The sequence below is a fragment of the Aeromicrobium sp. REDSEA-S38_B2 genome (genome assembly GCF_001628525.1).
Taxonomy (GTDB): Bacteria; Actinomycetota; Actinomycetes; order Propionibacteriales; family Nocardioidaceae; genus Aeromicrobium; species Aeromicrobium erythreum.
In genome coordinates this window covers 55487-109517 of sequence record NZ_LUNH01000013.1, presented here as the reverse complement: position 1 = coordinate 109517, position 54031 = coordinate 55487, and the positions used below count along the sequence as shown (strand labels likewise).

At 72.3% G+C, this 54031-nt stretch carries 61 protein-coding genes, 3 tRNA genes and 1 other RNA gene (1 of these 65 only partly in view); 39 read left to right on the top strand and 26 right to left on the bottom strand.

All coding sequences use genetic code 11. The annotated features are described in order from the left end of the window. The 3 genes from A6Q81_RS02825 to A6Q81_RS02815 all read left to right on the top strand — a co-directional run. On the top strand, positions 1 to 625 hold the 3' portion of the coding sequence (locus tag A6Q81_RS02825) for an NYN domain-containing protein (protein ID WP_067858671.1). The gene continues 185 nt to the left of window position 1, outside the view; only the last 625 of its 810 coding nucleotides appear in the window; the start codon falls outside the window, past its left edge; the stop codon is at positions 623 to 625. Between the two features lie 62 nt (positions 626 to 687). Next, positions 688 to 2166, top strand: coding sequence for an Ada metal-binding domain-containing protein (locus tag A6Q81_RS02820; RefSeq protein ID WP_286689461.1), 1479 nt, complete (start codon positions 688 to 690; stop codon positions 2164 to 2166). Continuing rightward, positions 2163 to 2624: a methylated-DNA--[protein]-cysteine S-methyltransferase gene (locus A6Q81_RS02815; protein ID WP_067858666.1), complete on the top strand. Its 462-nt coding sequence runs from the start codon at positions 2163 to 2165 to the stop codon at positions 2622 to 2624. The genes A6Q81_RS02820 and A6Q81_RS02815 overlap by 4 nt, the downstream gene beginning before the upstream one ends. Positions 2625 to 2647: 23 nt before the next feature. Here the strand turns inward: A6Q81_RS02815 and A6Q81_RS02810 are convergent, their stop codons facing one another. Both A6Q81_RS02810 and A6Q81_RS02805 read right to left on the bottom strand, forming a co-directional pair. Continuing rightward, entirely contained in the window at positions 2648 to 3262 is a 615-nt protein-coding gene (locus tag A6Q81_RS02810) for a class F sortase (protein WP_067858662.1), read from the bottom strand. After that, positions 3255 to 4085 carry a CHRD domain-containing protein gene (locus A6Q81_RS02805; protein ID WP_286689460.1) on the bottom strand — a complete coding sequence of 277 codons (831 nt, stop codon included), beginning with the start codon at positions 4083 to 4085 and terminating at the stop codon, positions 3255 to 3257. Before A6Q81_RS02805 ends, A6Q81_RS02810 begins: the two co-directional genes overlap by 8 nt. Before the next feature lie 228 nt (positions 4086 to 4313). Here A6Q81_RS02805 and A6Q81_RS02800 point away from each other — a divergent pair, with 228 nt between their 5' ends. The 3 genes from A6Q81_RS02800 to A6Q81_RS02790 all read left to right on the top strand — a co-directional run bounded on the left by A6Q81_RS02800 (position 4314) and on the right by A6Q81_RS02790 (position 6095). After that, positions 4314 to 4823 (top strand): RNA polymerase sigma factor, encoded by a 510-nt coding sequence (locus A6Q81_RS02800; protein ID WP_286689459.1) that lies wholly within the window; start codon positions 4314 to 4316, stop codon positions 4821 to 4823. Continuing rightward, a complete protein-coding gene (locus A6Q81_RS02795; RefSeq protein ID WP_286689458.1) occupies positions 4820 to 5539 on the top strand; it encodes a hypothetical protein in 720 nt (239 codons plus the stop codon). The genes A6Q81_RS02800 and A6Q81_RS02795 overlap by 4 nt, the downstream gene beginning before the upstream one ends. 76 nt (positions 5540 to 5615) lie before the next feature. Continuing rightward, positions 5616 to 6095 carry a hypothetical protein gene (locus tag A6Q81_RS02790; protein ID WP_286689457.1) on the top strand — a complete coding sequence of 160 codons (480 nt, stop codon included), beginning with the start codon at positions 5616 to 5618 and terminating at the stop codon, positions 6093 to 6095. A gap of 36 nt (positions 6096 to 6131) precedes the next feature. Here A6Q81_RS02790 and A6Q81_RS02785 read toward each other — a convergent pair whose 3' ends face one another. Continuing rightward, positions 6132 to 6848 (bottom strand): IclR family transcriptional regulator, encoded by a 717-nt coding sequence (locus A6Q81_RS02785; protein ID WP_055965411.1) that lies wholly within the window; start codon positions 6846 to 6848, stop codon positions 6132 to 6134. A 110-nt stretch (positions 6849 to 6958) separates the two neighbouring features. On the opposite strand from A6Q81_RS02785, the gene leuC reads away from it, so the two are divergent. From leuC to A6Q81_RS02765, 4 genes are all read left to right on the top strand, one after another. Continuing rightward, entirely contained in the window at positions 6959 to 8383 is a 1425-nt protein-coding gene (leuC, locus tag A6Q81_RS02780) for a 3-isopropylmalate dehydratase large subunit (RefSeq protein ID WP_067861683.1), read from the top strand. Between the two features lie 2 nt (positions 8384 to 8385). After that, a complete protein-coding gene (leuD, locus tag A6Q81_RS02775) occupies positions 8386 to 8985 on the top strand; it encodes a 3-isopropylmalate dehydratase small subunit (protein ID WP_286689456.1) in 600 nt (199 codons plus the stop codon). Between the two features lie 144 nt (positions 8986 to 9129). Next, positions 9130 to 9945 (top strand): lysophospholipid acyltransferase family protein, encoded by an 816-nt coding sequence (locus A6Q81_RS02770; protein WP_286689455.1) that lies wholly within the window; start codon positions 9130 to 9132, stop codon positions 9943 to 9945. Then, positions 9945 to 10946 (top strand): NAD(P)H-dependent glycerol-3-phosphate dehydrogenase, encoded by a 1002-nt coding sequence (locus A6Q81_RS02765; RefSeq protein WP_286689454.1) that lies wholly within the window; start codon positions 9945 to 9947, stop codon positions 10944 to 10946. The genes A6Q81_RS02770 and A6Q81_RS02765 overlap by 1 nt, the downstream gene beginning before the upstream one ends. Before the next feature lie 24 nt (positions 10947 to 10970). On the opposite strand, the gene A6Q81_RS02760 is transcribed toward A6Q81_RS02765, so the two are convergent. After that, on the bottom strand, positions 10971 to 12035 hold the full coding sequence (locus A6Q81_RS02760; protein ID WP_286689453.1) for a trans-sulfuration enzyme family protein: 1065 nt from the start codon (positions 12033 to 12035) through the stop codon (positions 10971 to 10973). A 116-nt stretch (positions 12036 to 12151) separates the two neighbouring features. Here A6Q81_RS02760 and A6Q81_RS02755 point away from each other — a divergent pair, with 116 nt between their 5' ends. Further along, positions 12152 to 13225 (top strand): D-alanine--D-alanine ligase family protein, encoded by a 1074-nt coding sequence (locus tag A6Q81_RS02755; protein WP_286689452.1) that lies wholly within the window; start codon positions 12152 to 12154, stop codon positions 13223 to 13225. 582 nt (positions 13226 to 13807) lie between these two features. On the opposite strand, the gene A6Q81_RS02750 is transcribed toward A6Q81_RS02755, so the two are convergent. After that, the gene (locus A6Q81_RS02750; protein WP_286689451.1) at positions 13808 to 14284 is read right to left on the bottom strand and encodes a DUF3515 domain-containing protein; all 477 of its coding nucleotides are present in this window, start codon (positions 14282 to 14284) and stop codon (positions 13808 to 13810) included. Further along, complete coding sequence (locus A6Q81_RS02745; protein WP_067861677.1) at positions 14263 to 14499, bottom strand: Lrp/AsnC family transcriptional regulator; 237 nt, start codon at positions 14497 to 14499, stop codon at positions 14263 to 14265. The genes A6Q81_RS02750 and A6Q81_RS02745 overlap by 22 nt, the downstream gene beginning before the upstream one ends. Before the next feature lie 80 nt (positions 14500 to 14579). Here A6Q81_RS02745 and A6Q81_RS02740 point away from each other — a divergent pair, with 80 nt between their 5' ends. Continuing rightward, complete coding sequence (locus tag A6Q81_RS02740; protein WP_286689450.1) at positions 14580 to 15557, top strand: thiamine-phosphate kinase; 978 nt, start codon at positions 14580 to 14582, stop codon at positions 15555 to 15557. 37 nt (positions 15558 to 15594) lie between these two features. Here A6Q81_RS02740 and A6Q81_RS02735 read toward each other — a convergent pair whose 3' ends face one another. Both A6Q81_RS02735 and rpmB read right to left on the bottom strand, forming a co-directional pair. Next, entirely contained in the window at positions 15595 to 17049 is a 1455-nt protein-coding gene (locus A6Q81_RS02735) for an amidase (protein ID WP_236749728.1), read from the bottom strand. Then, positions 17019 to 17204 (bottom strand): 50S ribosomal protein L28, encoded by a 186-nt coding sequence (gene rpmB, locus A6Q81_RS02730; RefSeq protein WP_055965440.1) that lies wholly within the window; start codon positions 17202 to 17204, stop codon positions 17019 to 17021. Before rpmB ends, A6Q81_RS02735 begins: the two co-directional genes overlap by 31 nt. Positions 17205 to 17372: 168 nt before the next feature. Here rpmB and A6Q81_RS02725 point away from each other — a divergent pair, with 168 nt between their 5' ends. From A6Q81_RS02725 to coaD, 4 genes are read left to right on the top strand one after another with little or no spacing between them, the layout of a single operon-like run. Next, positions 17373 to 18968: a DAK2 domain-containing protein gene (locus A6Q81_RS02725; RefSeq protein ID WP_286689449.1), complete on the top strand. Its 1596-nt coding sequence runs from the start codon at positions 17373 to 17375 to the stop codon at positions 18966 to 18968. Positions 18969 to 18979: 11 nt separating this feature from the next. Next, complete coding sequence (locus tag A6Q81_RS02720) at positions 18980 to 21163, top strand: ATP-dependent DNA helicase RecG (protein WP_286689448.1); 2184 nt, start codon at positions 18980 to 18982, stop codon at positions 21161 to 21163. Beyond that, positions 21160 to 21714, top strand: a complete 555-nt coding sequence (rsmD, locus tag A6Q81_RS02715) for a 16S rRNA (guanine(966)-N(2))-methyltransferase RsmD (RefSeq protein WP_286689447.1) — start codon at positions 21160 to 21162, stop codon at positions 21712 to 21714. The genes A6Q81_RS02720 and rsmD overlap by 4 nt, the downstream gene beginning before the upstream one ends. A gap of 13 nt (positions 21715 to 21727) precedes the next feature. Further along, the gene (gene coaD, locus A6Q81_RS02710; RefSeq protein ID WP_286689446.1) at positions 21728 to 22207 is read left to right on the top strand and encodes a pantetheine-phosphate adenylyltransferase; all 480 of its coding nucleotides are present in this window, start codon (positions 21728 to 21730) and stop codon (positions 22205 to 22207) included. A gap of 8 nt (positions 22208 to 22215) precedes the next feature. On the opposite strand, the gene dinB is transcribed toward coaD, so the two are convergent. Then, complete coding sequence (gene dinB, locus A6Q81_RS02705; RefSeq protein ID WP_286689445.1) at positions 22216 to 23430, bottom strand: DNA polymerase IV; 1215 nt, start codon at positions 23428 to 23430, stop codon at positions 22216 to 22218. A 465-nt stretch (positions 23431 to 23895) separates the two neighbouring features. Between dinB and A6Q81_RS02700 the strand changes: the two genes are divergently transcribed. The 4 genes from A6Q81_RS02700 to mutM are packed head-to-tail and all read left to right on the top strand — an operon-like array spanning position 23896 to position 26156. After that, a complete protein-coding gene (locus A6Q81_RS02700) occupies positions 23896 to 24393 on the top strand; it encodes a YceD family protein (protein ID WP_317696714.1) in 498 nt (165 codons plus the stop codon). A 3-nt stretch (positions 24394 to 24396) separates the two neighbouring features. Next, complete coding sequence (rpmF, locus tag A6Q81_RS02695) at positions 24397 to 24582, top strand: 50S ribosomal protein L32 (RefSeq protein WP_055965465.1); 186 nt, start codon at positions 24397 to 24399, stop codon at positions 24580 to 24582. Further along, positions 24557 to 25294, top strand: coding sequence for a ribonuclease III (gene rnc / locus A6Q81_RS02690; protein WP_286689444.1), 738 nt, complete (start codon positions 24557 to 24559; stop codon positions 25292 to 25294). Before rpmF ends, rnc begins: the two co-directional genes overlap by 26 nt. 7 nt (positions 25295 to 25301) lie before the next feature. After that, the gene (gene mutM / locus A6Q81_RS02685) at positions 25302 to 26156 is read left to right on the top strand and encodes a bifunctional DNA-formamidopyrimidine glycosylase/DNA-(apurinic or apyrimidinic site) lyase (protein WP_286689443.1); all 855 of its coding nucleotides are present in this window, start codon (positions 25302 to 25304) and stop codon (positions 26154 to 26156) included. A 93-nt stretch (positions 26157 to 26249) separates the two neighbouring features. On the opposite strand, the gene A6Q81_RS02680 is transcribed toward mutM, so the two are convergent. Next, positions 26250 to 26372: a hypothetical protein gene (locus tag A6Q81_RS02680; protein ID WP_286689442.1), complete on the bottom strand. Its 123-nt coding sequence runs from the start codon at positions 26370 to 26372 to the stop codon at positions 26250 to 26252. Positions 26373 to 26431: 59 nt separating this feature from the next. Between A6Q81_RS02680 and A6Q81_RS02675 the strand changes: the two genes are divergently transcribed. The 4 genes from A6Q81_RS02675 to A6Q81_RS02660 all read left to right on the top strand — a co-directional run bounded on the left by A6Q81_RS02675 (position 26432) and on the right by A6Q81_RS02660 (position 30332). Beyond that, positions 26432 to 27661, top strand: a complete 1230-nt coding sequence (locus A6Q81_RS02675; RefSeq protein WP_286689441.1) for a deoxyguanosinetriphosphate triphosphohydrolase — start codon at positions 26432 to 26434, stop codon at positions 27659 to 27661. 23 nt (positions 27662 to 27684) lie between these two features. Beyond that, positions 27685 to 29565, top strand: a complete 1881-nt coding sequence (dnaG, locus tag A6Q81_RS02670) for a DNA primase (RefSeq protein WP_286689440.1) — start codon at positions 27685 to 27687, stop codon at positions 29563 to 29565. Between the two features lie 98 nt (positions 29566 to 29663). After that, positions 29664 to 30269, top strand: a complete 606-nt coding sequence (locus A6Q81_RS02665; RefSeq protein ID WP_286689439.1) for a sigma factor-like helix-turn-helix DNA-binding protein — start codon at positions 29664 to 29666, stop codon at positions 30267 to 30269. After that, positions 30260 to 30332, top strand: a tRNA-Asn gene (locus A6Q81_RS02660). The genes A6Q81_RS02665 and A6Q81_RS02660 overlap by 10 nt, the downstream gene beginning before the upstream one ends. An 83-nt stretch (positions 30333 to 30415) precedes the next feature. Here the strand turns inward: A6Q81_RS02660 and A6Q81_RS02655 are convergent. From A6Q81_RS02655 to A6Q81_RS02645, 3 genes are read right to left on the bottom strand one after another with little or no spacing between them, the layout of a single operon-like run. Then, on the bottom strand, positions 30416 to 30973 hold the full coding sequence (locus tag A6Q81_RS02655; RefSeq protein WP_286689438.1) for an LURP-one-related family protein: 558 nt from the start codon (positions 30971 to 30973) through the stop codon (positions 30416 to 30418). Between the two features lie 29 nt (positions 30974 to 31002). Then, positions 31003 to 31587 (bottom strand): hypothetical protein, encoded by a 585-nt coding sequence (locus tag A6Q81_RS02650; RefSeq protein WP_286689437.1) that lies wholly within the window; start codon positions 31585 to 31587, stop codon positions 31003 to 31005. Position 31588: 1 nt separating this feature from the next. Next, complete coding sequence (locus A6Q81_RS02645; RefSeq protein ID WP_286689436.1) at positions 31589 to 32338, bottom strand: PIG-L deacetylase family protein; 750 nt, start codon at positions 32336 to 32338, stop codon at positions 31589 to 31591. 35 nt (positions 32339 to 32373) lie between these two features. Between A6Q81_RS02645 and A6Q81_RS02640 the strand changes: the two genes are divergently transcribed. Next, a complete protein-coding gene (locus A6Q81_RS02640; protein ID WP_067858595.1) occupies positions 32374 to 32592 on the top strand; it encodes a DUF4287 domain-containing protein in 219 nt (72 codons plus the stop codon). A 6-nt stretch (positions 32593 to 32598) separates the two neighbouring features. Here A6Q81_RS02640 and A6Q81_RS02635 read toward each other — a convergent pair whose 3' ends face one another. From A6Q81_RS02635 to A6Q81_RS02620, 4 genes are all read right to left on the bottom strand, one after another. Next, positions 32599 to 33789: a heparan-alpha-glucosaminide N-acetyltransferase domain-containing protein gene (locus A6Q81_RS02635; protein WP_286689435.1), complete on the bottom strand. Its 1191-nt coding sequence runs from the start codon at positions 33787 to 33789 to the stop codon at positions 32599 to 32601. Positions 33790 to 34202: 413 nt separating this feature from the next. Beyond that, positions 34203 to 34610, bottom strand: a complete 408-nt coding sequence (locus tag A6Q81_RS02630; protein ID WP_144433758.1) for a hypothetical protein — start codon at positions 34608 to 34610, stop codon at positions 34203 to 34205. Continuing rightward, positions 34607 to 35047 carry a hypothetical protein gene (locus A6Q81_RS02625; RefSeq protein ID WP_144433757.1) on the bottom strand — a complete coding sequence of 147 codons (441 nt, stop codon included), beginning with the start codon at positions 35045 to 35047 and terminating at the stop codon, positions 34607 to 34609. Before A6Q81_RS02625 ends, A6Q81_RS02630 begins: the two co-directional genes overlap by 4 nt. Positions 35048 to 35306: 259 nt before the next feature. Next, positions 35307 to 35383, bottom strand: a tRNA-Ile gene (locus tag A6Q81_RS02620). 37 nt (positions 35384 to 35420) lie between these two features. Here A6Q81_RS02620 and A6Q81_RS02615 point away from each other — a divergent pair. Next, positions 35421 to 35849, top strand: coding sequence for a phosphatase domain-containing protein (locus A6Q81_RS02615; RefSeq protein ID WP_286689434.1), 429 nt, complete (start codon positions 35421 to 35423; stop codon positions 35847 to 35849). Positions 35850 to 35868: 19 nt separating this feature from the next. Here A6Q81_RS02615 and A6Q81_RS02610 read toward each other — a convergent pair whose 3' ends face one another. Next, on the bottom strand, positions 35869 to 36174 hold the full coding sequence (locus A6Q81_RS02610; RefSeq protein ID WP_253023328.1) for a GNAT family N-acetyltransferase: 306 nt from the start codon (positions 36172 to 36174) through the stop codon (positions 35869 to 35871). Positions 36175 to 36347: 173 nt separating this feature from the next. Here A6Q81_RS02610 and A6Q81_RS02605 point away from each other — a divergent pair, with 173 nt between their 5' ends. Then, positions 36348 to 36848: a DUF3145 domain-containing protein gene (locus A6Q81_RS02605; RefSeq protein ID WP_144433756.1), complete on the top strand. Its 501-nt coding sequence runs from the start codon at positions 36348 to 36350 to the stop codon at positions 36846 to 36848. A 14-nt stretch (positions 36849 to 36862) separates the two neighbouring features. Here the strand turns inward: A6Q81_RS02605 and A6Q81_RS02600 are convergent, their stop codons facing one another. Then, positions 36863 to 37690: an acyl carrier protein gene (locus A6Q81_RS02600; RefSeq protein ID WP_067858575.1), complete on the bottom strand. Its 828-nt coding sequence runs from the start codon at positions 37688 to 37690 to the stop codon at positions 36863 to 36865. Between the two features lie 74 nt (positions 37691 to 37764). Between A6Q81_RS02600 and A6Q81_RS02595 the strand changes: the two genes are divergently transcribed. Beyond that, positions 37765 to 38718 carry an alpha/beta fold hydrolase gene (locus A6Q81_RS02595; protein ID WP_286689433.1) on the top strand — a complete coding sequence of 318 codons (954 nt, stop codon included), beginning with the start codon at positions 37765 to 37767 and terminating at the stop codon, positions 38716 to 38718. Here the strand turns inward: A6Q81_RS02595 and A6Q81_RS02590 are convergent. Together A6Q81_RS02590 and aceE are read right to left on the bottom strand one after the other, a co-directional pair. Continuing rightward, complete coding sequence (locus tag A6Q81_RS02590) at positions 38658 to 39758, bottom strand: phosphatase PAP2 family protein (RefSeq protein WP_286689432.1); 1101 nt, start codon at positions 39756 to 39758, stop codon at positions 38658 to 38660. The genes A6Q81_RS02595 and A6Q81_RS02590 overlap by 61 nt on opposite strands. A 77-nt stretch (positions 39759 to 39835) precedes the next feature. Beyond that, entirely contained in the window at positions 39836 to 42598 is a 2763-nt protein-coding gene (aceE, locus tag A6Q81_RS02585) for a pyruvate dehydrogenase (acetyl-transferring), homodimeric type (protein WP_286689431.1), read from the bottom strand. A gap of 220 nt (positions 42599 to 42818) precedes the next feature. On the opposite strand from aceE, the gene A6Q81_RS02580 reads away from it, so the two are divergent. The 4 genes from A6Q81_RS02580 to A6Q81_RS02565 all read left to right on the top strand — a co-directional run bounded on the left by A6Q81_RS02580 (position 42819) and on the right by A6Q81_RS02565 (position 44288). Beyond that, positions 42819 to 43205, top strand: coding sequence for a DUF3052 domain-containing protein (locus A6Q81_RS02580; RefSeq protein WP_067858566.1), 387 nt, complete (start codon positions 42819 to 42821; stop codon positions 43203 to 43205). 64 nt (positions 43206 to 43269) lie between these two features. Further along, positions 43270 to 43725 (top strand): peroxiredoxin, encoded by a 456-nt coding sequence (locus A6Q81_RS02575; RefSeq protein WP_286689430.1) that lies wholly within the window; start codon positions 43270 to 43272, stop codon positions 43723 to 43725. Continuing rightward, positions 43725 to 44030 carry a thiamine-binding protein gene (locus tag A6Q81_RS02570; RefSeq protein WP_286689429.1) on the top strand — a complete coding sequence of 102 codons (306 nt, stop codon included), beginning with the start codon at positions 43725 to 43727 and terminating at the stop codon, positions 44028 to 44030. Before A6Q81_RS02575 ends, A6Q81_RS02570 begins: the two co-directional genes overlap by 1 nt. A 184-nt stretch (positions 44031 to 44214) precedes the next feature. Continuing rightward, positions 44215 to 44288: transfer RNA gene (locus tag A6Q81_RS02565), tRNA-Val, on the top strand. Positions 44289 to 44315: 27 nt separating this feature from the next. On the opposite strand, the gene A6Q81_RS02560 is transcribed toward A6Q81_RS02565, so the two are convergent. Beyond that, the gene (locus A6Q81_RS02560) at positions 44316 to 44666 is read right to left on the bottom strand and encodes a hypothetical protein (protein ID WP_286689428.1); all 351 of its coding nucleotides are present in this window, start codon (positions 44664 to 44666) and stop codon (positions 44316 to 44318) included. Positions 44667 to 44737: 71 nt separating this feature from the next. On the opposite strand from A6Q81_RS02560, the gene A6Q81_RS02555 reads away from it, so the two are divergent. From A6Q81_RS02555 to A6Q81_RS02540, 4 genes are read left to right on the top strand one after another with little or no spacing between them, the layout of a single operon-like run. Continuing rightward, positions 44738 to 46867 (top strand): RecQ family ATP-dependent DNA helicase, encoded by a 2130-nt coding sequence (locus A6Q81_RS02555; RefSeq protein ID WP_286689427.1) that lies wholly within the window; start codon positions 44738 to 44740, stop codon positions 46865 to 46867. A 29-nt stretch (positions 46868 to 46896) separates the two neighbouring features. After that, positions 46897 to 48042, top strand: coding sequence for a Nif3-like dinuclear metal center hexameric protein (locus A6Q81_RS02550; protein ID WP_286689426.1), 1146 nt, complete (start codon positions 46897 to 46899; stop codon positions 48040 to 48042). Next, positions 48000 to 48782, top strand: coding sequence for a zinc ribbon domain-containing protein (locus A6Q81_RS02545; protein ID WP_286689425.1), 783 nt, complete (start codon positions 48000 to 48002; stop codon positions 48780 to 48782). The genes A6Q81_RS02550 and A6Q81_RS02545 overlap by 43 nt, the downstream gene beginning before the upstream one ends. Further along, positions 48779 to 49954, top strand: coding sequence for a bifunctional RNase H/acid phosphatase (locus tag A6Q81_RS02540; RefSeq protein WP_286689424.1), 1176 nt, complete (start codon positions 48779 to 48781; stop codon positions 49952 to 49954). The genes A6Q81_RS02545 and A6Q81_RS02540 overlap by 4 nt, the downstream gene beginning before the upstream one ends. Positions 49955 to 50001: 47 nt before the next feature. On the opposite strand, the gene A6Q81_RS02535 is transcribed toward A6Q81_RS02540, so the two are convergent. The 3 genes from A6Q81_RS02535 to A6Q81_RS02525 all read right to left on the bottom strand — a co-directional run bounded on the left by A6Q81_RS02535 (position 50002) and on the right by A6Q81_RS02525 (position 51979). Continuing rightward, complete coding sequence (locus A6Q81_RS02535; protein WP_286689423.1) at positions 50002 to 50763, bottom strand: YaaA family protein; 762 nt, start codon at positions 50761 to 50763, stop codon at positions 50002 to 50004. Positions 50764 to 50809: 46 nt separating this feature from the next. Beyond that, positions 50810 to 51385, bottom strand: coding sequence for a TMEM165/GDT1 family protein (locus A6Q81_RS02530; RefSeq protein ID WP_286689422.1), 576 nt, complete (start codon positions 51383 to 51385; stop codon positions 50810 to 50812). A 204-nt stretch (positions 51386 to 51589) separates the two neighbouring features. Then, positions 51590 to 51979: an ACT domain-containing protein gene (locus A6Q81_RS02525; protein ID WP_286689421.1), complete on the bottom strand. Its 390-nt coding sequence runs from the start codon at positions 51977 to 51979 to the stop codon at positions 51590 to 51592. A 65-nt stretch (positions 51980 to 52044) separates the two neighbouring features. On the opposite strand from A6Q81_RS02525, the gene rnpB reads away from it, so the two are divergent. Then, positions 52045 to 52440: RNase P RNA component class A (gene rnpB, locus A6Q81_RS02520), an RNA gene on the top strand. Positions 52441 to 52509: 69 nt separating this feature from the next. On the opposite strand, the gene map is transcribed toward rnpB, so the two are convergent. Then, positions 52510 to 53358, bottom strand: coding sequence for a type I methionyl aminopeptidase (gene map / locus A6Q81_RS02515; protein ID WP_067858535.1), 849 nt, complete (start codon positions 53356 to 53358; stop codon positions 52510 to 52512). Positions 53359 to 53434: 76 nt separating this feature from the next. Here map and A6Q81_RS02510 point away from each other — a divergent pair, with 76 nt between their 5' ends. Beyond that, entirely contained in the window at positions 53435 to 53632 is a 198-nt protein-coding gene (locus tag A6Q81_RS02510; protein ID WP_286689420.1) for a hypothetical protein, read from the top strand. Then, positions 53629 to 53901: a hypothetical protein gene (locus A6Q81_RS02505; protein ID WP_286689419.1), complete on the top strand. Its 273-nt coding sequence runs from the start codon at positions 53629 to 53631 to the stop codon at positions 53899 to 53901. Before A6Q81_RS02510 ends, A6Q81_RS02505 begins: the two co-directional genes overlap by 4 nt. Positions 53902 to 54031 lie beyond the last annotated feature (130 nt).

Below are 54031 nucleotides of genomic sequence, written 5' to 3'. Positions count from 1 at the left end.
GCAGCAGTTCGCGTACACGAAGGGCAAGAACGCGTCCGACATCGCGATGGTGATCGACGCGATGGACCTCCTGCACGCCGGTGTGGCCGACGGGTTCGCGATCGTCTCGAGCGACGCCGACTTCACGCCGCTCGTCATGCGGCTGCGCCAGTCGGGCGCCGAGGTGCTCGGGTTCGGTGGGGAGAAGGCGCCCAAGGCGTTCCAGAACGCGTGCTCGACGTTCTACAAGCTCGAGACGCTGCGCGAGGACGACGACACCGACGACGACGTCGAGGACACCGACGACGTCGCCGAGACCGGTGGCGCCGGCGGCGGCGACACCGTCGAGACCACGAAGACGTCGGCAGGGCGCACCACGCGGCCCGGTCAGCGGGTCGACTCCGCCACCCTCAAGAGCGACCGTCAGCTCGTGCGCATGCTGCGCACCGCGGTCGACGAGGCCGCGGACGACGACGGGTGGGCGCAGCTGTCGCAGGTGAGCGACCAGATCCGCAACCAGTCGTCGATCCAGCCCGGCAACTACGGCTACGCCAAGTTCAGCGGCCTGATCGAGGCGATCGACCTGTTCGAGGTCAAGCGCGACGGCAAGGCCGTGATGGTGCGCCGGAGGAAGCGCGGACGCTGACGTCCCACGGCCACGTCCGAATCCCGCCAGAGACCTCAGGGCCGCCAGGGCAGGATGGGGGTGTGGACGACGTCGAGGCGCAGTACCGGGCGGTGAGCTCGCGCGACGAACGCTTCGACGGCGTGTTCTTCACCGCGGTCCGCACGACCGGCATCTACTGCCGCCCGTCCTGCCCCGCGCGAACGCCGCGGCGCGAGAACGTCGAGTTCCACCGCAGCGCCGCGTCGGCGGAGGCCGCCGGCTTCCGGGCCTGCCGACGGTGCCGCCCCGACAGCACGCCCGGGTCGCCGGAGTGGGACGTCCGCGCCGACGTCGTGGGCCGGGCGGTCCGCCTGGTGCGCGACGGCGTGGTCGAGCGTGAGGGTGTGCCGGGTCTCGCGAGCCGGCTCGGCTACAGCGAGCGGCACGTCACCCGCATGCTCACCCAGGAGCTCGGCGCCGGTCCGCTCGCGCTCGCGACGTCGCAGCGCACACGGACGGCGCGGGTGCTCGTCGAGACGACGGACCTGTCGATGGCCGACATCGCGTTCGCGTCGGGGTTCTCGTCGGTGCGTCAGTTCAACGACGCGTTCCGTCGGGCCTTCGCGCGGACGCCGACCGAGCTGCGTGCGCACGGGCCGGCGGGCACGCGCGGGGGCGGCGCGCTGCACCTGCGGCTCGCCGTCCGCCAGCCGTTCCACGCCGACGCGCTGGCCGGCTTCCTGGCCGACCACGCCGTGCCCGGCCTGGAGCGCGGTGACGGGCGGCTGTTCGCGCGCGTGCTGACCCTGCCCCACGGCAACGGTGCTGCCGAGATGGTCCTGCACGACGACCACGTGGCCGTCCGGCTCGAGCTCGCCGACCAGCGCGACCTGACCGCGGCGGTCGCGCGGCTGCGTCACCTCCTCGACCTCGACGCCGACCCCGCTGCCGTCGACACCGCGCTCGCCGAGCCGGGCCCGCACGCGGTCGACCTGGCCGACCTCGTCGCGACCCGCCCCGGTCTGCGGGTGCCGGGCACGGTCGACGCCGCCGAGACCGCCGTCCGCACCGTGGTCGGGCAGCAGGTCTCCGTCAGCGGGGCCCGGACGGTCCTCGGCCGCGTCGTGGCGACGGCGGGGGAGCCCGTGACCTTCGACCTCGCGCACGAGCACAGCCTCACCCACGCGTTCCCGACGGCCGACGCGCTCGCCACGCTCGACCCGGAGACGCTCCCGATGCCGCGCTCGCGCGGGCGCACCGTGGTCGGGCTCGCGCACGCGGTCGCGGTGGGCGACCTCTCGCTCGACGTCGGCGTCGACCGGGACGAGGCGAGCCGGACGCTGCTGGCGCTCCCGGGCATCGGACCCTGGACGGTCGGCTACGTCCGGATGCGCGGACTCGGCGACCCCGACGTCCTCCTCGACACCGACCTGGTCCTGCGCCGCATCCTCGACGCCCGCGGTGCCACGACCGACGACGTCCGGCACTGGAGCCCCTGGCGCTCCTACGCCGGCATGCACCTGTGGACCGAGCACCTCGCCCGCCAGGCCGAGCAGCGCACGAGAGGATCGAGAGCATGAGCACCCGATGGATCGACTCACCGATCGGAGGCCTGCGGCTGCACGCGTCGGCCGGGCTCCTCACGAGGATCGAGTTCGACGCGGAGCCGGTCGGCCGGCGGGTCGCCGACCCCGTCCTCGACCTCGCGGAGGAGCAGCTGGCCGCCTACTTCGCGGGGGAGCGGCACGAGTTCGACCTCCCGCTCGCCAACGACGGCACCGAGTTCCAGAAGAAGGTGTGGGGCGAGCTGCACCGGATCCCGTACGGCGAGACCGCGAGCTACGCCGAGGTGGCGCGCCGTCTGGGGTACGAGCCGGTGGTCTCGCGCGCGGTCGGCGCGGCCAACGGCGCCAACCCGCTGCCCGTCGTCGTGCCGTGCCACCGGGTGGTCGGCGCCGACGGCTCGCTCACCGGGTACGCAGGCGGTGTCGAGCGCAAGCGCACCTTGCTCGCACTGGAGCGCCCCGGCCTGTTCTGACCGGGGCGCTCCACGTCCGTGGCTCAGACCTCCTCGGCGAACACCACACGGTTCTCGGTGTAGCGGCCGACGCCGCGGTCGTACGGTCCGGTGCAGGTGATGAGCCGCAGCTGGGAGTCACCCGTCTCGCCGTACACGTCGTCGGTCGGGAACCGTCCGTCCTGCGGCACGTCGCGCACCTCGGTGATCTCGTAGGTGCGGCGCTGGTTGCGGGTGTCGACGACGCTCACCTGCTGGCCGACCTGCAGCTCCGTGAGCCGGGCGAAGACGGCCGGTCCCGTGCGTGAGTCCTTGTGGCCGGCGATGACCACCGGCCACGTCTCGCCCGGCTTGCCGCCGCCGGTGAACCAACCCACGCGGGCAGGGTCCTCGGGCACCTCCAGCTCGCCGCTCGCGTCGTCGATGCCGAGGTCGACGAGCTCCTCGTCGAGACCCAGGGTCGGGATCGTCACGCGCCGCGGGGGAGCCGCTGCTCGCTCCGTCGCCGGGCTCGTCGGCGCGGCGGCGGTCGCCGAGGCACTCGACGTGCTGCGCGGCGGCTCCTCGGGCGCCGCGTCCTGCCCGCCGCAGCCCGAGAGCAGTGCGACGAGCAGGACGGCGAGCAGGACGACCGGGGCGACGCGGGTGCGCTCAGGCACCCTGACGACGCCGTACGACGGTGGCACCGGCGACGCCGAGACCGAGCAGCGTCAGGGCCGCGACCGGCAGGAGGGTCGGGGACCCGGCGGTGCCGCCCTGGCCCGTGTCGACGCCGTTGACGGGCAGCTGGCGCTCGTCGTCCGCGTCGGCGACGCCCTCGCCCGGCGCGGGCTCGTCGTCGGCCGGCGGCGTCGGCTCCTCGTCGACCGCGTTCGCGGCGTCCAGCAGCTCCTGGCTGAAGACCAGCTGGCCACGCACGGCGCCCGCCGTGAAGCCGGCGGTGTGCGTGTCCGCGGAGAACCCGGCCGGGTTCGCCTCGAGCTGCGCGAGGGTGAAGCCGGTGCCGGTGTCGGTGCCGTTGGGTGCGAGACCCGTGGTGAACGGACCCTCCGAGCAGCCGGTGCTGGTGCGCACCGTCGCCGTCGGGTCGTCAGCGGGCGTCGGGTTCGGGAAGGCGATCCGCGGCGGGCCGTTGACGCCCGCGCCGGTCTCGTGGATGTGCGTCGCGGTCTTGGCGGGGCTCTGGTACGGCGTCACCACGTTGTTCAGCGTGATGTTCCAGCAGATGACCTCCTCGTCGGAGTTCACGAGGAACTCGAAGCGACCCGTCGCGCCCGGCTGGCCGACGCCCACGGTGCCGTCGGTGCCGACGACCTGCTGGGGCGTCGCGTCGACGACGAAGGCGCTCGTGAAGCTCTCCGGCGGGTCGACGGGGTCGGGGGTGTCGGCCGAGGCGGTCGACCCGAGGGCGCCCAGGGTCAGGGTCGCGGTGGTCGCGAGGACTCCCGCTCCGGTCCATCGGGTGGCGCGCTTCACGGTCATGGTGGTCCCTTCGTCGTGAGGCGCCGGACGACGCCCGCTCGCGGGGTGTACGTCGGTCGACGACGTCGCGTTCACGGCGTGCACCGGGTTTCTTCTCCCCGCGTCTCGGTGAACGACGACGGCGCGGTGGGCGTAGACCTCGGCATGGGCGCGACGTCGGTGATCGATCTGCCGAGTCGTCCTCGCGTGGCTACGGTGGTGCGGACCCGAGCGCGAGAGGACGGCCGGATGGATCCTCGCGGGTTCGACGTACGTGCTGCGTACGCCGCTCACGGCCACGACCTCCTGGGCTTCATGGTCAACGCTGTGCGCGACCGCGGCCTCGCGGAGGAGTGCGTCCAGGAGACGTTCACGCGGGCCTGGCAGGCGCGCGAGCGCTACGACCCGGCGCGCGCCTCGCAGCGCACCTGGCTGTTCGCCATCGCCCGCAACGTCGTCGTCGACGCCGTGCGGGCGCGGGCCCGCCGGCCCGCGCCGGCGTCGGGGGAGCAGACCGAGGAGTCCGCGACCCGTGACGCTGACCTTGCGCGCCTCCTCGACCACGTGACGCTGGTGTGGGCCCTGGCCCAGCTGAGCGAGGCCCACCGCCGTGTCGTCGTGGCCGTGCGGCTGGAGGGCTTCGGCTACGAGGAGCTCGCGGAACGTGACGGCGTGCCGGTCGCGACCCTGCGCTCCCGCATGTTCCACGCGCTGCGAGCCCTGCGTGCGATCCTCGACGAGGGAGAGGAGAGTCCATGAGTACGTCGCACCGCCGTGAGCAGCTGCTGGCCGCTGCTGCCACGGGCACCCTCGGCGCCGACGAGCAGGCCGAGCTCGACGCCCTGCTGCGCGAGGACCCGCAGGCGCGGGAGGAGCTCGAGGCACTGCGCGACGACGCCCGACGTCTCGACGCCTGGCACGCGCCCGCGGGGGAGGGCTGGCTGGCGGCCGAGCCGTCCGCCGCGCTCGACGCGCGCGTGGCGTCCGTGGCCGGCCCGGGCCCGTCGGGGTCCGACCACGACGGGCGACGGAGCATGGGAGGGGCCCGGCGAGGGCGCCTGGTGCTCGCCGCGGCGCTGCTGGTGCTGGCCGGTTCCGGCGCGACGCTCGCCGTCCAGTCCCTCACGAGCGAGCGTCCGGTGCAGGGCCCGCCCGGCACCCTCGGTGCCGTCGAGACGCTCGCGCCGGTGCGCGGCGACAGTCGTGAGCCCGCCGACGTGCAGGCGGCGTTCGTCGCGCACACCTGGGGGACCGAGGCCGTGCTCGACGTCCGGCGCACGCGCCCGGGCGCTGCCTACGAGGTCTACGTCGTCGACGAGTCCGGCCGCGAGGTCGAGGCCGGCGGGTTCCTCGGCTCGCGGGTCGAGGTGCACTGCCGCGTCAACGCCGCGGTCGCGCGCCAGGACGTCTCGGGGCTGAGGATCGTCGACGCCCGGGGTGCGACGGTCGCCCTCGCGCGGGCCCCTCGCGTCTGACGGTTGCGAGGTTCATCGACGTGTCATCTTCGTCTGTCATCATCCGGCCGGAGCCCTGACGAGAGCAAGGAGCGAGATGGCCAAGGTCACGTCGTCCGACGACACCACCCCCGCCGTGGGCAAGGCCGGTGTCGAGAAGTCCGGCAAGAACGCCGGGAAGAAGTCGAAGAAGGCGAAGAAGGCGAAGCAGGCCCTCTCCGAGGCCGAGGAGCAGCTTGCGAAGGCGCTCAAGCAGGTCGAGAAGCTGCGGTCGACGGTCGAGCTGCTCGAGGGCAAGCTGGAGAAGTCGAAGGCGAAGTCCCAGCAGTGGAAGACCGAGGCGCGTCAGGAGCGCACCAAGGTGGCCAAGCTCGAGGCGAAGCTGCGACGGGCCAAGCGGGACGCGCCCGTCGACCGACAGCCGCCGGCCGAGCGCGGCGACCTGCCGGTGGACGACCCGTCGGTGCCGGACGCGTCGTGGACCGTCGTGCGGCTGCGGGCCGCGGCCCGTGAGAAGCAGCTCCCGGGCGTCTCGCGCATGAGCAAGGCGGCCCTGCTCGACGCCCTGCGGTCCTGACCCGGCTCTTCGACGCGGGCTGGCGACCAGGAGGCGTCAGCCCGCGCGACGCAGGCTCTGGCTCAGCCGCTCCGCCGCGGCGGCGACCGCCGGCGCGTGCATGCGTCCGGGCTGCCGGGTGAGGCGCTCGAGCGGACCCGACACCGACACGGCCGCCACGACCTTGCCGGAGGGGGAGCGCACGGGGGCCGAGACCGAGCCGACGCCCGGCTCGCGCTCTCCGACGCTCTGGGCCCAGCCGCGTCGGCGCACGGCCGACAGCTCCGCGGCGGAGAACGTCGCCTTGAGCAGGCCCTTGTTCATCCGCTCGGGGTCCTCCCAGGCGAGCAGGATCTGCGCGGCGGACCCGGCGGCCATGGTGAGCTGGCCGCCGACGGGGATCGAGTCGCGCAGGCCGGTGGGCCGGTCGGCCGCGGCGACGCACACACGGAAGTCGCCCTGACGGCGGTACAGCTGGGCCGACTCGCCGGTGATGTCGCGCAGTCGGGCGAGCACCGGGCCGGCGGCTGCCAGCAGCCGGTCCTCACCGGCCGCGGCGGCGAGCTCGCCGAGGCGCGGGCCGAGCACGAAGCGACCCTGCATGTCGCGGGAGACCAGGCGGTGGTGCTCCAGCGCCACGGCGAGGCGGTGCGCGGTCGGACGGGCGAGCCCGGTGGCGGCGACGAGACCGGCCAGGGTGGCGGGGCCCGGCTCGAGGGCGGAGAGCACGAGGGCTGCCTTGTCGAGCACTCCCACACCGCTGGCGTTGTCCATGCCTTGATACTGCCGTATCGCATGGTGAGACGCAAGTGTTATGCTCTCCAGGCGCCGCAGGACGGGCGCACCACGGACCTGGAGACCACGTCAGAGGAGAGATGATCGCGATGGGCAGGACGCTCGCGGAGAAGATCTGGGACGACCACGTCGTCCGCACGGCAGACGGTGAGCCCGACCTCCTCTACATCGACCTCCACCTCATCCACGAGGTCACGAGCCCCCAGGCCTTCGACGGTCTGCGCCTCTCCGGCCGCCCCGTACGTCGTCCCGACCTGACGCTCGCGACCGAGGACCACAACATCCCGACGACGGACCTCGACAAGCCGATCGCCGACCCGGTCTCGCGCACGCAGGTCGAGACGCTGCGTCGCAACGCCGAGGAGTTCGGCGTGCGGCTGCACCCGATGGGCGACATCGACCAGGGCATCGTCCACGTCGTCGGCCCGCAGCTGGGTCTCACCCAGCCGGGCATGACGATCGTCTGCGGCGACTCGCACACGTCGACGCACGGTGCGTTCGGCTCGATCGCCTTCGGCATCGGCACCAGCGAGGTCGAGCACGTGCTGGCCACGCAGTCGCTGTCGCAGGCCAAGCCGAAGATGATGGCGGTGGAGGTCGAGGGCACGCTGCCCGAGGGCTCGACCGCCAAGGACCTGATCCTGGCGCTCATCACGCAGGAGACCACGGGCGGCGGTCAGGGCTACATCGTCGAGTACCGCGGCGAGGCCATCCGCGCGCTCTCCATGGAGGAGCGCATGACGATCTGCAACATGAGCATCGAGTGGGGTGCCAAGGCCGGTCTGATCGCCCCCGACGAGACGACCTTCGCGTACATCCAGGGCCGTCCGCACGCCCCGCAGGGCGAGGCGTGGGACGAGGCCGTGGCCTACTGGCGCGACCTGGTCACCGACGACGACGCCCACTTCGACAAGGTGGTGCGCCTCGACGCCTCGCAGGTCACCCCGTTCGTCACGTGGGGCACGAACCCGGGCCAGGGCGCACCGCTGTCGGCGACCGTTCCCGACCCCGAGAGCTTCGAGGACCCGATCGAGCGTGAGGCCGCCGCCAACGCGCTCGCCTACATGGGGCTGGAGGCCGGCACGCCGCTGCGCGACATCGCCGTCGACACCGTGTTCGTCGGCTCGTGCACCAACGGTCGCATCTCCGACCTGCGTCGAGCGGCCGAGCTGATCAAGGGCCACAAGGTCGCCGACGGCACCCGCATGCTCGTGGTGCCCGGGTCCGTCCGGGTCCGCCTGCAGGCGCAGGAGGAGGGCCTCGACCAGGTGTTCACCGAGGCCGGTGCCGAGTGGCGGGGCGCAGGCTGCTCCATGTGCCTCGGCATGAACCCCGACCAGCTCACGCCGGGCGAGCGCAGTGCCTCGACGTCGAACCGCAACTTCGAGGGCCGCCAGGGCAAGGGCGGCCGGACGCACCTCGTCTCGCCCGACGTCGCGGTCGCCACGGCCGTCCTCGGCCACCTGGCCAGCCCCGCCGACCTCGAGCCCGTCCGCGCGACCGCAGGAGTCTGACCATGGAGAAGTTCACCTCGCACACCGGCGTCGGCGCGCCCCTGCGTCGCAGCAACGTCGACACCGACCAGATCATCCCCGCCGTCTACCTGAAGCGGGTCACCCGCACGGGCTTCGAGGACGGGCTGTTCGCGGCCTGGCGCAACGACCCCGACTTCGTGCTCAACCGCGAGCCCTACCAGCACGCGACCGTCCTGGTCGCCGGCCCCGACTTCGGTACCGGCTCGTCGCGCGAGCACGCCGTGTGGGCGCTGCAGAACTACGGCTTCAAGGCCGTCATCAGCTCGCGGTTCGGCGACATCTTCCGCGGCAACTCGGGCAAGGCGGGTCTGCTGGCCGCGCAGGTCGACGAGAAGGTCGTGCAGCGGCTCTGGGACCTCCTCGAGGAGGAGCCCGGCGCCCAGGTCACCGTCGACCTCGAGTCGCGCACGGTGCGGGCCGGCGAGGGTCCCGATGCGATCGTCGACTCGTTCACGATCGACGACTACACCCGCTGGCGCCTGCTCGAGGGTCTCGACGACATCGCCATCACGCTGTCGCACGACGACGACATCGCGTCCTACGAGCAGCGTCGACCGGCCTTCAAGCCGGCCACGCTCTGACCCACGCGCGCACGTCCGAGCGGCGAGGCGCGGAGATGGCGGCGGCTGGCGCGGTGGTGCGCCGAGCACCCCGAGAGCGCCTGACGGCTCGACACGTGCCGCCCGTCACGTCGCACGGTGACCGCACGTCATAGGGTCGGGCCCATGGATCGTCCCCGGGCACAGCTGCCGCGAGCGACCCGGTGGATCGTGCGGATCCTGCGGCCGTTCCTCATGGTCGTCACCCGGCGCGACTGGCGGGGTGTCGAGAAGCTGCCGCGCGACGGCGGCTACGTGATCGCTCCGAACCACATCTCGCACCTCGACCCCATCCTCATCAGTCACTTCATGGTCGACCAGGGGGTGGCGCCGCGCTTCCTCGCGAAGGACACGCTGTTCTCGGTCAAGGGCCTCGGACCGCTGCTCGCCGGTGCGGAGCAGATTCCCGTACACCGCAGCACCGAGGGTGCCGCGGAGTCGTTGCGCTCGGCCGTGGCCGCGGTCGAGGAGGGCAAGGTCATCTCGATCTACCCCGAGGGCACCATCACCCGCGACCCCGACCTCTGGCCGATGAGTGGGCGCACCGGGGCGGTCCGGGTGGCCCTCGCCACCGGCCGTCCGCTCGTGCCGCTCGCTCAGTGGGGCGCGCAGCGCATCCTCTGGCCGTACACGAAGCTCCCGCGGTTCCTGCCGCGCAAGACGATCCACGTCGTGGTGGGCGATCCGGTCGACCTGTCCGACCTCGTCGGCCTGCCGATCACCGAGGACGTCCTGCGCACGGCCACCGACCGGCTGATGGACACGCTGACCGCCATGGTCGGCGAGATCCGCGGCGAGCTTCCGAGCGGCCCTCGGATCGACGTGCACACGCTCGCCGCCCCCCGGACCGCGTACCGTGCACCGACCGACGCGACCGACGACGTCGCCTCTCCAGCCGACCCCGCCCCGTCCGGCGCGGACGACACCCCGAAGGAGCCGTGATGGCCAGGACCGCCGTGATGGGAGCAGGATCGTGGGGCACCGCGTTCGCGCTGGTGCTGGCCGACGCGGGCAACGACGTGCGTCTCTGGGGCCGCCGCGCCGAGCTGTGCGACGCGATCAACGCGACGCACGAGAACGCCGACTACCTGCCCGGCATCGCGCTCCCGGAGACCATCCGCGCCACCCACGACCCGCGCGAGGCGCTCGCCGACGCGGAGGTGGTGGTGCTCGCCGTGCCGTCGCAGCAGCTGCGCGCCAACCTCGGCGACTGGGGCGACGCGATCGACGACGCCGCGGTGATGGTCAGCCTGATGAAGGGCGTCGAGCTCGGCACGCACCTGCGGATGAGCGAGGTGGTGGCCGAGCTGACCGGTGCCGGTCCCGAGCGCATCGCCGTGGTCACCGGCCCGAACCTCGCGAAGGAGATCGCCCGGCGGGAGCCGGCGGCCAGCGTGGTGGCGTGCGCCGACCAGGCCGTCGCCGAGCGGCTGCAGAAGCTGTGCCACACGGCGGCGTTCCGCCCCTACACGAACACCGACGTCATCGGCTGCGAGCTCGGCGGCACCACGAAGAACGTGATCGGCCTGGCCGTCGGCGTGTGCATCGGTCTCGGCTTCGGCGACAACACGAAGGCGTCGGTGATCACGCGCGGTCTCGCCGAGACCGCACGGCTCGGCGTCGCGATCGGGGCCGACCCGCTGACCTTCTCGGGGCTCGCCGGCATGGGCGACCTGGTGGCCACCTGCTCGTCGCCGTTGTCGCGTAACCGCACCTTCGGCGAGAAGCTCGGCCAGGGCCTGAGCGTCGAGGAGGTGACGGCGCAGACCCGTCAGGTCGCCGAGGGCGTCAAGTCGTGCCGCTCCGTCGCGGAGCTCGCCGCCGCCCACGACGTGGACATGCCGATCGTCGCCCACGTCGCGGCGCTCATCGCGGGCGAGATGGACCCCGAGGCGCTCGTGAAGGCGCTCATCTCGCGCGAGGCCAAGCCCGAGGTCCGCTGACCCTCGCGTCGCCCTGTGCGGGCGTCAGATCGCCGCGAGGGACCGCTCGACGTCGTACCAGATGTCCTCGACGTCCTCGATGCCCACCGAGAGACGCACGAGCGCCTCGGGCACCACGGCGGGCTCCGCCGCGTGACGGCGACGTCGCTCCCAGGTGGACTCCACGCCGCCGAGGCTCGTGGCGTGGGTGATGACGTCGGACTGCTCGGTGACCTTCTGCGCCATGTCCGGTCCGCCCTGCACCTCGAAGGACAGGATGGTGCCCCAGCCGGGGTAGCGGATGCCGGAGACCACCGACGACGACTGCAGACGTCGGGCGATCTCGCGCGCGTTCGCCTCCGCGCGGTCGAGGCGCACGTGCAGCGTGCGGATGCCGCGGGTGGCGAGCCAGCACTCCATCGCGCCGGGGATGGCGCCGAGGTTCGCGCGGCGGGCCTCGATGGCGCGGTGCGCCCGGGGGTTGCCCGTGACGACGGCGCCGAGGATCACGTCGCTGTGCCCGGAGATGAGCTTGGAGGCCGAGTGCACGACGAAGTCGGCGCCCAGCTCGAGCGGCTTCTGGCGCAGCGGCGTCGCGAACGTGTTGTCGACGGCGACCGCCGTGCCGGCGCGCGCCGCCTCGGCGGCGATGTGCTCGACGTCGGCGACCTCCAGCAGCGGGTTGGTGGGCGACTCCAGCCAGACGAGTGCGGCGTCGTCGGCGGCGTCGACCACGGCCTGGGTGTCGGTGACGTCGACGAGCCGCAGGTCGATGAGTCCGCGTCGGGCGCGCTCGCGCAGCTGCACCAGCGTGCCGGAGTAGGCGCCGGCGGGGGCGACCACGGCCGCGCGGGCGGGCACGAGGTCGAACACGGCCGCGCAGGCCGCCTGACCCGACGCGAACGCGAGGGCGCGACCGCCCTCCAGGGCTCCCAGCACCTCCTCGAACGCGGTCCACGCCGGGTTGCCGTGACGTCCGTACTCGGACTCGCCGCCGGGGACGAGGGCGCTGGCCAGCGTGATCGGCGCGTTCAGCGGGGCCCCCGGGGTGCGAGCAGGACGCCCGGCTCCGACGGCGATGGTCGACGACGAGAGCTCGGGTCCGTGCATGACCTCCATTGTGCAGGCCGCCGCCGACACAGCCCAGGGGCCGAGGGCCTCTTCCGCCGTGACATGTTCCATAGGCTCCCGCGGCACGTCGCCGACGCGGGCTAGGCTGACGGGCGATGAACGAGACCTCCAGCACCGTGCCCGCCCGTCCCCGGGTCGTCGTCCTGTTCGGCGGGCGTTCCAGTGAGCACGGGGTCTCCTGCCTCACCGCACGCAACGTCGTCGCGGTCGTGGACCGCGAGCGCTACGACGTCCTCACCGTGGGCATCACGCCCGACGGTCGCTGGGTGCGCGACGACCTCTCCGCCCCGGTGCCGGCGAGCGGACTGCCCGAGGTGGCCGTCGACGGCGAGCCGTTCGCGTGGGAGGAGCTGCGCGACGTCGACGTCGTGCTGCCGCTGCTGCACGGGCCGTGGGGCGAGGACGGCACGGTGCAGGGTCTGCTCGAGGTCGCGGGCGTCCGCTACGTGGGGGCTGGGGTGCTGGCCAGCGCGGTCGGCATGGACAAGCCGTTCACCAAGACGGTGTTCGCGGCCGCCGGCCTGCCGCAGATCCCGTACGTGACGATCCTGCCCGCCCAGTGGGACACCGAGCGCGACAAGGTGCTCGCGCGGGTCGGCGCACTCGGACTGCCCGTGTTCGTCAAGCCGGCCCGGGCCGGGTCGAGCTCGGGCGTCACCAAGGTCGACGACGCCGGGTTCCTCGTCGAGGCGGTCGAGGCCGCCCGCAAGCACGACCCCAAGGTGATCGTCGAGGCCGCCGCGGTCAACAAGCGCGAGCTCGAGGTCGGCGTCATCCAGCAGCCCGACGGCACGCCCCTCGCGAGCGTCGTCGGCGAGGTCCGCAACGACGACACCACGCACGACTTCTACGACTTCGAGGCGAAGTACCTCGACGGCACGAGCGTCAACCTGGTGCCCGCCGACATCTCCGACGTCTTCGCCGCCCGCATCCGCGACTACGCCGTGAAGGCCTTCACCGCCATCGGTGGCGAGGGCCTGGCCCGCGTCGACTTCTTCGCCACCGACTCCGCCCCCGACGGCCTCGTCATCAACGAGATCAACACGATGCCCGGCTTCACGTCGACGTCGATGTTCCCCGTCCTCTGGGAGGCCACCGGCATCAGCTACGCCGAGCTCGTCGACCGCCTGCTCCAGCTCGCCCTCCGACGTTCGCCCGGGCTGCGCTGACGGGGTTCGTTGTCGTCCTCGTCGTCGCCCTGCGGCTGCGTGGGCTGCGATGGTCGTCGGCCTGCGGGTGCGCTGCTTCGGCTGGTGCTGGGTGTGGTCTCCGAAAGGGCTTCGACCGGGCGGCTGGGTGGCGCGGCGGCTCGGGTTCTCGGGCCGTGGCCTTCGTTGGACGCAAGATTCTGCGTTCGTGCGTTGGAGTGCCGAGCCTTCTGCGTTCCCTACGGGATCCCGTCACCAACGCAGAAACGTTGGGCCCGAGCGCACGAAGGGAGAATCTTGGTTGCCCTTGGGGGTGGGGTGGGCAGCGCTTCTCCCTTCTCGTGGCACGGTCCACGGGAAGGGAGAAGCACTGCCACCTCTGACCCCGTGGGCGGTGGATCTGCCACCTGTAGAGCGCTGAGAAGGTGGCAGATCCACCGATGGCCCGCGCAAACGAGAATCTTGCGCCCATTGCGAGCCACAGCCCGAGAACAGAGCCGCCGCGCCACCCAGCCACCCGGTCGAGGCCCTTTCGGTACGCAGGTCGAGTCGAAGCCGCACCGACGCAGCCCCACCTCGAGCGGAAGCCGAGCCGCCGCGACGTCAGCCCTGGCAGCGCCGCTCGGCGGGGACGTGCTTCTCGATGCTGGCGGCGAGGTCGATGAGGACGTCGGAGGCGGGGTCGTGCACGGCGGGGACGTCGACCTCGACGTTGACGCGACGGTAGACGGTCGTGAAGCGGAAGCCGTCGGCGGTCTGCTCGCCGAACCAGTCGACGTCGTCGAAGGTGGCGCACTGCGACGTCGGCTCGAAGGCGTCGGGCGTGGCGACGCCGCAGCGCAGGACGACGGGCGGGTCGCCCCAGGCGGCGGCGGGCACGTCCTGGTCCAGGCCACGCCTGTCGAGGCCGCCGACCGACGTGGGGAGGTCGGCGAGGAGTGCCTGGCAGTCGACGTCGGTGCCTGGCTCGGTCGGGTAGGCGTCGACGAGCACACCGCTCCCGCAGGCGCTCAGCGGGACCACGACGAGGGCGGCGGCCAGCAGGCCGGCGCGACGGGTCAGATCTTGACGACGGGGCACGTCAGCGTGCGGGTGATGCCGGCGACCTTCTGCACGCTCTGGACGACGAGCGTGCCGAGCTGGTCCATCGACGGACCTTCCGCACGGACGATCACGTCGTACGGGCCGGTGACGTCCTCGGACACGGTGACGCCGGGGATCGCGGCGATCTCCTGCGCGACCTGGGCGGCCTTGCCGACCTCGGTCTGGACGAGGATGTAGGCGTGGACCGTCATGAGGACCTCCTGCTCGGGAACCTCGACACCATAGCCGACCACGCCGGTGTCCCGGCGTCCGGCTGGTCCACAATGGACGGGTGCCAGCGCAGCAGCAGGGCCCGGGGCCCGGGACGGTGTCCGACGTCGGCGAGTTCGGCCTGATCGACCGGGTCACGGAGGCCGGTGGCACGTCCGACCGGGTGCTCATCGGGCCCGGCGACGACGCCGCCCACGTCCGCACCGCCGACGGCACGTTCGTCGTCTCCACCGACCTGCTCGTGGAGGGTCGGCACTTCCGACGCGACTGGTCGACGGCCCTGGAGATCGGGCGGAAGGCCGCCGCGGCGAACCTGTCCGACGTGAACGCGATGGGCGGCGTGGCCACCGCGCTCACCGTGGGGCTCGGCGTCCCCGCCGACACGCCGTCGGCATGGGTCGTGGAGCTCGCGAAGGGCTTCGAGCAGGAGGCGGCCGTGGTCGGCGCGCACGTCGTCGGCGGCGACATGACGGCCAGCGACGTGGTCGTCGTGGCCGTGACGGTCATGGGCGACGCGCCGCGTCCGGTCCGACGCTCCGGCGCGCTGCCCGGCGACGTGGTGGCGGTGGCCGGACGCCTCGGCTGGTCCGCGGCCGGTCTCGCGACCTTGGGCCGCGGCTTCCGCTCCCCGAAGGCGGTGGTCGACGCGCACCGCGTGCCGACGCCCCCGTACTGGGCCGGCCGAGCAGCGGCCGACGCGGGCGCGACGGCCATGATCGACGTGAGCGACGGCCTGCTGGCCGACCTCGGCCACGTGGCACGCGCCAGCGGCGTCGTCGTCGACCTCCGCACGTCGGCGCTGACGATCGACGCCCCGCTCCTGACCGTCGGTGAGGCGCTCGGCCTCGACCCGCTCTCGCTCGTCCTGACCGGTGGCGAGGACTACGCGCTTGCCGCGACGTTCAGCGCGCCCACGGTGCTGCCCGACGGCTGGACGGTCGTCGGCGAGGTGCGCGACGTGCCCGAGGGCGCCAGGCCGACAGTGCTGGTCGACGGCGCGACGTGGGAGGGCGAGCCGGGCTGGCGTCACTGGCGCTGACCCGCGCCCCGGCGCGCCGTGCCGCCTCACCGCTCGGCTACGAAAGCGGTGCGACGCCGTCCTGGATGCGCGGGAACGGCCGCGCGGCCTCCAGCTCGTACGACAGCTCCAGCAGCAGACGCTCCTGGCCGTGCAGGGCCTGCAGCTGCACGCCGATCGGCAGTCCGTCGCCGGTGCGGCCGAGCGGCAGCGACACGGCGGGCGTCCCGGTGGCGTTGTTCAACGGCGTGAACGCGGCGTAGCGGACGAGTCGGTCGAACATCTCCGGGAACGGCTGGTTCGGCGACAGGTGACCGAGGCGCGGCGTCGTGTGCGCGACCGTGGGGGAGAGGGCAGCGTCGAGCCGGTGCTCAGCGAAGTGCGCGCGCACCACGTGCTCGGAGCGCCTGAGCGCACGGATGGTGCGGGGCAGCCGCCAGAACGACCGCGCGAACCGCGCGGCGAGGAACCGGGTGAGCGGGTCGGTCGCGGTCTTGTCGAACTGCGGGTGCATCACGCGCCGACCGAAGTGCTGGGTCGAGAACGCGAGCATGGCCCAGTAGTGCGTGAACGCGTCGACGAACGTGTCGTCGGCGGGCAGTGGCACCTCGACGACGTCGTGCCCGAGCGACGTCAGCAGCTCGGCGGTGGCGAGCACGGCGGCGCGCGTGTCGGCGTCGGTGGGGGTGTCGGTGAGCGAGTCGAGGACGAGCCCGACGCGCAGCCGCCGCGCCGACGGCCCCTCCACGAGACCCACCGGCGGCAGACCGGGGGCCGTGCGGTGCGCCTCGGCCGCGGCCAGGAAGTGGGCGGTGTCGCGGACGGTCCGGGTGAGGACGCCGTTGCAGACGACGTCGACCGGCAGCTGCGCCGCGTGCACGTCGGGCGCGAGCCGACCTCGCGTGGGCTTCAGTCCGACGAGCCCGCAGGCCGCGGCGGGGATGCGGATCGACCCGCCGCCGTCGTTGGCGTGCGCGATCGGCACGACGCCCGACGCCACGAGCGCGGCGGCACCGCCCGACGACGCACCGCTGGAGAACGCGGTGTCCCAGGGGTTCCGCGTGGGGTCCCACTCGTCGAACTCGGTGCTGGCGCTCCAGCCGAACTCCGGCAACGACGACTTGCCCAGCGGCACGAGCCCGGCCGCGCGCAGCTGGGTCGTGAACGGCGCGTCGGCCGCGGCGGGGACGTCGGGCATGGCCCGCGACCCCTGACGGGTCGCCAGGCCCGCGACGTCGGTGTTGTCCTTGACGTACGTGGGAACCCCGGCGAGGCGGCCGGTGAGCGGACCTGCGGCCAGCCTCAGCGCACGCTCGACGTCGTCGACGACGATCGCGTCGAGGTGCGGCTCCACGCACGCAGCGCGGTCGACGGCTGCCTGAGCAGCGTCGACCGCGCTGATGTCGCCGCGACGGATCGCGGCTGCCAGGGCGACGGCGTCGAGCTCACCTAGCGCGTCGTCGCCGAAGGCGTGGACCTGCCTCAGCGGCTGACCTTGCCGGCCTTGAGGCACGACGTGCAGACGTTGAGGCGCTTGGGCGTGCCGTCGACGACGGCGCGCACGCGCTGGATGTTGGGGTCGAAACGACGCTTCGTGCGTCGGTGCGAGTGGGACACGTTGTGGCCGAAGCCGGGTCCCTTGGTGCACACGTCACAGACCGCTGCCACAGCGACCACTCCTGCAAGCTCGAGAACGGGGTTCGTCGGACGACGAACGTACGAAAGGTGTGCCCGGGGAACGGGCAACCACGTAAGGATAGCCGATGCCCCGGCGGCGGGGCCAATCGCCCTCGCGGTGCCCGGCGCCACGTCGGTGGCCCACGCTAACCTGCCCCCATGGTCCTGCGCCTGCGAGCCGACGCCTTCCGCGCGTGGACGCAGCTCTGCGTGCAGGCGCTGTCCACGGCACGGGCTGAGATCGACGCCCTCAACGTGTTCCCCGTGCCCGACGGCGACACCGGCACGAACGCCTACCTGACCTTCGTCGCGGGTGCCGACGCCGTCGCGGCGCTGCCCGACGACGTCGTGCTGCCCGACCTGGTGAAGGCGCACACCGACGGCCTGCTCATGGGCGCCAAGGGCAACAGCGGCGTGATCCTGTCCCAGCTCGTCCGGGCGGTCTTCGGCGACCTCGACCTCGGCGCCGAGGTCCGCGCCGACGACGTCGCGCACGCGTTCCGCGCCGCCTCCGACGCCGCGCATGCCGCCGTGGGCCGACCCGTGGAGGGCACGATCCTGTCCGTCGCGCGGGCCGCCGCCGACGGAGCGCAGGACGCCGTCGAGTCCGGTGCCGAGGCGCGCGACGTCTTCGCCCTGGCGGCCGCGTCGGCGCGCGTGGCCCTGGAGCGCACCCCCGAGCAGCTCGCGCGGCTCGCAGAGGCCGGCGTCGTCGACGCCGGGGGACGCGCCCTCGTGGTCGTGCTCGACGCCACCGAGCGCGCGCTCACGGGCCGGGCGCCCACCCCTGCCGCGCAGCACGTCCCCACACCGCTGGCCGCGTCGGGCGACGACTTCGTCGAGGGCGGTCCGGCGTACGAGGTCATGTACCTCCTCGACGCCGAGGAGAGCGAGATCCCGGCGCTGCGGCACACGCTCGACGCGCTGGGCGACTCGCTGGTGGTCGTCGGCGGCGACCGGCTCTGGAACGTCCACGTCCACGTCGACGACGTCGGTGCCGCCATCGAGGCGGGTCTGCAGGCCGGTCGGCCCTACCGCATCGCCGTCACGCACTTCGCCGACCAGGTCGCGCGGCAGCAGGGTCGGCAACGGTCGGGCCGGGCCGTGGTCGTCGCCGCCACGGGTGCGGGGCTGGCCGACCTCTGCCGCGAGGCCGGCGCCCACGTGCTCGAGTTCACGCGCGATCGCCCGGTCGACGTCGCCACGATGCTCGAGACCCTGCGCGGCCTCGACGCCGAGGAGGTCGTGGTGCTGCCGAACAACCAGCGCTACGTCGGCCTGTTCGACGCCGCCGCCAAGCAGGTCAGGGCCGACGGCGTCCGCGTCGCGGTCATCCCCACCCACGCGCAGGTGCAGGGGCTCGCGGCCCTGGCCGTCCACGACCCCGGCCGCGACTTCGACGAGGACGTCGTCGCCATGTCGAGCGCGGCGGCGCACACCCAGCACGGCGCCGTCACCGTCGCGGTCGAGCCGGGCATCACCATGGCCGGACCCTGCGAGGCCGGCGACGTGCTCGGCGTCGTGTCGGGAGACTTCGCGGTCGTCGGCTCCGACGTCGCCGAGGTGGCCGACGCGGTGCTCGACCGGCTGCTCTCGCCCACCGCGGAGCTCGTCACCCTCGTCGTCGGCGACGGCGCCGACCACACGGTCGCGCAGACGCTGTCGCGCCGGCTGCGCGAGGAGCGGGTCGACGTCGACGTCGTCGTGTACGAGGGCGGCCAGGAGAACTACCCGCTGTTCGTGGCGGTCGAGTAAGGGGTGCGGTCGTGACCACCAGTCCCGCGGCGACGCCGGGTCCCACGAACCCGCCGGAGCGTCGGCTGCGCTCCGTCGTGGGCGACGCGACGGCCAAGAAGCTCGCGACCCTCGGCCTGGAGACCATCGACGACCTCCTGCGGCACTACCCACGGCGCTACGTGTCGCTGGGGGAGATGACCGACCTCGCGTCGTTGCAGGTCGGGCAGTACGCCACCGTCATGGCGCGCGTCGTCGAGGCGGTCAACAAGCGGTTCGGCCCCGGCGGTCGCAAGACGCGCACCGAGGTGACGCTCACCGACGGCAACGCCCGGCTGACGCTCACCTTCTTCTCCCAGCCGTGGCGCCAGGCCCAGCTGACCCCCGGCACGGTCGGCCTGTTCGCGGGCGAGGTGGGTCAGTTCAACGGCCGGCTCCAGCTGACGCACCCCCTCTACGAGCCGCTCGAGGGCCCCGACGCGCTGGAGGGCCGGATCGCGCGCGGCATCATCCCGATCTACCGGGCGAGCGCGAAGATCCCGTCGCTCGCCATCGAGCGCTCCGTCGAGACGGTGCTGCCCGTCGCCGACGTCGAGGACCCGCTTCCGCAGGACGTCCGCGCCGACCGGGGGCTCCCGTCCGCCGACGTCGCGTTCGAGATGATCCACCGTCCCCGCTCGGACCAGCAGTGGCGCACCGCCCGCGACAGCTTCCGCTTCGAGGAGGCGTTCGTCCTGCAGACGGTGTTCGCGCAGCGCCGTCACGCGGCGCTCGGGCAGACCGCGGTGCCGCGTCGTCGGCGCTCGGGCGGTCTGCGCGACGCCTTCGAGCAGCAGCTGCCGTTCACGCTCACCGACGGGCAGCGTGCGGTGGTCGCGGAGATCGAGGCCGACCTCGCGCGCGAGCACCCCATGCACCGGCTGCTGCAGGGCGAGGTCGGCTCGGGCAAGACCGTCGTCGCGCTGCTGGCGATGCTCCAGGTCGTCGACGACGGCGCGCAGGCCGTGCTGCTGGCGCCCACCGAGGTGCTGGCCGCCCAGCACCACCGCGGCATCACGGCCATGCTGGGGGCGCTCGCCGAGGGCGGCATGCTCGGGGGAGCCGCGGAGGGCACCCGCGTCCGGCTCCTGACGGGCTCGATGGGCGCCAAGGCCCGCAAGGAGGCGCTGCTCGACGCCGCGTCGGGTGCGGCGGGCATCGTCGTCGGCACCCACGCGGTGCTGCAGGAGACCGTCCAGCTCGCCGAGCTCGGCCTGCTCGTCGTCGACGAGCAGCACCGCTTCGGCGTCGAGCAGCGTGCCGTGCTCGTCGACCGCTACGACACCAAGCCGCACGTGCTGGTCATGACCGCGACGCCGATCCCGCGCACGATCGCCATGACCGTGTTCGGCGACCTCGAGACGTCCACGCTCAGCGAGCTGCCGGGCGGACGTCAGCCCATCCAGACCACCGTCGTCCCGGCCGCCGAACGCCCCGACTGGCTCGCGCGGGCGTGGGACCGGGTGCGCGAGGAGGTCGCCGACGGTCGTCAGGCGTACGTCGTGGTCTCGCGCATCGGCGATGGCGACAAGGAGGCGGGGGAGAGGGCGGATCCCGAGGGCCCGCCCACACGGTCGCTGGTCGACCTGCACGAGGAGCTCGCGGCCGGGCCGCTCGCGGGGCTGCGCCTCGGGATGTTGCACGGACGCCAGCACCCGGACGAGAAGGACGCCACGATGACGGCCTTCGCGCGGGGCGAGATCGACGTGCTCGTCGCGACGACCGTCGTCGAGGTCGGCGTCGACGTCCCCAACGCCACCGTCATGGTCGTCGTCGACGCCGAGCGGTTCGGCGTGTCCCAGCTGCACCAGCTGCGCGGTCGCGTCGGCCGAGGCGGGCACGCGGGGCTCTGCCTGCTGGTCACCTCCGCGGAGGACGGCTCGCCGTCGCGGGAGCGTCTCGACGCCGTCGCCTCCACGTCCGACGGGTTCGCCCTGTCGCGACTCGACGCCGAGCAGCGCCGCGAGGGCGACGTGCTGGGCGCGGCGCAGTCGGGGGTGCGCAGCAGCCTGCGGCTGCTCTCGGTCGTCAAGGACGAACAGGTCATCGCCGACGCCCGCGAGGCGGCTACCGCGTTCGTCGAGGCCGACCCGGAGCTGACGACCGCGCCCGACCTGCGGGCCGCGGTCGAGCGCCTCGAGCAGTCGCAGCAGGCCGACTACCTGGAGCGCACGTGACCCGGGTGATCGCCGGGCGCTGGGGCGGTCGACGTCTGCGCACGCCACCGGGCGACGGCACCCGCCCGACGTCGGACCGCGTCAGGGAGTCGCTCTTCTCCTCGCTGCAGTCGCTGTTCGGTGGCCTCGACGGGGTCCGCGTGCTCGACGTATACGCCGGGTCCGGGGCCCTGGCGCTGGAGGCGCTCTCGCGAGGGGCGGCGTCGGCCGACCTCGTCGAGTCCGACCGGCGCGCCGCCCAGGTGGCGCAGCAGAACGCGCGCGAGCTGGGGGCCGAGGCCACCGTGCACCGCACGAGCGCCGCGTCCTTCGCCGCCTCCGCCGCCGGCCCCTACGACCTGGTGATGCTCGACCCGCCCTACGCGGTGGCCACCGACGACGTCGCCGCCGTGGTCGCGGCCCTCGCCCCGTCGCTCTCCGACGACGCCGTGGTCGTCGTCGAGCGGTCCACGCGCACGCCGTTCACGTGGCCCGCGGGGTTCGAGGGGTTCCGCGACCGCGCCCACGGCGAGACCACCGTGTGGTTCGGTGCCCGCTCCGAGGAGTCCTGATAGCGTCGCCGCCGTGACGCGCGTCGTGTGCCCCGGCTCCTTCGACCCGGTGACCAACGGTCACCTCGACATCGTGCGCCGGGCCTCCCGGCTCTTCGACGAGGTGGTCGTGGCGGTCCTCGTGAACGAGAGCAAGAAGAGCCTCTTCTCGCTGGAGGAGCGGATGGACCTGCTCGCCCAGGCCACCGAGGACCTGCCGAACGTGTCGGTGGCGTCGTTCCGCGGTCTGCTCGTGAACTTCTGCACCGAGCACGGGATCAGCGCGATCGTGAAGGGTCTGCGAGCGGTCTCCGACTTCGACTACGAGCTGCAGATGGCGCAGATGAACGGCAGCCTCACCGACGTCGACACCGTCTTCGTCCCGACCAGCCCCGAGTACTCCTTCCTGGCCTCCAGCCTGGTCAAGGAGGTCGCACGCGGCGGCGGTGACGTGAGCGGTCTCGTGCCCGACTTCGTGCTCCAGCGGCTCGACCGGGAGTTCGGCCGAGCCTGAGCCGGCGCCTACGCGTCGTCCTCCTGGTCGGGCAGGATCGGCATGGGCGCGCGCTCGCCTCGCCCGAGCTGCACGCCCCGGCGCACGGCCCGCGCGCCGAACCGGTCGCGGACGGCGTCGAGCGCGGTGTCGAGGCCGGGGTCGGTGGCCGACGTGAGGGGCAGCAGCAGCTGCTCGCCCTGGTCGTCGAGCCCGGACGCCTGGAAGCCGACGAGCGTGAGCCCGCGTCGGGCGATCTCACCGTGACGTCCGCGCAGCAGCTGCAGCGTGGCGTCGAGGAGGACCTGCGTGTGGGCGGTCGGGCGCGGGAGCGTGTGCGAGGCGGTGGAGCTGGTGAAGTCGCCGAAGCGGACGCGGAGGGTGACGGTCGCGGCGGTGCGCCCGGCCGCGCGCAGGCGCCGCGCGACGCGGTCGACCAGGCCCAGGAGCACGATCTCGACGCCCTCGGGGGTGCGCTCGTCGCGGCCGAGGGCGTGCTGCGCGCCCATCGAGCGACGCGACGGTCGCGCCCGTACCGGTCGGGGGTCGTGGCCGGAGGCGAGGGCGTGCAGGTGACCGGCCGCACCGCTGCCGACGAGGGTGGCGAGCTCGCCGGGCTGCATGCGGGCGACGTCGGCGATGGTGCGCACGCGGGCGGCGTGCAGCTTCTCCGTGGTGCGGGGCCCGACGCCCCAGAGCGCCTGGACGGGCAGGGAGAGCAGGAAGCGGCGTTCGTCGTCGAGCGGGACGACCAGGAGGCCGTCCGGCTTGGCCATCGCGCTGGCCACCTTGGCGAGGTACTTGGTGCGCGCGACGCCCACCGAGATCGGCAGCCCCACGCGTTCGCGCACCTGCTCGCGCAGTGTGGTGGCGATCTGCGACGGCGCGCCGCGGATACGTCGCAGCCCGCCGACCTCCAGGAACGCCTCGTCGATCGAGACCCCCTCCACCAAGGGCGTGGTGTCGGCGAAGACCGCGAACACCGCGCGACTCGCCTCGCTGTACGCGTGCGGCCTGGGCGGCACGACCAGCAGGTCGGGGCAGAGCCGCAGCGCCTGCCGCAGCCCCATCGCGCCCTTGACGCCGTGCGCCCGCGCCTCGTAGCTGGCGGCCATCACCACCCCGCCGCCCACGGCCACCGGCCGCCCCCGCAGGCTCGGGTCGTCGCGGATCTCGACGGAGGCGAAGAAGCTGTCGAGGTCGGCGTGCAGCACCGTCCCCTCCCGCTCCGCCGACGTCTGCACCTGCGCATCCTCCCAGCCCCCACCGACAGTCCGCCGGTCGGAGATTCCCAGGTCGACCTGGGAACCTCCCGTCCAGGCATGGTTTCCTCAGCCGCGCACGGAATGCTCTCCATGCGCGGCTGAGATTCCCGTGCTTGACGGTCCGTGCGCGGAGATTCCCAGGTCGACCTGGGAATCTCCCACCAGGCACGGCTTCCTCAGCCGCGCACGGAAAGCTCTCCGTGCCTCGCTGAGATTCCCGTGCCTCGTCCGCGCAGCGCCCGTCCGGCCCCCACGGCTCGACGGGTGGGGGAGCGATTGGTGTCGCGTGACCTGCACCGGTTATGATGGACGGCGGCCTGGAAACAGGCCGTGATCTGTTGTGCACCTCGACGGACGGACGTGACCGTGCAACCGGGCCCCTTGGTCTTCGACACCCAGGTTCTGGGTCGTCGACCTGGGACCGAACGTACCTTCACCCGCACCGTGGCGGCGCCGGCGGATCTGGGCCACGACGTCTACGGCGTGCCCGAGGACTCGCCCATCGATCTCGAGCTCCGGCTCGAGGCCGTCATGGACGGGGTGCTGGCCACCGGCACCGCCTCGGCGCGCGTGGTGGGCGAGTGCGTCCGCTGCCTGGACGTCCTCGACGACACCGTCGTGGTGGACCTGCAGGAGCTGTACGTGTATGACCCGATCGGCGCCGGTGACGGTGCCGAGGAGGACGGGGAGGAAGACGAGCTTCCGGCCCTCGAGGACGACTTGCTCGACCTCGAACCCGTCCTGCGGGACGCGGTGGTGCTCGCACTGCCGCTCAACCCCGTGTGTGATCCGGAGTGTCCGGGACTGTGCCCCGAGTGCGGGGCGCGACTCGCGGACGATCCAGACCACACACACGGCGATCCGATCGACCCCCGGTGGGCGTCGTTGAGCCGGCTGACCCAGAACCTCCCGGGCGACGTCCCGGGGCCGAACAAGGAGTAGATCGTGGCCGTTCCGAAGCGGAAGATGTCGCGCAGCAACACGCGCCACCGCCGGTCGCAGTGGAAGACCACGGCGACCACCCTCGTCGACTGCGCCAACCCCGCCTGCGACTCCAAGGTCGTCCCGCACCGTGCGTGCGGCGAGTGCGGACAGTACGGCGCGCGTGGCGAGCGTCGCCAGGTCCTCTGATCCTCAGGGCCACGAGGCCCTGAAGGAGGTGCTCGGCGTCCCCGACCTGGACGCCGAGCTGCTGGAGCACGCCCTCACGCACCGTTCGTACGCGTACGAGAACGGGGGCCTGCCCAACAACGAGCGCCTGGAGTTCCTGGGCGACTCGGTGCTGGGGCTCGTCGTCACCGACGCGCTCTTCACCAACCACCCCGACCTCGCCGAGGGCCGGCTCGCGAAGCTGCGTGCTGCCGTCGTGAGCGCGAAGGCGCTCGCGGAGGTAGCGCACACGCTCGACCTGGGCTCGCACCTGCGCCTCGGACGGGGCGAGGAGGCCACCGGCGGTCGGAACAAGTCGTCGATCTTGTCCGACACCGTCGAGGCGGTGATCGGTGCCGTGTACGTGCAGTTCGGCATCGAGCGCGCGTCGCAGGTCGTTCACGCCGTGTTCGACCCGTTCATCGCCCGCGCGGCCGACCTCGGCGCCGGGCTGGACTGGAAGACGTCGCTGCAGGAGATCGCCGCCAACCACGACCTCGGCGTCCCCCGCTACGTCCTCGAGAGCGAGGGCCCCGACCACGACAAGACGTTCACGGCGTCCGTGGTGGTGGGCGAGCAGCGCTACGACGGCGGCACCGGGCGTTCGAAGAAGGAGGCCGAGCAGCAGGTCGCCGAGATCGCGTGGCGTGCCATCACCGCCGAGGTGACCCCGGCCGACGCCGTCGAGGTCTGACCGGTCCGTGCCTGAGCTCCCCGAGGTCGAGGTGGTCCGCCGCGGCCTCGACACGCACGTCGTCGGCCGCACGATCGTCGCCGTCACGGTGCACGACGTCCGGTCCCTCAAGCGGCACCTGCCCGGCGCCGCCGACTTCGTCCCGCGTCTCGTCGGTCGACGGTTCGACGCGGCACGGCGTCGCGGCAAGTACCTCTGGCTCGTGCTCGACGGCCAGGAGGCCCTGCTCTGCCACCTCGGCATGAGCGGACAGATGCTCATCAGCGACGCCGACGCGCCGCCGCCGCGACACCTGCGGATCGTGCTCGACCTCGACGACGGCCGTCAGCTGCGGTTCGTCGACCAGCGGATCTTCGGCGGCATGATGCTGGCCGACGTCGACGAGGAGCAGGTGCCTGTCACGATCGGGCACATCGCGCGCGATCCGCTCGACCCGCGGTTCGACCGCGACCTCTTCGCCACGCGGCTGCGTCGTCGGCGCACGGGCGTCAAGCGGGCCCTGCTCGACCAGACGCTGATCTCCGGCGTCGGCAACATCTATGCCGACGAGTCGCTGTGGCGCGTGCCGCTGCACTATGCCCGCGCGACGGAGAACCTGCGCGCCAAGGAGGTCGACGCGCTGCTCGGCCACGTCGTCGACGTCATGGGCGAGGCGCTCGAGCAGGGCGGCACGTCCTTCGACGCGCTGTACGTCAACGTGAACGGCCAGAGCGGCTACTTCGACCGGTCCCTCGCCGCGTACGGGCAGGAGGGCGAGCCGTGCCCGCGGTGCGGGACGCCGATCCGCCGCGACGCCTTCATGAACCGCAGCTCCTTCACCTGTCCCCGCTGCCAGCCCCGGCCTCGCAACGGCCGCTTCTGAGCCCGTTCCGGTGGCGCTGATTCCCATGCCGTGAGGGAATCAGGGTGAGTCAGCGTTCCTTGCGCGGACCGAACGTTCGCCCGGCTGTGGGCCTCACGTGTGGTCGCCGGTGACGACCACCATGTCCGTCGACCTCACCGCGGGCTCGGCCAGGACCGCGTCGAGAGCGGGCAGGACGCCGTGGACGTCGGAGAGCACCGCGACCGAACGGGTCATGACCTCACTGTGCTGCGACCCACGCCGCAGGGTCGGGGCGCTTCGGTAGCCTGCGTCCCGTGGAGAGTCCCTACGGCATCGAGGCGCGCGCCCGGGTCGTGGCGGAGCCGACGAAGCGGGCAGGGCGCACGCCGTTCGAGCGCGACCGCGGCCGCGTCGTCCACTCCGCCGCACTGCGCCGGCTGTCGGCGAAGACGCAGGTCATGGGGGCCGGGTTCGACGACTTCGTGCGCAACCGGCTCACCCACACTCTCGAGGTGGCGCAGGTGGCGCGCGAGCTGGGCGCCTCGCTCGGCTGCGACCCCGACGTCGTCGACTGCGCCGCCCTCTCCCACGACGTCGGGCACCCGCCGTTCGGCCACAACGGCGAGGCCGCGCTCGACGAGGCGGCGGCGGACGTCGGCGGCTTCGAGGGCAACGCGCAGACGCTGCGGATCCTGACCCGCCTCGAGGCGAAGACGGTCGACGGCGCGGGCCGCAGCGTCGGGCTGAACCTCACGCGCGCGACGTTGGCCGCCTGCGTCAAGTACCCGTGGGCACGCGGCGAGGCGCCCGGGGGCGGCCCGAAGTTCGGCGTCTACGCCGACGACCGACCCGTCTTCGACTGGCTGCGGGCCGGCGCTCCGGCGTGGCGTCGCCCGATCGAGGCGCAGGTGATGGACCTCGCCGACGACATCGCCTACTCCGTGCACGACGTGGAGGACGCGGTCGTGGGTGGCTGGTTCAGCCTGCTGCCCGGACGGCTCGACCTCGACGGGGTGCACGCCGTCGCCCGCGACTGGTACGACGCGAGCGCCGACGACGACCGGCTCGGGGGCGCGCTGGAGCGGCTGCGGGCGTTGCCGGAGTGGCCGCGCGCCGAGTTCGACGGCAGCCGCGAGGCCCTCGCCGTGCTGAAGAGCCTGACGAGCGCGCTCATCGGCCGGTTCGCCGTGAGCGCGCAGCGTGCCACCGTCGAGCGGTGGGGGCCTGGACCGCTCACCCGCTACACCGCCGACCTGGAGGTGCCGCAGGCCACGCGCGACGAGATCACCGTCCTCAAGGCCGTGGCCGCGCACTACGTGATGCTCGCCGACGACCGGGCACGTCAGCTCGCGACGCAACGCGAGGCGCTCGGCGCACTCGTGGCGCGTCTCCTCGCGACGGGGGAGGAGCACCTCGAGCCGGAGTTCCGTGCCGACCTGCGTCGTGCCACCGACGACGCCGCCCGCACACGCGTCGTCATCGACCAGGTGGCGAGCCTGACCGACGGGTCGGCGAGGCTGTGGGCCGACCGGCTCCTCGGTTGACGCCCACCGCCTAGGATCGACCCGTGGCGGGCCTGATCAACGACGAGGACATCCAGCTCGTCCGCGAACGCGCCCGCATCGACGAGGTGGTCGAGCAGTACGTCACGCTGCGGCGCTCGGGCGGCACCATGAAGGGCCTGTGCCCGTTCCACGACGAGAAGACGCCGTCGTTCCACGCCAACCCGGCCCGCGGCACCTTCCACTGCTTCGGCTGTGGCGAGGGCGGCGACGCGATCGCCTTCATCCAGAAGATCGAGGGCCTCAGCTTCGTGGAGGCCATGGAGCGGCTCGCGGCGAAGTACGGCATCCAGCTGCGCTACGAGGAGGGCGAGTCACGCGGACCTCGCCGCGACCCGCAGCAGCGACAGCGCCTGCTCGAGGCGCACCGTCTCGCCGGTGAGTTCTACGCCCAGACGCTGGCGTCGTCGCCCGAGGCGTCGATCGGGCGCCAGTTCGTCACCGACCGGGGCTTCGACCAGCGGGCTGCCGAGACGTTCGCCATGGGCTGGGCCCCCAGATCGGGCACCGCGCTGCTCGGGCACCTCAAGGGCAAGGGGTTCACCGACGACGAGCTCGTCGTCGGCGGCTTGGCGCGCCGCTCGACGCGGGGCCTGTTCGACGTCTTCCAAGGACGTCTGCTCTGGCCGATCCGCGAGATGACCAGCGAGATCATCGGCTTCGGCGCCCGACGCATGTTCGACGACGACTTCATGCAGGGCAAGTACGTGAACACCGCCGAGACCCCGATCTACAAGAAGAGCCAGGTGCTCTACGGGATCGACCTCGCACGCCGCCAGATCTCCTCGGAGAGCCGGGCGGTGGTCGTCGAGGGATACACCGACGTGATGGCCTGCCACGAGGCCGGGGTGCGCACCGCGGTCGCGACGTGCGGCACGGCGTTCGGCGAGGGCCACGCGAAGGTGCTGCGGCGGATCCTGCTCGACGACGGTGCCATGCACGGCGAGGTGGTGTTCACGTTCGACGGCGACGAGGCGGGGCAGCGGGCGGCCATGAAGGCGTTCGAGGGCGACCAGCAGTTCGCCGCGCAGACGTACGTCGCGGTCGAGCCGCGCGGCATGGACCCGTGCGACCTGCGGATCGCCGACGGCGACGCCGGCGTCCGGGCGCTCGTGGACGCCCGGATCCCGCTGTACCGCTTCGTGCTCGAGAACGTGCTGCTGCGCTACGACCTCGACCGTGCCGACCAGCGGGTCGACGCGGTGCGTGAGGCGGTCGGTCTCGCGACGTCGATCCGCGACAAGAGCAAGGTCGAGGAGTTCCTGCGCGAGATCTCCACGCGCGTGGGGGTCGACGTCGACCAGGTGCGGGCCGAGCACCGTCGGTACCGGCCCCCGACGAAGCCGGAACGCCGGGCCCCGGCGCAGCAGTCGGCCAAGCCGGCACCCGCGCCACCGCCGCAGCCGTTCGTCAGCTTCGGCGCGCCCCAGTTCGCCGACGAGCGTGAGGCGTTGAAGGCGCTGGCGCAGCACCCGCACCTGGCGCGTCCGCACGCGGAGGAGCTCGACGACGGCGACTTCACACACCCCGTCGCGCTGGAGCTGTGGCGCACGATGACGACGGTCGGCCTCCCGGCGCAGCCCGACCCGACCTTCGTGCCACGGGTGTCCGACGCGCTCGTCTCCGACGACCTGCGGCGCGTGCTCTCCGTCGCCGCGATGGAGCCGCTCAGCTCGACAGAGGGGGCCACGGCGCGCGTCGTCGCGGCGATCATGACGCGGCTGCGGCTGCTCACGGTCGGACGCCAGGTCAACGACCTGCGCTCCAAGCTGCAGCGCACCGACCCTGCCGAGCAGCAGGAGGAGTACCGCGCGGTCTTCACCGACCTGCTCGCGCGGGAGGCGGAGTTCCGTCAGCTGCGCAACCGCACCTTGGGCGGCGAGTAGTCCCCAGGCCCGCCCGCACGGGCGGGTCCGGCGGGCGGGTGTCCACAGGCGGCGGGGTCGTGCTGGAGCCGGTGCGGCCCGGCGCCGAGGGTGGAGCCATGGACCTGGTGCGCCGTCTGCTGGGCGAGCCGTCGCTCACCGCGGAGGAGGAGCATCGGTTGGCCGTCCTCGCGCGTGGGGGTGACGACGACGCGCGGGCGGTGCTGCTGCGCCGGTCGTTGCGCCTGGCGGCCCTGCGGGTGTGGGCGCTGGGCTTCCGGGGCGACGACGTGGACGACGCGCTGCAGGTGGCCGTGCTGGCCCTGATGTCGGCCGTGGCCTGCTTCGATCCCGACCGTGGCGCCCGGCTCGCGACGTACGCGTGGCCGTGGATCACCCGGGCCCTGCACGCCCATCGCGAAGCGCGTCCAGAGGTGCCCCACGACGTCGTCCCGGAGCCGCGTGGTCCTCACGTCGACGGCGTGGAGGGCGTCGTCGCCGGACACCTGGCCGGCCTCCCGCCTCGTGAGCGAACCGTGCTCATGGCCCGGTTCAGCACGACGCCGGAGGGCGCCTGCCCGACCCCGTGGGTCGACGTCGCGAGCCGCCTCGACCTCCCTGTCTCGACGGTGCGTCGGATTGGTGACCGGGCCCTGTCGAGACTGCGCGAGGGGGTTGGTAGAGTTACCGACCGTGCTCCCCGAGTGGGAGACATTCCCCCGTAGCTCAATTGGCAGAGCATTCGACTGTTAATCGAAGGGTTATTGGTTCGAGTCCAATCGGGGGAGCACGCTGCCCGCCAGGGCGACGAGAAGGGGACCGACGCAGCAGCGTCGGTCCCCTTCTCGCGTCAGCGGCCCCCTGCTGTCGTTCAGCGGCCGAGGAGCGCGTCCATGCCCACCGCGAACGCGGCGGCGAGGCGGACGTCCACCCGGGGGTCGGGCACGGAGACCTCGTAGCGGTCGCGCACCGACGTCGCGCGCTCGACCGAGAGCAGCGGCTGGCCGGTCGCGTCGTCGACGACGTCGAAGTGCATCTTCAGGAAGGGCAGATCGGTGAAGCGGCGCAGCACCGCGACGAGCTGACTGCGCTCCTGGCCGGTGCCGACGAAGCTGTCGCCCTCGAGCGTGAAGGTGGTGCGCATCAGCGAGGCGCCGAACTGCTTGCGGAAGGTGCCGAGGGGCGTGCCGTCGGCCGCGACGACGTCGTAGGCGCCGCGCAGCTCCATCACGTTGCGGGCGCCGAACGTGAACGCCTCCTGCCGCCGGGACTCGTCGGTGTAGAACGTCACCTTCTCCTTGAGCGCGAGGCGCTTCTGCTGCGCGACGGCGAGGAGGGCGCCGTCGGGGCCGACGACCTCGTAGCGGTTGGTGGTCATCGCCAGCTTCTGGTTGACGGTGAACGACGGGACGTGCTGCACGGTGGTCACGCCGAGAGCCTAGGGGCTCGAGAGGCCGTTCAGTGGTCGATCATGCCGAGCAGTCCCACGACGAAGGCTGCGGCCAGGCGCACGTCGACGCGGGGGTCGGGCACGTCCACGGCGTACGTCGAGCGCTCCCCGGGTGCGCGGGCGACCGACAGCAGCGGCTGTCCGGTGACGTCGTCGATGACGTCGACCGCGATCCGGCGGGTCGGCGTGTCGCTGCTGAGCCGCCGCTCCAGCGCGAGGAAGCCGCTGCGCTCCTGCGCCGTGCCCGCCAGCCCCTCGGCCTCGAGCACGAAGGTCGTGCGGACGAGGCTGCGGGCCGCCTGCTTGCGGAAGGACCCGAGCGGACGACCGTCGGCGGCGACGACCACGTGACGTGCCCCGAGGTTCGGGCGGCCACGGACCTCGCTGCGGAACGTCTCGCGCGTGCGGGCCTCGTCGGTGTGGAACACGGTGGTCGCCCCCGGTCCCCACGAACGACGACGTTCGGCGAAGGCCAGGGTCGCACCAGTGGGGTCGAGGACCTCGTGCCGCTCGGCGCGCAGGGCCGGACGCCCCCGCACGAGGAAGGCGGGCACGTGATGGACGCCATGGGTCGTGTCGTACTGGTCGGGCACGTCAGTCGCCCCACGTCATCGACACGACCTCGAACGCGGCCGCGTGGGTGACGCCCATGCGGGTGCCGAGAGGCCGCGACATCCCCTCGAGGAACGCGGCGGCGTCGAAGTGCTCCCAGCCGAGCCCGTCGATGTAGGCGCGGTGGGCCTCCAGTGACGCGACCCCGCGGTCGAAGGTGGCGGAGGTGTCGACACCGTGCGTCGCGGCGGGGGAGCCGGACACCCACACCTGCCGGACGCCGCCCCAGGGCTCGAGCCCGTCGAGCAGCTGCTCGCGGTGGATCCACCGGTTGCCGGCGTCCTGCACGGCGTGGATGGTCGAGCGCCCGACGGCCACGTGGTCGGCCTGGTTCGGTGCGGTTCCGCCCCAGGTGTCGTGGTGGTTCACGGTGACGACGACGTCGGGCCGGTGCTGTCGGACCTGCTGGGCGATCGCGGCCCGCAGGGCCACGGTCTGCTCGACGACGCCATCGGGGAAGCCGAGGAACTCGACGACGTCGACGCCGACGATGCGCGCGGACTCGACCTGCTCGGCCTCGCGCTGCGTCCGGCACTCCTGGGGCGCGAGGGCGTCGATGCCGGCTTCCCCGCTCGTGACCATGCAGTAGACGACGGTCTTGCCCTGCTCGGTCCAGCGGGCGACGGCGGCAGCGGCGCCGAACTCCACGTCGTCGGGGTGGGCGACGACGACGAGCGCCCGCTCCCAGTCCTCGTCGAGCGGAGTGAGCGGGACGGGCGCCTCGTCGGTCATGGCGTCAGGCTACGGGGCGCGGCTAGGGTCGGGCCATGGCTGAGCAGCAGTGGCCGACGCAGGGACCCGCGTCGTACTTCCCGTCGATCGAGAAGCGCTACGGCGAGAGCATCGAGCACTGGCTCGACCTCCTGCGCGGGCTCGGCGACGTCGCGCACATGGAGAAGGTGGCGTACCTGAAGAACGAGCACGGGCTCGGCCACGGCCACGCCAACGCGCTCGTGGCCTGGCTCAAGCAGCACCCCGAGGGCTGAGGTCGCTCAACCCTCGGCACGGGGGCGGCTGACACGTGCCACGAGGCGTTCGAGCGGCCCCCGCCCGACGAATGCGACCCAGAGCGTCGCCAGCACGAGCAGGCCGACGCTGGTGCTTGCCCAGACGGTGTTGCTGACGCCGACGTACCCGCCGAAGGGACCGCCGGCCAGCGCGGTGAGCAGGAGCAGGTGTCCGGTGTAGGCCGTCAGCGGCATGGAGCCCAAGGCCGCGAGGGGGAGCAGCACGGCACGCAGTCGTCGGGCGAGGAGCAGGCAGAGTCCGATGACGGCGACTGCGAGCCCGCCGGACCCGACGATCTCGGGGGCACCGGCCGTGTGCGGCTTGTACTGCATCGCGGTGCTCCACACGTGCTGGATCTCGTCGGACTGCTCGAGCCGGGTGAGGTAGCCGGGCTCGTTGGTGGGGTTGCCGAGGTCGTCGGTGTAGTCCGGTGCGTCCCAGCCGAGGTAGGCGACGAGGTCGTCCCGGTCCGAGCCGATGACGTGGCCCGCGCCGTACCCGAGCGTGGCGACCAGGACGCCCCCGAGCAGGAGCCCCGCCGCCACGCGTGCGCGGGTGAGGTGCAGACGGCCGACGGCCATGCCGGCCAGGAGCACGGCGAGCCACGCGGTGACGGGGTAGAGGCCGAACAGCGTGAGGTGGAGCCCGGGGCCCGACGCGGCGAGGCTGAGCGCGTGCGCCAACGCGACCGCGAACGGCGCGACCACCGCGAGCAGGACGGCCACCGTCCAGAGCCGTCGCGTGCTCCAGTGCAGGACGAGGGTCGACGCCACGAACAGCAGCCCGTAGAGCGGCAGGATGACGCCGACGCCGGTGTTCAGGAGCTCGATGGCGAGGCCGATGACGAGGATCAGCAGACCGCGTCGCACGAGCGTCATCTGCAGGCCGGTGTCCCCGGGTCGTGCGCGACCCTTGCAGATGAGGCTGATGGAGACGCCGGCCAGCATCGCGAACAGCAGCGAGGAGCGTCCGTTGACGATGCCGTCCCAGGTGGACGGGTCGGACCAGGTGATGTCGTCGTGGGTGTCGCCCAGGTGGGCGCCGACCATCCCGAGCACGGCCAGCCCACGGGCGACGTCGATGCCGACGATGCGGGGTGGTCGGCCGAACCGGCGCAGCCGCTCGACGGGTCCGACACGTCGGCGCGACGGGGCGCCCTCCTCGACGACGGTCATCGCCACCTCGCTGCCTCGTCCCCGACCTGTCGAGCCGAGCATGCCCTGCCCGGCTGAGAGCGTCGTGAGGGCGCGCCGCGCGCCCGCTCGTCGGGTGCAGTGCAGTGTCATGTTCGTGGTGGGCGGAGCGAGTTCAACTGAAGGATGGTGAGTATCGCGGGGCCCGTGCCAGGTGTCGATCGGATCGCGACCCCCGTGTACAGCAGTGAGCGTCGACCCCTCCCGCACGTCCGTGGTCATGAAGTATCTGCAACCTGAGCGAAACTTGAAGGCACTCAACGATCTGCGGTCGTCGAACCACGACCGATTGCAGTGACCTGGCCCTCTCTTGAATGAACGCAACTCGGGCCACGGTCGGACTGGGTTGTCGAACTTCGGCGATCGACCCCGCGGAGATCAACGACGCTGTTCAGCTAGCGGGCGAAGTCGGCGCCGATCGTGAATTGAACGCCCTGCATGCGCATCGCAGCGATCCGGTGGATCCCGTTCGTGATCTGCACGCTATCCGCGTCGATGGGCCACGAGACGAGACTGTCGACCGCCAGACGATTGCGCCGGAGCATCCATCGACTCGCGCGGTCCACTGCCTCGTAGTCATCCAATCGTTCTGCCTCGAACAACTGGGTGACCACTCGATTGACTCGCCGCCAGTTGACACGCGCGGCCCATTTTTCGGTGTCCGGTCGATAGGCCTGTTCTCGCGGCAGCGCATTTATGTCGACCACCACCCAGCGGTGCGTGCGGTTCGGGTTCGATTGCGACTGAAGCCCTGCGAAAGTCCGTCGCCGTCGCTGCAACACTTTGCGGAGCGACCCGCTCATCGCTGCGACAACGTTCCGAATGCCGCGTAGGCCGATGCAAGAAGGAGCAGAGCCCACGCCACGACTTCCCAGTACACGCGACGATAGTTGAAGATCTCGTCGGGATAATCTGCAAGAAGACTCATGATCTCTCGGCGTCGGCGGATGCGACGGATCGGCTGACGCCAGCGGACTTCTTGCATGAGATCGCGAACGGTTGAGAAATGGCGCGCTAACCTCGCGTCGTTGTGCCAGTACATGCTCACCCGCCAGTAGATCTGGACCAGGGTCGCGGCAAGAGCCATCACTGCCGCAACCTTGTTCGGTGACATACGGGAAAGGCTGCCTGCGCCGTCTGACATTTCCTTCTTTCGGTGCGGTCGAATCCTTCGAGATGTGCAGTTGTCGGAGACAAACGTGGATTCCCTCGTTGGGATGCAGTGCATGTTGATGTCCACGTTCTGATCGTCACGACGCCGACGAACAGGTCTCGATAGCTCAAAGTTCTCTCGCATCGCACTCGAAGCCACCCCGGTCCATCTTCCCTTGGGTGCATCGTCGGCTTGGTCCGCCGCGTACGGGAAGATGGCGAAATCCCGATGATGACGCTCTTAGCGGTTCGTGGGCTTGCCCACGCGGGCCGGGGAAGCGGGCAGTGTTTCAGGTGTCGAGCAAAGGATGACAAGCCTCGCGAGGGACGTGCTGCGTCGTGACCTGTGGTGGGGCGGGTGGGGCTCGAACCCACGACCCAAGGATTATGAGTCCTCTGCTCTGACCGGCTGAGCTACCGCCCCAGGGGTGCACAGCCTAGCGAGCGGGCAGACTGGGCCCATGACCGACGCCGTGATCGCCGACCTGGACGGGACGTTGGTCGACGTGTCGTCGATCCTGCACCACGTGGCGGGGGACGAGCGCGACTTCGCGGCCTTCCACTCGGCGTCGCGCGACTGCCCGCCGCGGCCGGAGGTGGTCGAGGCGGTGCGTGCGGCGCACGAGCAGGGGCGTGCGGTGCTGGTGGTGACGTCGCGGGAGTTCGTGTGGCGCGACCTGACGCTGGACTGGCTGCAGCAGCACGACGTGCCCTACGACCAGCTCGTCATGCGCATCGTGGGCGACTACCGCCCCGACCACGTCGTGAAGGCGGAGATGCTCGACCAGCTCGAGAAGGACGGCTACCGCGTGGTCGAGGCGTGGGAGGACGCGGAGGACATCGCCGACCTGTGGCGCTCACGGGGCATCGACGTGCACGTGGTCGGCTGAGCCGGCCGCGACGTCGCGCTCAGAGGCCGAACATGCCCCGCTGGTCGGCCGGCACGAGGTCGAGGAACTCGGGGTGGTCGCGGATCACCTTGGGCACGAACGGGCAGAACGGCAGCACCTGCGCGTCGCGCTCGGCCAGCTCGCGCAGGGTGCCGACGATGAGCTCCGAGCCGATGCCGCGACCCTCGAACGCGGGGAGCACGCGGGTGTGGGGCAGGGCGTACACGTCGCCGTCGGCGCGGTAGTCGACCCAGCCGGCGAGCTCGTCGTCGACGGTGATCTCGAAGCGGGAAGCGCTCGGGTTGTCCTGCACGACGGAGGTCATGACCTCATCGTCACATGCGCCGCCGACGGTCGCGACCGACCGCTCGGGAGTGTCGCGCCGACGCGGGGGTGGTGCCGAGGAGGCTGCTGTGGCTACCATGGGCGCAACGCGGACTGATGACGCGTGGCTCCGTGAGGTCGCTGGGGAAGGCGGATCTCGAGCTAGGAGGCACGATGAGCATCCCCACCCGTGGAGTCCTGTATGTCCACTCCGCGCCGTCCGCGCTGTGCCCGCACGTCGAGTGGGCGGCCGCGGGCGTCCTCGGCGACAGCGTCGACCTCGACTGGCAGTCCCAGCCCGCGGAGGCCGGCACGTACCGGGCCGAGCTGTCGTGGCAAGCCCCGGCAGGGTCCGCTGCGGCCCTCGCGTCGGCGATGCGTGGCTGGGACCGGCTCCGCTTCGAGGTCACCGAGGAGCCGACCGCCGCGAGCGAGGGGGCACGGTTCTCCTTCACCCCGACCCTCGGCATCTTCCACGCGATGACCGGCCTGCACGGCGACGTCCTCATCCCCGAGGACCGCATCAAGGCGTTCCGGGTCAAGGCGGCGCTGGGTGAGATCACCATGGACGAGGCGCTCGACGGTCTGCTCGGGGTGGCGTGGGACGCCGAGCTCGAGCCGTTCCGGCACGCCGGTGAGGGCGCTCCGGTCCGCTGGCTGCACCAGGTCGTCTGACCCGGCGCGCTCGCTCAGCCGATCGTGACCTTCGCGGACGGCGACGCGGTGTTGCTGTCCTCGTGGAACACGCGGAACTCCCGCTCGCCGGGACGTGACGTGTAGATCTGGGTCTGGAACCGGCCGCCCTCGCGGGTCTGCAGCGAGACGGGGAAGTCCTCCCAGTCGGCGCCCGGGTCGCGGGACTGCACCTGCAGCAGCTGGCCCTCGCCGAGGGAGGGGAACCGTCCGGAGATCGTGAACCGCTGGCCGGCGGCGATGCGGTCGCTCTCGACCGAGAACGTCGGCTTCTCCTCCGGCTCCTGCGTCGCGGACGGCGTCGGCGACGGGCTCGCCGACGGGCTGCTCGACGGCGTCGCAGGGGCGGTCGGGCCGGAGATCGGCGGCAGCTCGACACCGCCCAGACCCGTCGCGCGCACCACGGTGGCGCCGGCGAAGCCGAGGCCTCCGCCGATCACGAGACCGGCCACGACGAACCACATGGCGAGCCGCCAGAGCGCGTCGGCGCGGCCCGCGAGGCTGCGCTCGCCCGGTGCCCGCTCGCGACCCTCGGCGCCGAGGGTCACCGCCACGGCAGGACCACGACGACCACGGCGGCCGGCAGGTCGGTGCTCGACGACGGCACGGACGGCGTCGTCGACGGTCACGAGCGTGTCGACCGTGGCGTCCTCGAGGTGGACGCCGAAGCGACGACCCAGCTCGTCGGCGACCTCGACGGCGGCGAGCGAGTCGACGCCGAGGTCCTCGAGGCGGGCGTCGTCGCGCACCTCGTCGGGGGTGCACTCGACGACGGTCACGAGGATGTCGGTCAGCTGTGCGCGGACCTCGGCTGGGGTGGGCACGGCGCCAGTCTAACGAGCCACTCGACGTGCTCGGTTCCGGCGCGGCCGAACCCGCCACCTCCTACGATGGGTCGATGACCAGCGGCGACGACCTGCAGTTCGTGGTGGTGCACGGCTACCGTCGCGCCTACCGACGCAAGGGCAAGGGGCCGGCCCTGCTCCTACTGCACGGCCTGGGTTGTGAGTCCAGCACCTGGGAGCCCGTCATGGACGCGCTCGCGGAGCACTACACGGTGATCGCGCCCGACCTGCTCGGCCACGGCGAGTCCGACAAGCCCGACGCCGACTACTCGCTCGGCGGCTACGCCAACGGCATGCGCGACCTGCTGACGATCCTCGGCATCAACAAGGTGACGGTCGTGGGCCACAGCTTCGGCGGTGGGGTGGCGATGCAGTTCGCCTACCAGTACCCCGACCGCACCGAGCGGATCGCGCTGGTGTCGTCGGGTGGCCTCGGCAAGGAGGTCACGCCGCTCATCCGCTTCCTGACCCTGCCCGGCAGTGGCACGGCGCTCGGCCTCGCGACCCTGCGCCCGTGGCGCCGGGCGGTCGCCGCCAGCATGCGCGGACTCTCGCGCACGGGCGTCCGTCAGCTGCGCGACCTCGGCGAGGTGGCCGCGATCTACGAGTCCTTCGCCGACCCGCGGGCCCGCCACGCGGTGCAACGCGTCACGAGCCACGTGCTCGACTGGCGCGGCCAGTTCGTCACGATGATCGACCGGACCTACCTGGCGCGCATCATCCCCGTGCTCGTCGTCTGGGGCGCCGACGACCTCGTCATACCCGCCTCGCACGCCGATGTCGCACGCAGCCAGGCGTGGTCGCACGTGCACGTGCTGCCCGACGCGGGCCACTTCCCGCACCGCGACCACCCGGAGCAGTTCGCGCAGATCCTCCACGACTTCGTGGCCGCGACCGACCCGGCCACCTACCACCGCAGCACCTGGCGCGCGATGCTGCGCCAGGGTCAGCCCGTGATGGACCCGGAGCCGCCGCCGGGACCGGGCGCGGTGACCGTGGCCGGCTGAACCGGCTGAACCGGCTGGACCGGCTGCTCGTCGACCGGCGCCAGGCCTCGTCGCTTGCGCCGCCCTCGGTTCCCCGACGCCCAGGCGCCCAGCGACACCGACGCCCAGCCGATGACGATGCCGGCGATGTCGTCGGCCAGGTAGTGCCAGCCGAAGTAGATGGTCGCCAGGACGGTGACCACGAAGAACGCCCAGGTGATCGCGCGGATCGCGAGCTTCTGGCCGGTGCGCTGCATGAACAGCGCCGCGGTGAACGTCACCGAGACGTGCAGCGAGGCGAAGCCCGCGACGCCGTGGATCTTCTCGCTCGCCCACGGGTCGGTGAGCACGTCGACCCTGTTGCGGAACAACGAGCGTTGCAGCTCGGTGACGTCGGTCGTGGCGAGGTCCCAGTACATCGACGGCTGCGCGAACGCCGGGCCGAGGGTCGGGAGCGCGTAGTAGCTGAGGACGCCGAGGATCCAGTTGAGGCACAGCGCCGTGGCGTACCAGGCGCCGATCGAGAAGTCGCGGTTGAGCACCAGGAAGGCGCCCAGCGTGATGGGGATGAGCGGCAGGTAGGCGATGTACGCGAACGACAGCACGTGCGCCATCACGTCGGTGCCGAGCAGGTTGTGCAGGACCGTGGCCGGGTTGTGGCCGAACATGAGCCAGTGGTCGAGCTCGAGGAGCTGGCGGTCGAACAGCACGCCCTCGCGGTACGTGGGCAGGTAGCTCTTGAGGTTGCGGTAGCTGACGTAGCTCGCGTAGAAGGTGATCAGTCCGGTCGCGATGTAGCCGACCCGCTTGAGCGACCACTCCTCCCGCACCACCTCGCGCGCGCCCTCGCCGATCTGCTTCCAGCCGCGACGACGCACGGCGGCGGGCACGATGCCGGCGGCGAAGAACAGCAGCGCCAGCAGCGGGAGGCGCACGTACGCCGGTCCGAGGAACCCCTCGGGGTCCTTCATGGGCAGATCGAGGTAGAGGGAGGAGAACACCGCGGCGCCCGTGACCGCCACGGACAGCGCGACGGCAAAGGTGTACGGCCAACGACGCATGGGCAACATCCTAGGGTGCATCGGCTAGGAGTTCCCTGAGACGCCGACCGTCGCGGTCGGCGCCCCAGGGCGGTTCGTCAGGCGTCGCCGCCCTCCTGGGCGACACCGCGGGTGGCGGTCGGGTCGTCGATGCGCAGCGACGTGAAGGCGTCGCGCACGACCGACTGCTCGACGAGCTCCTGCTGCGCGAGGCTCTGCAGCACCGAGACGACGATCGACTCCGCGTCGATCTGGAACACGCGACGTGCGGCGGCGCGCGTGTCGGCGAAGCCGAAGCCGTCGGCGCCCAGCGACTGCCACGGTCCGGGGACCCAGCGGGCGATCTGGTCGGGGACGGCCCGCATGTAGTCGCTCACCGCGAGCGTGACGTTCGCGTGGTCCATGAGCTGCGTCGTGATCCACGGGACCCGCTGGTACTCGCCCGGGTTGTTGAGGTTCCACTTCTCGGCGGCGACCGCGTCGCGCGCGAGCTCGTTCCACGACGTGACGGACCAGACGTCGGCCTTCACGTCGTACTGCTCGGCGAGCATCTCCTGCGCCTTCAGCGCCCACGGCAGCGCGACGCCCGAGGCCATGATCCGGGCCGTGTGCCGACCGCGCTCGCCGCGGCGGTACAGGTAGGCGCCCTTGAGCAGCGCGTCGACGTCGAGGTCCTCCGGCTCGGCCGGCTGGTTGATCGGCTCGTTGTAGACCGTCAGGTAGTAGAGGACGTCCTCGCCGTGCGGACGGTCGTCGGACGTGCCGTACATGCGACGCATGCCGTCCTTGACGATGTGCGCAATCTCGTAGCCGTACGCGGGGTCGTAGTGCACGACCGCCGGGTTGGTCTGCGCGATGAGGGGGGAGTGGCCGTCGGCGTGCTGGAGGCCCTCACCGGTCAGCGTCGTGCGACCCGCGGTGGCACCGATGAGGAACCCGCGCGCGAGCTGGTCGGCCATCGCCCAGATCGAGTCGGCGGTCCGCTGGAAGCCGAACATCGAGTAGAAGAGGTAGACGGGGATCATCGGCTCGCCGTGCGTGGAGTAGGCGCTGCCGGCCGCGATCGCCGACGCCATCGCGCCGGCCTCGCTGATGCCCTCGTGCAGCAGCTGGCCCTTCTCGGACTCCTTGTAGGCCAGGAGCAGCTTGCGGTCGACCGACTCGTACGTCTGGCCGGCCGGGTTGTAGATCTTCGCCGACGGGAACATCGAGTCCATGCCGAACGTGCGGTACTCATCGGGCGCGATGGGGACGATGCGGCGGCCGATCTCGGGGTCCTTCATGAGGTCGCGCAGGAGGCGCACGAAGGCCATCGTCGTCGCGATCTGCTGCTTGCCCGAGCCCTTGGAGAGCGCCGAGTAGGTGTCGGGCTCCGGGAGCTTGACCGACGCGGGATCGACCCGACGCGACGGGAGTCCGCCGCCCAGCGCGTCGCGGCGGGCGCGCATGTACTGGATCTCCTCGCTGTCCTCGCCCGGGTGGTAGAACGGCGCGAGGTTGTCGCCCTCGATCTGCGCATCGCTGACCGGGATGTTGAGCCGGTCGCGGAAGCCCTTGAGGTCGTCCTTCGTCAGCTTCTTCATCTGGTGCGTGGCGTTGCGGCCCTGGAAGGACTCGAGCAGCCAGCCCTTGATGGTGTGCGCCAGGATCACGGTCGGCTGGCCGGTGTGCTTCTGGGCGGCGTCGAACGCGGCGTAGACCTTGCGGTAGTCGTGGCCGCCGCGCGGCAGGCGCTCGATGTCCTCGTCGCTCAGGTGCTCGACCATGGCGCGCAGGCGCGGGTCGGGGCCGAAGAAGTTCTCGCGGTTGTACGCGCCGGACTCCACCGACAGCGTCTGGAACTCACCGTCGGGCGTGCGGTTCATCTGGTTGACAAGCACGCCGTCGACGTCGCGGGCGAGGAGGTCGTCCCACTCTCGGCCCCACACGACCTTGATCACGTTCCAGCCGGCGCCGCGGAAGTACGACTCCAGCTCCTGGATGATCTTGCCGTTGCCGCGCACCGGGCCGTCGAGCTGCTGCAGGTTGCAGTTGATGACGAACGTGAGGTTGTCGAGCTCCTCGCGCGCGGCGAGGCCGATGGCGCCGAGCGACTCCGGCTCGCCCATCTCGCCGTCGCCGAGGAACGTCCACACGTGCTGCTGGCTGGTGTCCTTGATGCCGCGGTCGTGCAGGTAGCGGTTGAACCGCGCCTGGTAGATGGAGTTGATGCCGCCGAGACCCATGGAGACCGTCGGGAACTCCCAGTAATCGGGCATGAGACGCGGGTGCGGGTAGGACGACAGTCCCTGGCCCGGGCCGTGGGAGTGCTCCTGGCGGAAGCGGTCGAGCTGCTGCTCGCTCAGGCGGCCCTCGAGGTAGGAGCGGGCGTAGATGCCGGGCGCTGCGTGGCCCTGGAAGTAGATGTGGTCGCCGCCGCCGGGGTGGTCCTTGCCGCGGAAGAAGTGGTTGAAGCCGACCTCGTAGAGGCTGGCCGCCGACTGGTAGCTGGCGATGTGGCCGCCCACGCCGAGGCCGGGCCGGTTCGCGCGCGAGACCATGACGGCCGCGTTCCAGCGGATGTAGGAGCGGATGCGTCGCTCGATCGCCTCGTTGCCGGGGAACCACGGCTCGTGCTCGGGCGGGATCGTGTTGATGAAGTCGGTGCTGCGCAGCGCCGGCACGCCGACGTTCTGCTCGCGGGCCCGCTCGAGGAGCTTGAGCATGACGTAGCGGGCGCGGGAGCGGCCTCGCTCGTCGACCATCTGGTCCAGTGAGGCGAGCCACTCGGACGTCTCGTCGGGATCGATGTCGGGCAGCTGCGTCGGCAGCCCCTCGTGGATGACAGCGGGGCGCTCGGTGGGGGACTGGCCGGTGGGCATGTGCGACTCCTGGGACGTCTTGTGGACCTCTCCATCTTTCCACGCCGGATTCGCTAGGGTGACACCGGCGGACGTTGTGAACATCTACCGATCAGTAGGAAAATCCCCTACTTTGCAGTAGGTTCTCGACCACCGCCGCACCCGACCCGGTCCCGGGCGGCACCGCCCCTCCAGGCGTGCCAGAGTGGGACCACACCACCGGACGAACTGAGGAGAACCGTTGGACGCCGCGAGGCTGGGCTTCAGCCCCGACACCGTCATCCAGGAGCTGGGCTGGGACGAGGACGTCGACAACGAGCTCCGCTCCGCGATCGAGGAGATCGTGGGCCACGCACTCGTCGACGGTGAGTCCGACGAGGTGGTCGACGGCGTCATCCTCTGGTGGCGCGACGACGACGGCGACCTCGTCGACGCGTTGTTCGACGCGCTCTCCGACCTCGCCGAGGGCGGGTCGATCTGGGTGCTGACGCCCAAGGTCGGGCGACCGGGCTACGTGACCGGCGCCGACATCGCCGAGGCGGCTCCCGTCGCGGGCCTGTCGACGACCACGACCTCCTCGGCGTCGGCCGAGTGGGCCGCCACCAAGCTCTCCACCCACAAGCGCTGAGTCCCAGGGTTCTTCGCGGCCCGCGCTGGGGCTCCGGAGGTTCGTCGCGTCCTAGGCTGGGGCCATGACGATCGACGTAGGCCAGACCGCCCCCGACTTCACCCTCAAGAGCCAGCACGGCGAGGACGTCGCCCTGTCGTCCTTCCGCGGACGTCCCGTGGCGCTCGTGTTCTTCCCGTTCGCCTTCAGCGGCATCTGCACCGGTGAGCTCTGCGAGATCCGCGACAACATCGGCGCCTTCGCCGACAGCGACGTCGAGGTGCTCGCGATCTCCTGCGACCACTTCTTCTCCAACCGCGCCTTCGCCGACGCGGAGGGCCTCACGTTCCCCGTGCTGAGCGACTTCTGGCCGCACGGCGAGGTCAGCCGCGCCTACGGCATCTTCAACGAGGGCGCGGGCGCGCCCGAGCGCGGCACCTACCTCGTCGACGCCGAGGGCGTCCTGCGCTGGAAGGTGGAGCACCCCATCGGCCAGGCGCGCGACTTCGACGCCTACCGCGCCGCGCTGGCCGAGCTCTGATGCTCGCCGCGTTCAGCGTCAGCCCGGTCAGCGCCGACGAGTCGGGGTCGGTGGCGGCCGCAGTCGCCGAGGCCGTGCGGGTCGTCCGTGCGTCGGGCCTGCCGTGCGAGACAACGTCGATGTTCACGACGATCGAGGGGGAGTGGGACGAGGTGATGGCGGTGGTGAAGGCTGCCGTCGACGCCGTCGCGGCGGTCTCGTCGCGGGTCTCGCTCGTGCTGAAGGCGGACATCCGTCCGGGGTTCACGGGCCAGCTGACGGCCAAGGTCGAGCGGCTGGAGGCGCACCTGCGCGACGACGGCTGAATTCGCCCGAGTTTCCCGCCCAAACGGCTGCGCGCGACACCCGTGCTGCGCCATGATGGGGGTGCTGCGGCCGCCCGGGACCCGAGACCCCGGCGGCCGCAGCCTCTGTCTGTCGGGGACCAGGTCGTCGCGCTCGCGTGCGGTAGGGTTCCCAGGCGTCCGACGCACTCGCCGGATGCACCCGGGGCGAATAGCTCAGCTGGTCAGAGCACTCGGCTTACACCCGAGCGGTCGGGGGTTCGAGTCCCTCTTCGCCCACCCGAGGACCCCGTCCGCCGGGTCGTCTCAGCCCTGCGGGCAGGACGAGCGGACGAGGCGCTCGATCTGCGCCAGACCGTCCGCGACGCCGTCGCCCTCGGCCTGGGCAACGACGGCCACGCCGTAGCGGTCGTGCAGGAGGCGGTATGCCCGCTCGACGTCACCGTCGACCAGCGCGACGATGCCGGCAGGGGTGCTGCGGGCGAGGCGCACGACGACGTCGTCGGTGCGCAGGCCACCGACCTTCTCCACGACGTCCTTCGCCGCGTCCGTCGTGCGGTCCTGCCCGCACTGCAGGTCCGGAGCGGTCACGGTGGCGGGCGCACCCGAGCAGCCGAGGAGCAGGACGAGGGTGCCGACGGCGAGCGCGCGACGCATGCGCCCACTGTCGTCCACAGGGCGCGACGCGGCAAGGAGCCGGTGTCGGCAGCGCCTGACACGATGACCGGGTGACCACCTCCACCGCCACCGCCACGGACGCGCTCGACGCCCTGCGTCGCCTCACCGGCCGACCCGACGCCCAGTTCCACGACGGGCAGCTCGAGGCGATCACGGCCCTCGTCGACGACCACCGGCGCGCGCTCGTCGTCCAGCGCACCGGCTGGGGGAAGTCGGCGGTCTACTTCGTCGCGACCTCGCTGCTGCGCGCGCGGGGCACCGGTCCCACGCTCCTGGTGTCCCCGCTCATCGCCCTCATGCGCGACCAGGTCGCCGCCGCCGCGCGCGCCGGGGTGCGGGCCGTCTCGATCAGCTCGGCCAACGCGCACGAGTGGGACGACGTGCGGGCCCGGCTCGACGCCGACGACGTCGACGTGCTGCTCGTGTCGCCCGAGCGCCTCACCAACCCCCGGTTCCGCGACGAGCAGCTGCCCGAGCTGCGCCGCCGCATCGGCCTGCTCGTCGTCGACGAGGCGCACTGCATCTCCGACTGGGGCCACGACTTCCGGCCCGACTACCGACGCCTCGCCGACCTCATCGACTCGATGCCCGACGGCGTGCCGGTGCTGGCCACCACCGCCACCGCCAACCAGCGGGTGGTCACCGATGTCGAGGAGCAGCTCGGTGCCTCCGGGCCCGGCGCTCCGGGCGACGCGGACGTCCTCACGCTGCGTGGCTCGCTGGCGCGCACGAGCCTGCGTCTGGGCTCGCTGCGGCTGCCCAGCTCCAAGGAACGGCTCGGCTGGCTGGTCTCGCACCTGGCCGAGCTGCCGGGCAGCGGCATCGTCTACACCCTCACGGTCTCGGCGGCGGAGGACCTCGCGCGGCTGCTCACCGAGGCGGGGCACGAGGTGGCGGCCTACACGGGACGCACCGACCCCGACGAGCGCGTGCGGCTCGAGCAGGCGCTGAAGGACGACCAGTTGAAGGCCCTCGTCGCCACCAGCGCGCTCGGCATGGGCTTCGACAAGCCCAACCTGGGCTTCGTCGTGCACCTCGGGGCGCCGTCCTCGCCCGTCGCGTACTACCAGCAGGTCGGCCGCGCGGGCCGCGCCACGGAGTCCGCCGACGTCCTGCTGCTGCCCGGGCCGGAGGACGCCGACATCTGGCGCTACTTCGCGACGGCGTCGATGCCGACGCAGGCCAAGGTCGACGCGGTGCTCGGCGCCCTGGGCAGCACGCCCACGTCGGTCGCTGCGCTGGAGGCGCAGGTCGACATCCGTCGCACACCGCTCGAGCTGCTGCTCAAGGTGCTCGACGTCGACGGTGCCGTGCGCCGTGTGCAGGGCGGCTGGGTCAGCACGGGGGAGCCGTGGGTCTACGACGCGCAGCGGTACGAGCGCATCGCACAGGCGCGCGAGGCCGAGCAGGAGGCCATGCTCGAGTACCAGGCCGGTCGCACCTGCCGGATGGAGCTGCTGCAGCGCCAGCTCGACGACCCGACCGCCGCGCCCTGCGGCCGCTGCGACGTGTGCGCAGGCCCCTGGTACCCGACGAGCACCGACGGCGAGGCCGTCGCGCGGGCCACGCAGTCGCTCGACCGTGTGGGGGTGCCCGTCGACCCTCGGGCGCAGTGGCCGTCCGGCGTCGGCCGGCTCGGGGTGGACGTCTCGGGTCGCATCCCGCCCGCGGAGCGGCCCGAGACCGGGCGGGTGGTCGCACGACTCACCGACCTTGGCTGGGGCGGCACGTTGCGCGAGCTGTTCGCCACGGGCGCGCCCGACGTCGCCGTGCCGGAGTCGCTGCTCGGTGCCTGTGCGCGGGCGCTGCGCGACTGGCCCTGGGCGGAGCGGCCGGTGGCGGTCGTCGCGATGCCGTCGGTCGCGCGCCCCACGTTGGTCGCATCGGTGGCCGAGGGGCTCGCGCGGCTCGGCCGACTCCCGCTGCTGCCGACCCTGCAGCTGGCGCCGGGCGCACCCCCGGCCACGCAGGGAGGCAACAGCGCGTTCCGGCTGGCGGGCGTGTGGGGGCGGTTCGTCGTACCCGACGACCTGCAGCAGGCGCTCGCCGGGCTCTCCGGTCCGGTTCTGCTCGTCGACGACCTCGTCGACAGCCGCTGGACCATGGCCGTGGCGTCGCGCGAGCTGCGCCTCGCCGGGGCCGACGCGGTGCTGCCGTTCGCGCTCGGCTCGGTGGGGTAGGGCCGCGGTCGGGTCGTAGGGTGGCCGCCATGCCGACCTTGCGTGACGTCGTCCGCGTGCTCGACGAGCTCTACGACCCGCGGTGGGCCGACGACTGGGACGCCGTGGGCACCGTCGTCGGCGACCCGGACGCCGAGGTGTCACGCATCCTCCTCGCCGTCGACCCCGTCCAGGCGGTCGCCGACGAGGCCGTCGCCCGCGGAGCCGACCTCCTCCTCACGCACCACCCCCTGTACCTCAAGGGCGTCACGTCGGTCGCTGCCACGACGCCGAAGGGCCGGGTCGTGCACACCCTCGCCTCGCACGAGGTGGCCCTGCACACCTGTCACACCAACGCCGACTCGCCGCCGCTCGGCGTCTCGGAGTCGATGGCCCTGGCCCTCGGGCTCACCGACGTCCGCCCGCTCGACGTCGACACCGATCCAGGGCTCGACGCGTGGGTCGTGCACGTGCCGCGCGCCGACGCCGACGCGGTGGCCGCTGCCATGCACGAGGCGGGTGCCGGCAGCATCGGCGACTACGACTCGGCGGTCTTCCGTTCCGACGGCACGGGCTCGTTCCGGCCGCTCGCCGGCGCCAACCCGGCGATCGGCGAGGTCGGGGCGCTCGAGCACGTCGAGGAGACCCGCCTCGAGCTCGTGGCCCCGGCCGCGGTGCGTGAGTCCGTCCGCTCCGCCCTGCTGCAGGCCCACCCCTACGAGGAGGTCTCCTACCTCCTCCTGCCCACGGCAGCGCGACCGAGCGACCGCGGCAGCGGACGCATCGGCGTGCTCGCGCAGCCCACGACGCTGGGGGAGTTCGTCGAGCACGTCCACCGCACCCTCCCCGCGCACGGCAGCGCCACCCGCGTGGCCGGCGACCTCGACCGGACGGTGCGCACGGTCGCGCTGTGCGGCGGATCGGGCGACTTCCTGCTGTCGACGGCCGACGCGGCCGGCGCCGACGTCTACGTCACGTCCGACCTGAAGCACCACCCGGTGAGCGAGCACCTCGAGCGTCCGGGGGCATGCGCCGTCGTCGACGTGCCGCACTGGGCGGCGGAGTGGACGTGGCTGCCGGTGGCGGCGTCCGCACTGCAGGACCGGCTGGGCGATACGGTTGACGTCCACGTGTCGACGCTCGTGACCGATCCTTGGTCGCACGCGCTGGCTCCCGCACCCAGGAGGACCCCCTGAAAGCCGAACCGTCCGCCCAGCAGACCCTGCTGGAGCTGCAGACCCAGGACTCCGCCCTCGCCCGTCTGCAGCACCGACGCGGCACCCTGCCCGAGATCGCGCGCATCGAGGAGCTGACGCAGGAGGTCGCGCAGCTGCGCGGGCGCCAGATCGAGGTCGAGACGAAGGTCAGCGACCTCGCCCGGGTGCAGGCGAAGGCCGAGGCGGAGGTCGAGCAGGTCAAGGCGCGACGCACGCGCGACGAGGAGCGTCTCTCCTCCGGGGCGATCACCAACCCCAAGGACCTCGAGAACCTGCAGCACGAGCTGGGTGCGCTCGAGCGCCGCATCGGGACGCTCGAGGACGAGGAGCTCACCGTCATGGAGGACCTCGAGATCGCCGAGGCGGAGCTGCGTGCCGTCACGGCCGACCACGACGCCCTGGTCGCGGAGCTCGAGCACGTCACCGCGGCGCGCGACGCCGCCGTCGCCGCCATCGACGACGAGATCGTCTCGGTGCAGAGCGAGCGCGAGTCGACCGCGCCGGCCGTCCCGAAGGACCTCCTGGCGCTCTACGACAAGGTCCGGGGCCAGTACGGCGGGCTCGGCGCTGCCGCGCTGCGGGCGCGTCGCTGCGAGGGATGCCGCCTGGAGCTCAACGGGGCCGACCTGCGCGAGCTGGCAGCCCGCCCGGAGGACGACGTCCTGCGCTGCCCCGAGTGCAGCCGCATCCTCGTCCGGACGGCCGAGTCCGGGCTGTGAGTACCACCCGCGTCGTCGTCGAGGCCGACGGCGGGTCACGGGGCAACCCGGGACCCGCCTCCTACGGAGCCCTCGTGCGCGACGCGGACACCGGCGAGGTGATCGCCACGCGGGGCGAGACGATCGGCACCGCCACCAACAACGTCGCCGAGTACCGCGGCCTCATCGCCGGTCTCGAGCTCGCGGCCGAGCACGCACCGGGTGCCGACGTCGAGGTCCGCATGGACTCCAAGCTGGTCGTCGAGCAGATGGCGGGCCGATGGAAGGTCAAGCACCCCTCGATGCAGCCGCTCGCGGCGCAGGCCCGAGAGCTCGCAGGAGCGGTCACGGACTGGACGTGGGTGCCGCGGGAGCGCAACGCCGCCGCCGACGCGCTCGCGAACGAGGCGCTCGACGCGCAGGCGCGCACGGGCAAGCCCGCCGTCGTCGGCACCGGCGTCCGGCAGGAGACCAGCGCCCCACGACCCGCCGACGACGTGACGGCCCCGGTCGACGCACCGGCAGCCGGCGGCGCGAAGGACACCAACCCGCTGCTCGGCTGGCGCGGCGACATGCACGGACGCCCGACCACGCTGGTGCTCCTGCGCCACGGGGTCACGGCCAACACCCAGCGCAAGCTCTTCTGCGGGCGCGGCGGCTCCGACCCCGGTCTCGTCGCCGAGGGGGAGTCCCAGGCCGCCCGCGCGGCGGCGTGGATCGCGCGCCACCACGACGTCGACGCCATCGTCGCGTCCCCGCTGCGGCGGACGCAGGAGACGGCCGGCTTCGTCGCCCGCGAGACCGGGCTGGAGGTCGCGGTCGACGACGGCGTCGAGGAGGCAGCCTTCGGCGACTGGGACGGCCACGGGTTCGGCGACATCATGGAGCGTTGGCCCGAGGAGATGTCGGCCTGGCTCGCCTCCACGTCGGTCGCCCCGCCCGGTGGCGAGTCCTTCGACGAGGTCCAGGAGCGGGTGCGTGAGGCGCGCGACCGGATCCTCGCCGACCACGCGGGGGAGACCGTCGTCGTGGTCAGCCACGTCACCCCCATCAAGCTCATGACGCGCCTGGCGCTCGACGGCCCGATGTCGATCATCCACCGGATGGAGCTGGCCCCCGCCAGCATCACCACGATCGCGTGGTGGCCCGACGGCACGCCGTCGCTGCGCGGGTTCTCGATCGTCCCCGAGTAGCCCTGCGGCCGGACGGGTCGGGCCCAGACAGGTAGAGCCCCGACGGGTCAGTGCGCGCCGGTCGTGACGACGTCGAGGCGGGTGCCGTCCTGCTCGACCGTCCAGCCGAGGTCGCGCCAGGCGACGACGAGCTCGTCGACCGACGTCGGCTGCGCCCCCTCGACGAGGAGGGCGCGGACCAGTCGTCCCTTCGTCGCCTTGTTGAAGTGGCTGACGACCGTGCGGCGCCCGTCCTGCTCGTGCAGGACGCGCACGGTCGCGGTGCGTGGCGCCAGGTCGGCGGACGGCTTGCCGAGGTTCACGTACGCCCCGGACCGCAGGTCGACCAGCAGACCGCCGTCGGCGGCCTCGTCGAGCACGTCAGGCAGCACGGGACGCCAGCGTCCCGCGACCGGCCCGAGCCGCGGCAGCGTGACCGTGCCCGACAGCCGGTACGCCGGGATCGGGTCGCCGACGCGGACGAGCCCGAAGAGCGCGCTCGCGACGGCGACGGACGCGTCGGCACGCGCCGTCGCGTCGGTGTCGAGGGAGGCGAGGTCGAGCTCGCCGAACAGCACCCCGGTGTAGACCGACCCGGCAGGGGCGCACGGCACCTCGAACAGGCGGGCGTCGGTCTCGATCGCGTCAGCCTGCGTCGGGCCGAGGCCGAGCACCTCGGCCGCCCGGCGCGTGGCGGCCAGTCGCACGAGCGCGCGGGACACCTGGTCGCGCACGCGGTGCAGCCGCGGGAACGACAGCGCCTCGAGGTCGAGCGTGGGGCCGTCGGCCGGTGCGGTCTTGCCCTCGGAGGGCGGGAGCAGGATCAGCACCCGGCGAGCCTATCGAGGTCGCATCGGACCGCAGCGCGCCGGCTGGTCAGCGCAGACCCTCGACGACCAGCAGCACGCCGAAGATCGCGAACGCCGCCGCAGCACCGATCTTGATGACCTTCTCGGGCAGGTGCTTCCCGAGGACCGCGCCCACGACGATCGCGAGGGCATCGGCGGCGACCATGCCGACGGTGCTGCCGATCCAGGTGCCGAGCCAGTCCTCGCGGACGGCGAGCGTGATGGTCGCCAGCATCGTCTTGTCACCCAGCTCGGCCAGGAAGAACGCCAGACCGACGGCCAGGAGCGCCGAGCCGGTGGCCTTCTTGGCCTTGTCGGCCTCGTCGTCGGTCAGCTCGTCGCCGCGCAGCGTCCAGGCCGCGAAGCCGAGGAAGGCGATGCCGGCCGCGATCGCGATCGGTCCCTGGTACTGCTCGAAGCTGGAGCCGATCGCGTAGCCGATGCCGACCGACGCGAGGTGGACGATCGCGGTCGCCAGGGTGATGCCGAGCAGCACGTCGCGTGCGCGGTACCGGGTGGCGAACGTCATCGCCATCAGCTGGCTCTTGTCGCCGAGCTCGGCGACGAAGATGACGGCGGCACTGAGCCACAGGGCCTCGAACATGGGATTCTCCTCGTCCGGACCAGGACGAGGAGCCACGATCGACGAGCCTCGACCCGGACCGTCGTGTGTGTACGACATTCGGGTCGAAAGTCTCGTCCGCCGGACCGTTCTCACGGTCCTGGCCCGCTGCACCGGAGGCGGGGCCCGAGGGCCCGGCATCAGTATGTCGACGCAGCGATTGGGGACTACTCCCTTTCGCGACCCTCACCCTAGGGCATCGAGGATGCGCAGCGCATCGTGACGTCGGTCCCACGGGACGACGAGGTGGTCGTGGTGGAAGCCAGCCACGACGTTGCAGGCGATCTGCTCGGCGGCGAGAGCGGTGGAGATGGAGCTGGTGAGCCCGACGGCGTCGAGTGCCGACACCACGGCGAGCGTGATCCACGCGCCCACGAACTCGTACACGAGCCCGTCCTCCTCGGCCTCCACCTGCTCGACCACGACCGTGAGGCCCTCCCGCTCGCGCACGGTGGCGAGCGCCGTCGAGGTGTCGAAGCCGGGCGCGACGATCGCGTACACGACCGGCTCCGGGTGCAGGCGCGGGCGCAGCTCGCCGACCGCCGACGTCGTCCGGGCTTCGTCCTCGAGCTCCACGCGTCCAGCGTAGACGTGTCCGGGGTCCCGGGCCGGGTCGGCTGCGGCCTAGACTGGACGACGAACGAGGCGGCCGGGCGGCCGCGGCGGGCTCCGGTCCGTCGAGGAAAGTCCGGACTCCACAGAGCACGGTGGTGGCCAACAGCCACCCACGGCGACGTGCGGGACAGTGCCACAGAGAACAGACCGCCAGCGGCCCCGCGGCCTTCGGGCCACGGGGTGCGGGCAAGGGTGAAACGGTGAGGTAAGAGCTCACCAGCGACGTCGGCGACGGCGTCGGCTCGGTAAACCCCACCGGGAGCAAGACCAAGAGGGCGCTCCGGCGCCTGCGCTGACGGGCTGCTCGTCCGACGTCAGCGGGTAGGTCGCTCGAGGCGCGCAGCAATGCGTGACCCAGATGGATGGTCGCCCCCCGGCCCTCGGGCCGGGGACAGAATCCGGCTTACAGGCCGCCTCGTTCCCCCCTCTTCATCCATCGCCGCCCGGGGCCCGTCACCCCTGCCGGCGCCCGGCTCTCCCGACGAGGCCGGTCAGGGAAGGGTGAGGATCTCCGCGCCGTCGGGGGTGACGAGCAGGGTGTGCTCGAACTGGGCGGTGCGCGAGCCGTCGCGGGTGACGGCCGTCCAGCCGTCGTCCCACTGGTCCCACTCGATCGTGCCGAGGGTCAGCATAGGCTCGATCGTGAACGTCATGCCCACCTCGATCACCGTGTCCGCGGCCGGGTCGTCGTAGTGCGGGACGATCAGGCCGTCGTGGAACGCGGGCCCCACGCCGTGCCCCGTGAAGTCGCGCACGACGCCGTAGCCGAACCGCTTGGCGTAGGCCTCGATGACGGCACCGATCACGTTGATGCGTCGACCCGGCTTCACGGCGCGGATCGCGCGGTGGGTGGCCTCGCGGGTGCGCTCGACGAGCAGCCGCGACTCCTCGTCGACATCGCCCACGAGATAGGTCTTGTTGGTGTCGCCGTGCACGCCGTCGACGTAGGCGGTGATGTCGATGTTGACGATGTCGCCGTCCTCCAGCGGACGGTCGTCGGGGATGCCGTGGCAGATCACCTCGTTGACGCTGCTGCACAGCGACTTCGGGTAGCCGCGGTAGCCGAGCGTCGACGGGTAGGCACCGTGGTCGAGGAGGAAGGTGTGACCGACCCGGTCGAGCTCGTCGGTCGTGACGCCCGGGGCGATCGCTGCCTCGACGGCGTCGAGGGCCTGGGCAGCGATCCGGCCCGCGACCCGCATCCGCTCGATGGTGTCGGCGTCGCGCACCAGCGGGCCACGGTATGGCAGCGGTGCAGCCTGGCCGACGTACTCGGGACGATCGATCGTCGACGGGACGTGACGCAGCGGGGAGACGTGGCCGGGGCGAAGGAGAGGCACCCAGGCATGCTACGAGGGCGGCCGAAGCCGGCCCGGGTGAGGGGCGGCGACGCGCGCGGTGCGGCAGGATGGCGTCATGAGTGCCGAAGCCCCTGCCTTCTACTTCTGCCTGAAGCACCACACCGTCGAGGGTGAGGACGGCTGCAAGGCCTCCGACCGCCTCGGCCCGTACCCGACGCAGGCTGCCGCCGAGCACGCCCTGGAGACGGTCCAGGAGCGCAACGAGTCGTGGGACAACGACCCGGACTGGAACGACGACGCACCTCGCCCGTGAGGCGCACGCGACGCGAGCGGGAGCGGTCGGGCCCGTGGATCGGGGTCGGCGGCCTCGTCGTCATGCTGTGGCTCGTCGTCTCGACCGTCCTCTACGCACCGTGGTGGGGCATCGTCCTGCACCTGCTCGTGCTGGCGTCCTTCGTCCCGCTGCTGCGCCGCCGCATCGCCACCCGCCCCGCCGACGCACCCTGGGTGCCGGTGTACGCCCTCGCGGCCTGGGTCGCCCTCAACGCGGTGGGCGTGCTCGCCTGGGGCTGGCGGGTCTGATCGTTTGCGTGGGGCCCCACGCAAACGTGCAGATCGGGCGCATGTTTGCGTGGGGGAGAGCGCGTTTACGTGGGGCCCCACGCAAACGTGCGGATCGGGCGCATGTTTGCGTGGGGGAGAGCCTGTTCAC

Excerpts from the sequence above, each read along its gene's own strand:
- A6Q81_RS02815 (WP_067858666.1), top strand. The coding sequence starts at position 2,163 with ATGAGCACCCGATGGATCGACTCACCGATCGGAGGCCTGCGGCTGCAC.
- A6Q81_RS02805 (WP_286689460.1), bottom strand. The coding sequence starts at position 4,085 with ATGACCGTGAAGCGCGCCACCCGATGGACCGGAGCGGGAGTCCTCGCG.
- A6Q81_RS02800 (WP_286689459.1), top strand. The coding sequence starts at position 4,314 with ATGGATCCTCGCGGGTTCGACGTACGTGCTGCGTACGCCGCTCACGGC.
- A6Q81_RS02795 (WP_286689458.1), top strand. The coding sequence starts at position 4,820 with ATGAGTACGTCGCACCGCCGTGAGCAGCTGCTGGCCGCTGCTGCCACG.
- A6Q81_RS02790 (WP_286689457.1), top strand. The coding sequence starts at position 5,616 with ATGGCCAAGGTCACGTCGTCCGACGACACCACCCCCGCCGTGGGCAAG.
- A6Q81_RS02785 (WP_055965411.1), bottom strand. The coding sequence starts at position 6,848 with ATGGACAACGCCAGCGGTGTGGGAGTGCTCGACAAGGCAGCCCTCGTG.
- leuC (WP_067861683.1), top strand. The coding sequence starts at position 6,959 with ATGGGCAGGACGCTCGCGGAGAAGATCTGGGACGACCACGTCGTCCGC.
- leuD (WP_286689456.1), top strand. The coding sequence starts at position 8,386 with ATGGAGAAGTTCACCTCGCACACCGGCGTCGGCGCGCCCCTGCGTCGC.
- A6Q81_RS02770 (WP_286689455.1), top strand. The coding sequence starts at position 9,130 with ATGGATCGTCCCCGGGCACAGCTGCCGCGAGCGACCCGGTGGATCGTG.
- A6Q81_RS02765 (WP_286689454.1), top strand. The coding sequence starts at position 9,945 with ATGGCCAGGACCGCCGTGATGGGAGCAGGATCGTGGGGCACCGCGTTC.
- A6Q81_RS02760 (WP_286689453.1), bottom strand. The coding sequence starts at position 12,035 with ATGCACGGACCCGAGCTCTCGTCGTCGACCATCGCCGTCGGAGCCGGG.
- A6Q81_RS02755 (WP_286689452.1), top strand. The coding sequence starts at position 12,152 with ATGAACGAGACCTCCAGCACCGTGCCCGCCCGTCCCCGGGTCGTCGTC.
- A6Q81_RS02745 (WP_067861677.1), bottom strand. The coding sequence starts at position 14,499 with ATGACGGTCCACGCCTACATCCTCGTCCAGACCGAGGTCGGCAAGGCC.
- A6Q81_RS02725 (WP_286689449.1), top strand. The coding sequence starts at position 17,373 with ATGGTCCTGCGCCTGCGAGCCGACGCCTTCCGCGCGTGGACGCAGCTC.
- A6Q81_RS02680 (WP_286689442.1), bottom strand. The coding sequence starts at position 26,372 with ATGACCCGTTCGGTCGCGGTGCTCTCCGACGTCCACGGCGTCCTGCCC.
- A6Q81_RS02665 (WP_286689439.1), top strand. The coding sequence starts at position 29,664 with ATGGACCTGGTGCGCCGTCTGCTGGGCGAGCCGTCGCTCACCGCGGAG.
- A6Q81_RS02645 (WP_286689436.1), bottom strand. The coding sequence starts at position 32,338 with ATGACCGACGAGGCGCCCGTCCCGCTCACTCCGCTCGACGAGGACTGG.
- A6Q81_RS02640 (WP_067858595.1), top strand. The coding sequence starts at position 32,374 with ATGGCTGAGCAGCAGTGGCCGACGCAGGGACCCGCGTCGTACTTCCCG.
- A6Q81_RS02635 (WP_286689435.1), bottom strand. The coding sequence starts at position 33,789 with ATGACCGTCGTCGAGGAGGGCGCCCCGTCGCGCCGACGTGTCGGACCC.
- A6Q81_RS02630 (WP_144433758.1), bottom strand. The coding sequence starts at position 34,610 with ATGAGCGGGTCGCTCCGCAAAGTGTTGCAGCGACGGCGACGGACTTTC.
- A6Q81_RS02615 (WP_286689434.1), top strand. The coding sequence starts at position 35,421 with ATGACCGACGCCGTGATCGCCGACCTGGACGGGACGTTGGTCGACGTG.
- A6Q81_RS02610 (WP_253023328.1), bottom strand. The coding sequence starts at position 36,174 with ATGACCTCCGTCGTGCAGGACAACCCGAGCGCTTCCCGCTTCGAGATC.
- A6Q81_RS02605 (WP_144433756.1), top strand. The coding sequence starts at position 36,348 with ATGAGCATCCCCACCCGTGGAGTCCTGTATGTCCACTCCGCGCCGTCC.
- A6Q81_RS02595 (WP_286689433.1), top strand. The coding sequence starts at position 37,765 with ATGACCAGCGGCGACGACCTGCAGTTCGTGGTGGTGCACGGCTACCGT.
- A6Q81_RS02590 (WP_286689432.1), bottom strand. The coding sequence starts at position 39,758 with ATGCGTCGTTGGCCGTACACCTTTGCCGTCGCGCTGTCCGTGGCGGTC.
- aceE (WP_286689431.1), bottom strand. The coding sequence starts at position 42,598 with ATGCCCACCGGCCAGTCCCCCACCGAGCGCCCCGCTGTCATCCACGAG.
- A6Q81_RS02575 (WP_286689430.1), top strand. The coding sequence starts at position 43,270 with ATGACGATCGACGTAGGCCAGACCGCCCCCGACTTCACCCTCAAGAGC.
- A6Q81_RS02570 (WP_286689429.1), top strand. The coding sequence starts at position 43,725 with ATGCTCGCCGCGTTCAGCGTCAGCCCGGTCAGCGCCGACGAGTCGGGG.
- A6Q81_RS02560 (WP_286689428.1), bottom strand. The coding sequence starts at position 44,666 with ATGCGTCGCGCGCTCGCCGTCGGCACCCTCGTCCTGCTCCTCGGCTGC.
- A6Q81_RS02550 (WP_286689426.1), top strand. The coding sequence starts at position 46,897 with ATGCCGACCTTGCGTGACGTCGTCCGCGTGCTCGACGAGCTCTACGAC.
- A6Q81_RS02530 (WP_286689422.1), bottom strand. The coding sequence starts at position 51,385 with ATGTTCGAGGCCCTGTGGCTCAGTGCCGCCGTCATCTTCGTCGCCGAG.
- A6Q81_RS02510 (WP_286689420.1), top strand. The coding sequence starts at position 53,435 with ATGAGTGCCGAAGCCCCTGCCTTCTACTTCTGCCTGAAGCACCACACC.